The sequence below is a fragment of the uncultured Methylobacterium sp. genome (assembly GCF_964242245.1).
Classification (GTDB): domain Bacteria; phylum Pseudomonadota; class Alphaproteobacteria; order Rhizobiales; family Beijerinckiaceae; genus Methylobacterium.
The window spans coordinates 1-54,001 of sequence record NZ_CAXTBY010000003.1 but is presented as its reverse complement, the minus strand read 5'-3'; the positions used below and the strand labels follow the sequence as shown (position 1 = coordinate 54,001).

The 54,001-nt window shown below is 70.7% G+C and carries 56 protein-coding genes (1 of these 56 cut by a window edge); 28 read left to right on the top strand and 28 right to left on the bottom strand.

From position 1 onward, the window contains the following. The 4 genes in view from ACFE8Y_RS01455 to ACFE8Y_RS01440 are tightly spaced (at most 2 nt apart) and all read right to left on the bottom strand, a layout consistent with a single transcriptional unit that may run on beyond the window. On the bottom strand, positions 1-386 hold the 5' portion of the coding sequence (locus ACFE8Y_RS01455; RefSeq protein ID WP_375462602.1) for a TIGR04282 family arsenosugar biosynthesis glycosyltransferase. It extends 361 nt beyond the left edge of the window; only the first 386 of its 747 coding nucleotides appear in the window; the start codon lies at positions 384-386; its stop codon lies off the left edge, out of view. Between the two features lie 2 nt (positions 387-388). Beyond that, complete coding sequence (locus ACFE8Y_RS01450) at positions 389-1,093, bottom strand: molybdopterin-dependent oxidoreductase (protein ID WP_375462601.1); 705 nt, start codon at positions 1,091-1,093, stop codon at positions 389-391. After that, complete coding sequence (locus tag ACFE8Y_RS01445) at positions 1,090-1,800, bottom strand: cytochrome b/b6 domain-containing protein (RefSeq protein ID WP_375462600.1); 711 nt, start codon at positions 1,798-1,800, stop codon at positions 1,090-1,092. The genes ACFE8Y_RS01450 and ACFE8Y_RS01445 overlap by 4 nt, the downstream gene beginning before the upstream one ends. Next, positions 1,797-2,519: a substrate-binding domain-containing protein gene (locus ACFE8Y_RS01440; protein WP_375462599.1), complete on the bottom strand. Its 723-nt coding sequence runs from the start codon at positions 2,517-2,519 to the stop codon at positions 1,797-1,799. Before ACFE8Y_RS01440 ends, ACFE8Y_RS01445 begins: the two co-directional genes overlap by 4 nt. A 271-nt stretch (positions 2,520-2,790) precedes the next feature. Between ACFE8Y_RS01440 and ACFE8Y_RS01435 the strand changes: the two genes are divergently transcribed. Next, positions 2,791-5,463, top strand: a complete 2,673-nt coding sequence (locus ACFE8Y_RS01435; RefSeq protein ID WP_375462598.1) for a glucosidase — start codon at positions 2,791-2,793, stop codon at positions 5,461-5,463. Here the strand turns inward: ACFE8Y_RS01435 and ACFE8Y_RS01430 are convergent. Continuing rightward, positions 5,454-6,071, bottom strand: coding sequence for a hypothetical protein (locus tag ACFE8Y_RS01430; RefSeq protein WP_375462597.1), 618 nt, complete (start codon positions 6,069-6,071; stop codon positions 5,454-5,456). The two genes, ACFE8Y_RS01435 and ACFE8Y_RS01430, sit on opposite strands and share 10 nt — an antisense overlap. 338 nt (positions 6,072-6,409) lie before the next feature. Here ACFE8Y_RS01430 and ACFE8Y_RS01425 point away from each other — a divergent pair, with 338 nt between their 5' ends. The 3 genes from ACFE8Y_RS01425 (at position 6,410) to ACFE8Y_RS01415 (ending at position 9,002) form a co-directional block, all read left to right on the top strand. Then, the gene (locus ACFE8Y_RS01425; protein WP_375462652.1) at positions 6,410-7,081 is read left to right on the top strand and encodes a TadE/TadG family type IV pilus assembly protein; all 672 of its coding nucleotides are present in this window, start codon (positions 6,410-6,412) and stop codon (positions 7,079-7,081) included. 62 nt (positions 7,082-7,143) lie between these two features. Next, complete coding sequence (locus ACFE8Y_RS01420) at positions 7,144-7,701, top strand: TadE/TadG family type IV pilus assembly protein (protein WP_375462596.1); 558 nt, start codon at positions 7,144-7,146, stop codon at positions 7,699-7,701. Further along, the gene (locus ACFE8Y_RS01415) at positions 7,686-9,002 is read left to right on the top strand and encodes a TadE/TadG family type IV pilus assembly protein (protein ID WP_375462595.1); all 1,317 of its coding nucleotides are present in this window, start codon (positions 7,686-7,688) and stop codon (positions 9,000-9,002) included. Before ACFE8Y_RS01420 ends, ACFE8Y_RS01415 begins: the two co-directional genes overlap by 16 nt. 58 nt (positions 9,003-9,060) lie before the next feature. On the opposite strand, the gene ACFE8Y_RS01410 is transcribed toward ACFE8Y_RS01415, so the two are convergent. Both ACFE8Y_RS01410 and ACFE8Y_RS01405 read right to left on the bottom strand, forming a co-directional pair. After that, positions 9,061-10,596 (bottom strand): DUF6880 family protein, encoded by a 1,536-nt coding sequence (locus ACFE8Y_RS01410; RefSeq protein ID WP_375462594.1) that lies wholly within the window; start codon positions 10,594-10,596, stop codon positions 9,061-9,063. A 32-nt stretch (positions 10,597-10,628) separates the two neighbouring features. Next, entirely contained in the window at positions 10,629-10,868 is a 240-nt protein-coding gene (locus ACFE8Y_RS01405; RefSeq protein ID WP_375462593.1) for a DUF2188 domain-containing protein, read from the bottom strand. 124 nt (positions 10,869-10,992) lie between these two features. Between ACFE8Y_RS01405 and ACFE8Y_RS01400 the strand changes: the two genes are divergently transcribed. Next, positions 10,993-11,232 carry a hypothetical protein gene (locus ACFE8Y_RS01400; protein WP_375462592.1) on the top strand — a complete coding sequence of 80 codons (240 nt, stop codon included), beginning with the start codon at positions 10,993-10,995 and terminating at the stop codon, positions 11,230-11,232. A 33-nt stretch (positions 11,233-11,265) separates the two neighbouring features. Here the strand turns inward: ACFE8Y_RS01400 and fabI are convergent, their stop codons facing one another. From fabI to fabA, 3 genes are all read right to left on the bottom strand, one after another. After that, positions 11,266-12,096, bottom strand: coding sequence for an enoyl-ACP reductase FabI (fabI, locus tag ACFE8Y_RS01395; RefSeq protein WP_375462591.1), 831 nt, complete (start codon positions 12,094-12,096; stop codon positions 11,266-11,268). A 410-nt stretch (positions 12,097-12,506) separates the two neighbouring features. Beyond that, a complete protein-coding gene (gene fabB / locus ACFE8Y_RS01390; RefSeq protein WP_375462590.1) occupies positions 12,507-13,733 on the bottom strand; it encodes a beta-ketoacyl-ACP synthase I in 1,227 nt (408 codons plus the stop codon). A 135-nt stretch (positions 13,734-13,868) separates the two neighbouring features. Further along, entirely contained in the window at positions 13,869-14,408 is a 540-nt protein-coding gene (gene fabA / locus ACFE8Y_RS01385; protein WP_375462589.1) for a 3-hydroxyacyl-[acyl-carrier-protein] dehydratase FabA, read from the bottom strand. Positions 14,409-14,614: 206 nt separating this feature from the next. Between fabA and irr the strand changes: the two genes are divergently transcribed. Then, positions 14,615-15,127: a Fur family transcriptional regulator Irr gene (irr, locus tag ACFE8Y_RS01380; protein WP_375462588.1), complete on the top strand. Its 513-nt coding sequence runs from the start codon at positions 14,615-14,617 to the stop codon at positions 15,125-15,127. Positions 15,128-15,197: 70 nt separating this feature from the next. Here the strand turns inward: irr and ACFE8Y_RS01375 are convergent, their stop codons facing one another. After that, on the bottom strand, positions 15,198-15,749 hold the full coding sequence (locus tag ACFE8Y_RS01375; protein ID WP_375462587.1) for an SH3 domain-containing protein: 552 nt from the start codon (positions 15,747-15,749) through the stop codon (positions 15,198-15,200). 237 nt (positions 15,750-15,986) lie between these two features. On the opposite strand from ACFE8Y_RS01375, the gene ACFE8Y_RS01370 reads away from it, so the two are divergent. Then, entirely contained in the window at positions 15,987-16,991 is a 1,005-nt protein-coding gene (locus tag ACFE8Y_RS01370) for a 2-hydroxyacid dehydrogenase (RefSeq protein ID WP_375462586.1), read from the top strand. 3 nt (positions 16,992-16,994) lie between these two features. Here the strand turns inward: ACFE8Y_RS01370 and ACFE8Y_RS01365 are convergent, their stop codons facing one another. Together ACFE8Y_RS01365 and ACFE8Y_RS01360 are read right to left on the bottom strand one after the other, a co-directional pair. Then, positions 16,995-17,630 (bottom strand): Crp/Fnr family transcriptional regulator, encoded by a 636-nt coding sequence (locus tag ACFE8Y_RS01365; protein WP_375462585.1) that lies wholly within the window; start codon positions 17,628-17,630, stop codon positions 16,995-16,997. 92 nt (positions 17,631-17,722) lie between these two features. Continuing rightward, the gene (locus ACFE8Y_RS01360) at positions 17,723-19,051 is read right to left on the bottom strand and encodes a flavin monoamine oxidase family protein (protein ID WP_375462584.1); all 1,329 of its coding nucleotides are present in this window, start codon (positions 19,049-19,051) and stop codon (positions 17,723-17,725) included. A gap of 156 nt (positions 19,052-19,207) precedes the next feature. Between ACFE8Y_RS01360 and ACFE8Y_RS01355 the strand changes: the two genes are divergently transcribed. After that, positions 19,208-19,918 carry a sulfate transporter family protein gene (locus ACFE8Y_RS01355; protein WP_375462583.1) on the top strand — a complete coding sequence of 237 codons (711 nt, stop codon included), beginning with the start codon at positions 19,208-19,210 and terminating at the stop codon, positions 19,916-19,918. Positions 19,919-19,933: 15 nt separating this feature from the next. Here the strand turns inward: ACFE8Y_RS01355 and ACFE8Y_RS01350 are convergent, their stop codons facing one another. The 5 genes from ACFE8Y_RS01350 to ACFE8Y_RS01330 form a co-directional block, all read right to left on the bottom strand. Further along, positions 19,934-21,097, bottom strand: a complete 1,164-nt coding sequence (locus ACFE8Y_RS01350) for a complex I NDUFA9 subunit family protein (protein ID WP_375462582.1) — start codon at positions 21,095-21,097, stop codon at positions 19,934-19,936. A 366-nt stretch (positions 21,098-21,463) separates the two neighbouring features. After that, complete coding sequence (locus ACFE8Y_RS01345) at positions 21,464-21,676, bottom strand: CsbD family protein (protein ID WP_375462581.1); 213 nt, start codon at positions 21,674-21,676, stop codon at positions 21,464-21,466. 321 nt (positions 21,677-21,997) lie between these two features. Beyond that, on the bottom strand, positions 21,998-22,666 hold the full coding sequence (gene bioD / locus ACFE8Y_RS01340; RefSeq protein WP_375462580.1) for a dethiobiotin synthase: 669 nt from the start codon (positions 22,664-22,666) through the stop codon (positions 21,998-22,000). Between the two features lie 62 nt (positions 22,667-22,728). After that, positions 22,729-25,620 carry a preprotein translocase subunit SecA gene (gene secA / locus ACFE8Y_RS01335; protein ID WP_375462579.1) on the bottom strand — a complete coding sequence of 964 codons (2,892 nt, stop codon included), beginning with the start codon at positions 25,618-25,620 and terminating at the stop codon, positions 22,729-22,731. A gap of 203 nt (positions 25,621-25,823) precedes the next feature. Next, the gene (locus tag ACFE8Y_RS01330) at positions 25,824-26,192 is read right to left on the bottom strand and encodes a hypothetical protein (protein WP_375462578.1); all 369 of its coding nucleotides are present in this window, start codon (positions 26,190-26,192) and stop codon (positions 25,824-25,826) included. A gap of 257 nt (positions 26,193-26,449) precedes the next feature. Between ACFE8Y_RS01330 and ACFE8Y_RS01325 the strand changes: the two genes are divergently transcribed. Then, positions 26,450-27,361 (top strand): peptidylprolyl isomerase, encoded by a 912-nt coding sequence (locus tag ACFE8Y_RS01325; protein WP_375462651.1) that lies wholly within the window; start codon positions 26,450-26,452, stop codon positions 27,359-27,361. A gap of 36 nt (positions 27,362-27,397) precedes the next feature. Here ACFE8Y_RS01325 and ACFE8Y_RS01320 read toward each other — a convergent pair whose 3' ends face one another. Together ACFE8Y_RS01320 and hemH are read right to left on the bottom strand one after the other, a co-directional pair. Further along, entirely contained in the window at positions 27,398-27,559 is a 162-nt protein-coding gene (locus tag ACFE8Y_RS01320) for a hypothetical protein (RefSeq protein WP_375462577.1), read from the bottom strand. A 97-nt stretch (positions 27,560-27,656) separates the two neighbouring features. Then, the gene (hemH, locus tag ACFE8Y_RS01315; protein ID WP_375462576.1) at positions 27,657-28,742 is read right to left on the bottom strand and encodes a ferrochelatase; all 1,086 of its coding nucleotides are present in this window, start codon (positions 28,740-28,742) and stop codon (positions 27,657-27,659) included. Between the two features lie 162 nt (positions 28,743-28,904). Between hemH and ACFE8Y_RS01310 the strand changes: the two genes are divergently transcribed. Next, the gene (locus ACFE8Y_RS01310) at positions 28,905-29,858 is read left to right on the top strand and encodes a class I SAM-dependent methyltransferase (protein ID WP_375462575.1); all 954 of its coding nucleotides are present in this window, start codon (positions 28,905-28,907) and stop codon (positions 29,856-29,858) included. Next, positions 29,836-30,576 (top strand): uracil-DNA glycosylase, encoded by a 741-nt coding sequence (locus tag ACFE8Y_RS01305; RefSeq protein WP_375462574.1) that lies wholly within the window; start codon positions 29,836-29,838, stop codon positions 30,574-30,576. Before ACFE8Y_RS01310 ends, ACFE8Y_RS01305 begins: the two co-directional genes overlap by 23 nt. 5 nt (positions 30,577-30,581) lie before the next feature. Here ACFE8Y_RS01305 and ACFE8Y_RS01300 read toward each other — a convergent pair whose 3' ends face one another. After that, positions 30,582-30,998 carry a hypothetical protein gene (locus tag ACFE8Y_RS01300; protein ID WP_375462573.1) on the bottom strand — a complete coding sequence of 139 codons (417 nt, stop codon included), beginning with the start codon at positions 30,996-30,998 and terminating at the stop codon, positions 30,582-30,584. Between the two features lie 357 nt (positions 30,999-31,355). Between ACFE8Y_RS01300 and ACFE8Y_RS01295 the strand changes: the two genes are divergently transcribed. Further along, positions 31,356-31,880 carry an AMP-binding protein gene (locus ACFE8Y_RS01295; RefSeq protein WP_375462572.1) on the top strand — a complete coding sequence of 175 codons (525 nt, stop codon included), beginning with the start codon at positions 31,356-31,358 and terminating at the stop codon, positions 31,878-31,880. 23 nt (positions 31,881-31,903) lie between these two features. Here the strand turns inward: ACFE8Y_RS01295 and ACFE8Y_RS01290 are convergent, their stop codons facing one another. Continuing rightward, on the bottom strand, positions 31,904-32,494 hold the full coding sequence (locus tag ACFE8Y_RS01290) for a chemotaxis protein CheB (RefSeq protein WP_375462571.1): 591 nt from the start codon (positions 32,492-32,494) through the stop codon (positions 31,904-31,906). Between the two features lie 100 nt (positions 32,495-32,594). On the opposite strand from ACFE8Y_RS01290, the gene ACFE8Y_RS01285 reads away from it, so the two are divergent. Further along, entirely contained in the window at positions 32,595-33,398 is an 804-nt protein-coding gene (locus ACFE8Y_RS01285) for an enoyl-CoA hydratase (protein WP_375462570.1), read from the top strand. Positions 33,399-33,447: 49 nt separating this feature from the next. Here the strand turns inward: ACFE8Y_RS01285 and ACFE8Y_RS01280 are convergent, their stop codons facing one another. Together ACFE8Y_RS01280 and ACFE8Y_RS01275 are read right to left on the bottom strand one after the other, a co-directional pair. Then, the gene (locus ACFE8Y_RS01280; protein WP_375462569.1) at positions 33,448-33,663 is read right to left on the bottom strand and encodes a hypothetical protein; all 216 of its coding nucleotides are present in this window, start codon (positions 33,661-33,663) and stop codon (positions 33,448-33,450) included. Positions 33,664-33,766: 103 nt separating this feature from the next. Continuing rightward, complete coding sequence (locus ACFE8Y_RS01275; RefSeq protein ID WP_375462568.1) at positions 33,767-33,997, bottom strand: ComEA family DNA-binding protein; 231 nt, start codon at positions 33,995-33,997, stop codon at positions 33,767-33,769. Between the two features lie 492 nt (positions 33,998-34,489). Between ACFE8Y_RS01275 and ACFE8Y_RS01270 the strand changes: the two genes are divergently transcribed. Both ACFE8Y_RS01270 and ACFE8Y_RS01265 read left to right on the top strand, forming a co-directional pair. Then, positions 34,490-36,352, top strand: coding sequence for an ABC transporter ATP-binding protein (locus ACFE8Y_RS01270; protein WP_375462567.1), 1,863 nt, complete (start codon positions 34,490-34,492; stop codon positions 36,350-36,352). Between the two features lie 56 nt (positions 36,353-36,408). Next, a complete protein-coding gene (locus tag ACFE8Y_RS01265; RefSeq protein ID WP_375462566.1) occupies positions 36,409-37,293 on the top strand; it encodes a cell envelope integrity EipB family protein in 885 nt (294 codons plus the stop codon). Between the two features lie 8 nt (positions 37,294-37,301). Here the strand turns inward: ACFE8Y_RS01265 and ACFE8Y_RS01260 are convergent, their stop codons facing one another. Beyond that, entirely contained in the window at positions 37,302-37,595 is a 294-nt protein-coding gene (locus ACFE8Y_RS01260) for a DUF3572 domain-containing protein (protein WP_375462565.1), read from the bottom strand. 82 nt (positions 37,596-37,677) lie between these two features. Here ACFE8Y_RS01260 and ACFE8Y_RS01255 point away from each other — a divergent pair, with 82 nt between their 5' ends. The 5 genes from ACFE8Y_RS01255 to ACFE8Y_RS01235 all read left to right on the top strand — a co-directional run bounded on the left by ACFE8Y_RS01255 (position 37,678) and on the right by ACFE8Y_RS01235 (position 43,086). Continuing rightward, a complete protein-coding gene (locus ACFE8Y_RS01255) occupies positions 37,678-38,049 on the top strand; it encodes a response regulator (protein WP_375462564.1) in 372 nt (123 codons plus the stop codon). Between the two features lie 72 nt (positions 38,050-38,121). Then, positions 38,122-39,495 (top strand): PleD family two-component system response regulator, encoded by a 1,374-nt coding sequence (locus ACFE8Y_RS01250; protein WP_375462563.1) that lies wholly within the window; start codon positions 38,122-38,124, stop codon positions 39,493-39,495. 302 nt (positions 39,496-39,797) lie between these two features. Further along, the gene (locus ACFE8Y_RS01245) at positions 39,798-40,751 is read left to right on the top strand and encodes an acetyl-CoA carboxylase carboxyltransferase subunit alpha (RefSeq protein ID WP_375462650.1); all 954 of its coding nucleotides are present in this window, start codon (positions 39,798-39,800) and stop codon (positions 40,749-40,751) included. Between the two features lie 5 nt (positions 40,752-40,756). Beyond that, positions 40,757-41,488, top strand: coding sequence for a DUF1796 family putative cysteine peptidase (locus ACFE8Y_RS01240; protein WP_375462649.1), 732 nt, complete (start codon positions 40,757-40,759; stop codon positions 41,486-41,488). A 137-nt stretch (positions 41,489-41,625) separates the two neighbouring features. Beyond that, positions 41,626-43,086 (top strand): L,D-transpeptidase family protein, encoded by a 1,461-nt coding sequence (locus ACFE8Y_RS01235; RefSeq protein WP_375462562.1) that lies wholly within the window; start codon positions 41,626-41,628, stop codon positions 43,084-43,086. A gap of 44 nt (positions 43,087-43,130) precedes the next feature. On the opposite strand, the gene ACFE8Y_RS01230 is transcribed toward ACFE8Y_RS01235, so the two are convergent. Then, positions 43,131-43,304, bottom strand: a complete 174-nt coding sequence (locus ACFE8Y_RS01230) for a YqaE/Pmp3 family membrane protein (RefSeq protein ID WP_375462561.1) — start codon at positions 43,302-43,304, stop codon at positions 43,131-43,133. 277 nt (positions 43,305-43,581) lie between these two features. Between ACFE8Y_RS01230 and ACFE8Y_RS01225 the strand changes: the two genes are divergently transcribed. Both ACFE8Y_RS01225 and ACFE8Y_RS01220 read left to right on the top strand, forming a co-directional pair. Beyond that, positions 43,582-44,748, top strand: a complete 1,167-nt coding sequence (locus ACFE8Y_RS01225; RefSeq protein WP_375462648.1) for a multidrug effflux MFS transporter — start codon at positions 43,582-43,584, stop codon at positions 44,746-44,748. A 100-nt stretch (positions 44,749-44,848) separates the two neighbouring features. Then, entirely contained in the window at positions 44,849-45,355 is a 507-nt protein-coding gene (locus ACFE8Y_RS01220; RefSeq protein WP_375462560.1) for a DoxX family protein, read from the top strand. Here the strand turns inward: ACFE8Y_RS01220 and ACFE8Y_RS01215 are convergent. Next, complete coding sequence (locus ACFE8Y_RS01215) at positions 45,352-46,773, bottom strand: MFS transporter (RefSeq protein WP_375462559.1); 1,422 nt, start codon at positions 46,771-46,773, stop codon at positions 45,352-45,354. The genes ACFE8Y_RS01220 and ACFE8Y_RS01215 overlap by 4 nt on opposite strands. A gap of 357 nt (positions 46,774-47,130) precedes the next feature. Between ACFE8Y_RS01215 and guaB the strand changes: the two genes are divergently transcribed. Both guaB and panE read left to right on the top strand, forming a co-directional pair. After that, positions 47,131-48,624: an IMP dehydrogenase gene (gene guaB, locus ACFE8Y_RS01210; protein ID WP_375462558.1), complete on the top strand. Its 1,494-nt coding sequence runs from the start codon at positions 47,131-47,133 to the stop codon at positions 48,622-48,624. A 62-nt stretch (positions 48,625-48,686) separates the two neighbouring features. Then, entirely contained in the window at positions 48,687-49,634 is a 948-nt protein-coding gene (gene panE / locus ACFE8Y_RS01205; RefSeq protein WP_375462557.1) for a 2-dehydropantoate 2-reductase, read from the top strand. Positions 49,635-49,656: 22 nt separating this feature from the next. Here the strand turns inward: panE and ACFE8Y_RS01200 are convergent, their stop codons facing one another. Beyond that, the gene (locus ACFE8Y_RS01200) at positions 49,657-49,827 is read right to left on the bottom strand and encodes a hypothetical protein (RefSeq protein WP_375462556.1); all 171 of its coding nucleotides are present in this window, start codon (positions 49,825-49,827) and stop codon (positions 49,657-49,659) included. 270 nt (positions 49,828-50,097) lie between these two features. Between ACFE8Y_RS01200 and ACFE8Y_RS01195 the strand changes: the two genes are divergently transcribed. The 4 genes from ACFE8Y_RS01195 to guaA all read left to right on the top strand — a co-directional run. Continuing rightward, positions 50,098-51,405, top strand: coding sequence for an RsmB/NOP family class I SAM-dependent RNA methyltransferase (locus tag ACFE8Y_RS01195; protein ID WP_375462647.1), 1,308 nt, complete (start codon positions 50,098-50,100; stop codon positions 51,403-51,405). A gap of 53 nt (positions 51,406-51,458) precedes the next feature. Next, complete coding sequence (locus ACFE8Y_RS01190; RefSeq protein ID WP_375462555.1) at positions 51,459-51,725, top strand: hypothetical protein; 267 nt, start codon at positions 51,459-51,461, stop codon at positions 51,723-51,725. A gap of 45 nt (positions 51,726-51,770) precedes the next feature. Beyond that, positions 51,771-52,769, top strand: a complete 999-nt coding sequence (locus ACFE8Y_RS01185; RefSeq protein ID WP_375462554.1) for an alpha/beta hydrolase — start codon at positions 51,771-51,773, stop codon at positions 52,767-52,769. Between the two features lie 72 nt (positions 52,770-52,841). Then, positions 52,842-54,001 (top strand): glutamine-hydrolyzing GMP synthase (guaA, locus tag ACFE8Y_RS01180; protein WP_375462553.1); only part of this gene is annotated, 1,160 nt, incomplete at its 3' end.

Below are 54,001 nucleotides of genomic sequence, written 5' to 3'. Positions count from 1 at the left end.
GTCGGGGTGTCGGAACTCAGGACGATCGCGGCTTCGTGGCCGCGCCCGAGCATGCCCTCGACCGCCTGGAGCAGGCAGCGGCCGAAGCCCCGGACGGCGTCGGGCACAGGCCCGTTGCCATCGGCGAGGATCAGCGCGGTCTCGTCGGCGAGCAGCGCCGCGAGCACGTCCTCCGTCCCCCGCGGCGCGTAGGCGGCGTAGGCGGTAATCGGCGCGCGGCGCGCGGCCTCGGCGATGTTGCGCGCGGTGTCGCGCAGGAAGGCCGCGCTCAGGGCGGCCGCCTGCTCCGGCGTCAGCGGCGGGCAGAGCCGCGTCTTCGAGCGGCCGGGCTGCGGCGCCTTGGCCATGATGCCGATGGCGCAGGTGGCTGGCGGTCGACCGTCCACGCTCACAACCCGCTGAACCAGTTGTAGCCGCGGTCGGGCCAGTAGCCGCGAGGCTCCTTGTCGGTGACGTAGATCGTGGTCACGAATTTCGGGTTCTTGAAGCCGAGCTTGGTCGGGACCCGCAGCTTGAACGGGAAGCCGTGCTTGTGCGGGAGAAGTTCATCGTGAAGCCTGAACGCCATCAGGGTCTGCGGGTGCAGGGCGGTGGCCATGTCGAGCCCCTCGTAGTAGCCGTCGGCGCACGCGAAGCCGACGTAACCGGCCGTGGTGTCGGCGCCGACCCGCTGCAGGAACGCGGAGAGCGGCGTGCCGGTCCACTTGCCGATCATGCTCCAGCCCTCGACGCAGACGTGGCGGGTGATCTGCGTTTCCTGCGGCAGGGCGTGCAGCGCCGCGACCGTCCAGGGCCGCTTGTCGGCGATCTTGCCCGACAGAAGTAGGCGATAGTCGGCCGGGTCGAGGCGCGGCGCCTGTTCGGCTCCGTACCACGCGTTGTAGCGAAAATCCTTCACCGCCATCGCCTCGGGGAAGGTCGGGGCGAGCCGCCCGCTGCGGAACAGGGCGGCCTGAACCCGGTCGTTCCAGCGCGAGACCCGGGCGAGCGCGCCCTGCACCGCGTCGCCGTCGCTGACGTCGCAGCCGGTCAGGGTAGTCAGGGCGCCCAGCGACAGGCCGCCCCGGAGCAGGTTGCGGCGGGCAAGCGTCATCGGGGCGCTCCGGCCGGTGGGATCGGCTCAGCGGCGGGCGCGGCGTGCCCGTAGCGGCCGGTGATCATCGCGATCAGCGTGCTCGGCACCAGGGCGACGAGGGCGAGGTGGACGACGAGGAACAGCGTGATCGCCGCCATCGCCAGGAAGTGGACGACGCGCGCGCCCTGGAAGCCGCCCAAAGCGGCCTCCAGCGGGTAGGTCTGCACCGGCTTCCAGAGCGCGATGCCGGAGACGATGACCACGACCAGCATTACCAGCACGCCCCAGTAGAACGCCTTCTGCACCGCGTTGTACGCGCCGAGCCGGTGCTCCAGACGGAAGCGTGCCGCAGCGATGAAGTCGCGCAGGAACGAGACCGGACCCACGGGCAGGAAGTCCCTGCGGAAGTGGCCGGAGACCACGCCGTAGCCGACAAACAGCAGGACGCTCGCGACCAGCAGCCACATCCCGGAGAAGTGCCACGCGATCGCGGTCGCGACGCCCGGATCGCCGTGGATGGCGAGCGATTGGTCGACATCGCCGCTCAGCGTCGCCCAGTCCGGAAAGGTGAAGGGGAAGATCGGCTCGGCGTTGTAGATCCGCCAGCCGCTGCCGATCATGACCAGGATGGCCGCCGCCATGCCCCAGTGCGCGATGCGCACGGGAAGCGCGTGGGTCTGGACGCCGGTCGGGTGCTCCGTTACGCCGCCGCGCGTCGTGCTCATGCGTCGGTCTCCAGCCCCTGCGCCGCGAGCGCGGCCCGTCCCTCGGGGGAGATCAGGAAGTCGATGAAGCCGGCCGGGTTCGGCCGCCGCGCCAGCACCGTCGGCGCGACCGCGTAGGTCGGGGGCGGCGCGACCGCGGCCGGCACGGTCCTGATGACCTCCAGGTCCGGGCGGCGCCTCACGTCGCTCACGTGCAGCAGCCCGGCCTCGGCCTCGCCGCGGGCGATCAGGAAGGCGACCTCCTCGGTGTCGATCACCCCGAGGATCGCGCGCTCACCGAGGTTCATCGCCGTGATGATCGCCGGGCCGTCCATGTCGGAGCCCGGCGTCGGGTCCGACACCGCGATCCGGCCCCGCAGCGCAGGCGCCCCTGCGCCGCGGGCTGCGGCCAGGACCAGGGGGTTGCGCCACGTCCCCCGCGGCGCGCCCGCGAGCAGCTTCGCCGTCGCGGCGGCGTTCATGATGTGCGTCTGCGTGAACAGCAGGTCGTTCTGCACGGCCCGCGCGATCTGCGGGATCAGCAGGCCCGGCCCGGTCGGAAACACCCGGACCCGGAGGCGCGCGGTCTCGAAGTACCGCTCCGCTGCGGCGCTCAGCACCGGCGCCAGGGCGGTGTCGCAGGCCAGGACGAGGTCGGTGGTGGCCGCCTCGGCGGCCGGCGCCGCGACGAGCAGCGGCATCGCGAGCGCATGCAGGACGGTTCGGCGATTCAGGATCATGCGTCGAACGGTCCCTGAAGGATGCCGGGCAAGGTTTGCCCCGGATCAGGCAATCATCGCGTGACGTCTTCGCGCGCCGCATGACGCGGTTACACCCGCGGACTCACAGGGACCGAACCGTCGGAAGGGGCTGGAGCACAGGGTGGCGCGGGGGCGACGACCGATCCCGGCTCGTCCCTTGCAGGTGCGCGCCGCCGGCCAAGCTGACACGTCGTCTCGGGTCGGAGACGGCGTGGCCGGATCGCGTGCCTGAACGGAGGCCTTCCCGGACGTGCCCTACACCCATCGCCCGCCGCGCATCTTCGACACCGTGGAGGGGCGCCGTCTCGCCGAGGCGCGGACCGACCCCGCGTGGCGGCTCTGGGGGCCCTACCTCAGCGACCGGCAATGGGGCACGGTGCGGGAGGATTACAGCCCCGACGGCGAGGCCTGGGACTACCTGCCGCATGACCACGCCCGCTCCCGGGCCTACCGCTGGGGCGAGGACGGCATCGGCGGGTTTTCGGACAAGGACCTGAACTGGTGCCTGTCGCTGGCGCTCTGGAACGGCCGCGACCCGATCCTCAAGGAGCGCCTGTTCGGCCTGACCAACGCCGAGGGCAACCACGGCGAGGATGTGAAGGAGCTGTACTACTACCTCGACGGCCTCCCCACCCACGCCTACATGCGGATGCTGTACAAGTACCCGCACGCGGCCTTCCCCTACGCCGCGCTGACGGCGGAGAACGCCCGCCGCGGCCTCGACGAGCGCGAGTTCGAGCTGATCGACACCGGCCTGTTCGACGCGGGCCGGTACTGCGACGTGGGCATCGAGTACGCCAAGGCCGGCCCCGACGACGTGCTGATGCGGATCACCGCGATCAACCGCGGCCCCGAGGCCGCGACGCTGGCGCTGCTGCCGCAGCTCTTCGCGCGCAACACGTGGTCCTGGGCGGACGGGCCGCGCCCGGAACTGCGCCTTTCCGCCGACGGGACGGTGTCGGCGCGCCACCCGTCGATGCCGCCGATGCGGCTGCACGCCGAGGGCGCGCCCGAGTGGCTGTTCTGCGAGAACGAGACCAACCTAGCCCGCCTGTTCGGCGTGCTGAAGGCCGGCTACCCGAAGGACGGCATCGGCCGCCGCGTCGTCGATGGGGAGGCGGACGCGGTCAATCCCGAGCATCGGGGCACCAAGTGCGCGGCCCTCGTCCGGCTGACGCTCGAACCCGGGGCCGGCGAGCTCCTGCGCCTGCGCTTCCGCCGGGACGGTGCCCCGGGCGAGCCCTTCGCCGATTTCGACGCGGTGTTCGCGGCCCGCATCGCGGAGACGGAGGCGTTCTACGCCGCCCTCCAGGCCGATATCGCCGACGCGGACGAGCGCCGGGTGCAGCGGCAGGCCCTGGCCGGCATGCTGTGGTCCAAGCAGCTCTACCACTACGACGTGCGCGAGTGGCTCGACGGCGATCCGGCGCAACCCGCTCCGCCGGACTCGCGGAAGACGAAGCGCAACGCCGACTGGCGGCACGTGCGGGCGCACGACATCATCTCGATGCCCGATGCCTGGGAATATCCCTGGTTCGCCTCCTGGGACCTTGCGCTCCAGAGCATCGTCTTCGCGATGATCGACCCGGACTTCGCCAAGGGGCAGCTCCTGCTGCTGCTGGACGAATCCTACGGCCACCCCAACGCCGAGGTGCCGGCCTACGAGTGGAATTTTTCCGACGCCAACCCGCCGCTTCACGCCTTCGCCGCGTGGCGGGTGTTCGCCCTCGACCGGGCGCTGACGGGACGCTCCGACCACGACTTCCTGCTGCGCGTGTTCAATAAGCTGAGCATGAACTTCACGTGGTGGGTCAACCGCAAGGACGCGGCCGGCCGCAACCTGTTCCAGGGCGGCTTCCTCGGGCTCGACAACATCGGCCTGTTCGACCGCTCGAAGCCGATCGCGGGCGGCGCGCTGACGCAATCGGACGCCACCGCCTGGATGGCGATGAACGCGCTCGAACTCATGCGCATCGCCGTCGAGCTGGCCCTGCGCGACCGCGCCTACGAGGACATGGCGCAGAAGTTCTTCGAGCATTTCCTGCTGATCGCGGACGCCGCCGCACGCGCGGGCGGCCTCTGGGACGAGACCGACCGGTTCTTCTACGACGTGATCGAGACGCCCGGTGGCCAGCGCATCCCGATCCGGGCGCGCACGCTCGTCGGGTTGATCCCGATCTGCGCGGTGGCGGTGCTGCGGGAGGTCGACACCGCGCGGCTCCCCGGCCTCGCGGCACGGCTGCGCTTCTTCCTCGAGAGCCGGCCCGACCTCGCGAGCCTGGTGTCGCGCTGGCAGGAACCCGGCCAGGGCGGCACCATCCTGCTCTCCCTCCTGCGCGGGCACAGGCTCAAGGCGCTGCTGCGCCGGATGCTCGACGCGGACGAGTTCCTGTCGCCCCACGGCGTCCGCGGCGTGTCGAAGGCCTACGGGCGCGAGCCGTTCCGCTTCTCCTGGGGCGGCGACGACCTGACGCTGCCCTACGAGCCGGCCGAGTCGCGCACGCGGCTGTTCGGCGGCAACTCGAACTGGCGCGGGCCGGTCTGGCTGCCGATCAACTACCTGCTGATCGACGGCCTGCGCCGGTTCCACCGCTACTACGGCCCGGACTTCCAGGTGGAGGCGCCGACCGGCTCCGGCACCTACCTCACCCTGCAGGAGATCGCCGACGACCTCGCCCGCCGCCTGATCGCGCTCTCGACCCGCGGGGCGGACGGGCGGCGTCCCGTCTACGGCGACAGCCCGCTGGAGCAGGACGACCCGCACTTCCGCGACCACGTCCTGTCCTACGAGTACTACCACGGGGAGACCGGCCGGGGGCTCGGCGCCTCGCACCAGACCGGCTGGTCCGGCCTCGTCGCGCTGCTGATCCAGCAATGCGCCCTCGGGCCGATCCAGGAATTGTCGTACTCGGCTCAAGAATGATCGATGGCGATGCGCTGGAGCATTTTCCAGCGAGGTGGATGCCGGCTCGCATGAAGAAAATGCGACCGCACAAGGAATTGGAGCATCTTCCGTGATCCGAAGATCATGGAAGATGCTCCAGATCGCTCAGCCTGGAGCTTGCTGAAGATGTCAAAGCGGCCGGTGAATCCGGCCACGGAGGCGCCCGTCACGTTCGTCCAGCGATAGGCTGACTTGCCGCTCTGATCGACCCAGGAGGCGGTGCGGTAGGTCCCGGGATCGACCGCGACGGCAGCCGCGAACGGGACGATGGACATCTTCGTGCCCGCCGCGGAGGCCGGGTTCTTGAACACGTAGTTGACGAAGGTCTTGGCGGCGCTCTTCAGCGCCGCAATCTTCGTCACACCGTCGCCGCCCGCGTCGGCCATCGATCCGGTGTTGTCGAGCACGAGCGCGATCTCGAAGGTCTTCGGGATGGGCGTGGCGCAACGCGCCGAGGCGGCGGGGTTCATCCGTGTGACGCCGGTTACACCCCCGAAGAAGGCCGATGAACGGATGCGCGTGCTCAACAGGATTTGGCGAGGATTGCTCATGATCGCCAGCCGTTCGAGGGTCAGGAGACTGGTCACCCCCAGGTTATCAGGGGTGCCGGCCTGTAGGGGTCGGCGTATGCCAGAATGCTGAGAGCCAAGCTGATGTTTTGGCACCCAGGCGTGAGGTCTGTAACGGATAGTTCTCCGCCTTGTTGCGCGCGTGCGCGACCGAGGGGCGGCGACAGGTCGCACCGCTGGGCAGATGTCAGTCGGGCAGCTCCGCCACGTCAAGGCCGTCGGGCAACGTCGGTAGGAGATCTCGACAACCTACGCAACGGATTAGCAAGGCTCATCCTGTACGCATGCGTCGACCGTCACCTGCCACGCCTCGGCGGAGGGCTCGCGGACAGCTATGGGACGCGCGGACGATGTGGATGTGTCCTCAGGCTGCAAGAGTAGCGGCCCCCGGAACGACAGCTGCGATAGTGTGCCAGTCCCCTGTTTACCGCGCGCTCTGGCGCGCCATTCGGACCTTTTCGCGAACCCAGAGCGGTGCAACGGCCGTCGAATTCGCCCTTGTGGCGATGCCCTTCCTGGCACTTGCCGGAGCCTCCCTTGAGGCTGGTCTGACCTACTTCGGGCAGGAGATCCTTCAGCAGGCGGTGACTGAGGCAGGGCGCCAGATCTACACGGGCCAGTTTCAGACAGCCAACGTCGGTACGACCGACACAACGACGTTGCTCAAAAACTTCCGCACCGCCATGTGCTTCCCCGGCGGGCGGGCGCGCATGACCACCTTTCCCTGCGGCAGCGTGCGGGTCAGCATCACCAAGGCTGCCAGCTTCGATGCGGCTACGCCCTCACAATCGACGGTGACGGACCCGAGAACCGGTGTCTCGGACTGGAACGCAAGCTTCCAGTCCTACACCTGCGCGCGCGCCAACGACGTGGTCGTCGTCCAGGCGGTCATCGACGTACCAGTCTATTTCCCACTGCTGGGCTCGGCCTACGCCACCCTGCCCAACCGCCGCCGCGTTCTCCAAGCGGCCACCGTCTTCCAGGTCGAGCCGTTCAACTCGACGGCGGCCTGCCCGTCCGGCTCATGAGTGCGCTTCGACAGCCCTGGCATGTTGGCCGCCCAGCTTGCTTCCGAGCTGACGCACGCGGCGTGGCCGCCCTCGAATTCGCGATGGTGCTGCCCCTCCTCGTGTCGATCTACTTCGGGCTGACAGAGCTCGCGCGCGCCATCGATACCGGCCGCAAGGTCACGCTCTACGCACGCACGATCGCCGACCTCTCGGGACGGGCAACCAACGGCAGCCCAACGACGGGCGACATGGCCACGATCCTCAACGCGGCAGGCGCCATCATGCGGCCCTACCCGACAGCAAGTCTGCAGGTTGCCATTCATGCCATGGGCGTCGAGAGCGTCGCGGGGACGTTCTATGGCGGCGTTTGCTCCAGCTACCCGCAGAACGCCCGCCCCGTACTCACGATCAATGGCACCAACGGCCTGCCCGTAACGCCCACGACCTTCCAGTACGACGGCGCCCGGTACGTGCTGGCCGAGGTCTCGCTCTCTTACACGCCGATCATTGGTTCGAACCTCTACCGGTGGATCTTCGGTACGAGAGGCTTGGTGTTCAGCCGGCGGATCTCGTGGGCACAGCGCCTCGACAAGGGCGAGGTCATCATGCCGGGAGGCTCGAAATGCCCGAATTTCTGATGTGGTTGCTGGCGCGGCTCACCGCGGAAGCTCAGCGCGGCGAGGCCGGTCTCCGCCGCTTTGCGCGCGCACAAGCCGGAAACGTAGCCATCACCTTCGCGGTGCTCAGTATCCCGATCCTGTTCGCCACGGGGGCGGCCATCGATTATGGCCGGCGCAACGCCGCCAAAGCTCAGCTCGACGCGGCCGTGGATGCCGCGGTCCTCGGTGTCATCGCCCAGAAGACGAACACGATCACGCCCGATATGCTGAACAGCGCTCGCACGCAGTTCATGGCGGATGCAGCCAAGGTACAGGGCGTGACGATCACGTCTTTCGACCCTGTCCCGGTTCCCGGTGTCACGCAGGTCGGGGTGACTGCCAGCTACACGGCGACCGTCCGAACCACGCTCAGCAGCATGATGAACGTGGCCACGATGCGCATCGCAGGCCAGTCCGGCAGCGTGCGCAACGTGGCGCAGTACATCGACTTCTACCTGCTTCTCGATAATTCGCCTTCCATGGGGCTGGCCGCCACTGCCAACGACATTGCCAACATGCAGCGGGTAGCAGGCGGCTGCGCTTTTGCCTGCCATCTTCTCAATAGCAACGGCACCGAGAACGTTAACGACAACTATAACATTGCCAAGCGGAACAACATCAAGCTGCGTATCCAGGTTCTGCGCGACGCGGTGTCCAACCTTGTTGACTCCGCCAAGTCGAGCATGAGCTTGCCACAGCAGTTCCGTATGGAAATGTGGACCTTCAGCGACTTCCAAACCCAGCTCATCCAACTGACACCCAATCTCGATCAGGTGAAGACGGCTTCAGGTCAGATCGATCTGGCCTACTCCTATCAGGATCAGCGCGATAGCCAGACAGCCTATGAGCGCGCAATCAGCAAGATGACCAGCACCGTCCCGGCAAGCGGCAATGGTGTGACGGCTGCCACGCCCATCCGGTTCCTGTTCTTCGTAACCGATGGCGTGCAGGATACCCCTATCGACGGCACCGTGAGCAACCAGAGCGCAGGATTCAAGATCAATAACAATCGCTTCATCAGTGCAATCAATCCAGCTACCTGCAAGACGATGAAGGATAGAAACATCAAAATCGGAATCATCTACACACAATATCTGCCACTCTACGACAACGATTTTTACAATTCAAACGTAAAGCCGTTTGAAAATAATATAGGTCCTCTGCTCAAGAGTTGCGCTACGGACGGGCTTTACTTCCCTGTTGCGACAAATGGTGACATCAACCAAGCTATGCAGCAACTCTTCAGTGCAGCTCTCGCGTCCGTGCGTATAACGAACTGAGCTGTGCCACTTCACGTACATCCGACAACGATTCGTTCGCCGGTCGTGCCAAGCGTGGTCATGCCTTCAGCAAGCTCCAAAATCCGTGCTTTCGCCCGTGCGCTCGTCGCAGCGCCGCGCGGTAGCTGTTCGGGTCGGGGTCGAGCGCGGCGGGACCGAGGCGCCCCGCGAGGCCGTCGAGTTCCAGCAGGTAGCGGGCGGCGTGCGGGTAGGCGGTGCTGCGTCCCTGGCCGAGGATGTCGTCGATGAGGCGGCGATAGAGCAGCGTCGCCGCGAGCGGATGGTCCTCCCCCAGGGCCTCGGCCGCCCTGCCGAGCAGCCGGTAATGCTCGCCCCGCCACGCATCGCGATGGTCGCAGACGAGGCGCGCCGCCCGGTCCAGGCTCGGCCAGTCGACGAGGAAGGCCAGCGCCCGGTGCGGGTCCGCGTCGCGGCCCACGTGGTCGAGGGCGCGCTCCAGCGCCTCCTCGTCCTCGAAGTCGGGGAGCTTGGCGAGGTGGTCGCGCAGCATCCCGGCATCGCGCATCGCCTCGAAGCCCGTCCAGCGCAGCGCCTGCGCGTCGGCGCCGCGTCCCAGCGCGTCGAGGATGCGGATCTCGAGATGCAATCGCTCGCGCTCCGGTGCCGCCGCGTCGAAGTCGCCGGCCGTCAGCATCTCCCGGGTCACCACGCGCAGGCGGGACGGCTGCGGACGGCGGACCCAGTCCAGCGCTTCGCCCACGCGGTCCGCGTCGAGCAGGCGCCGGGCGATCTCCAGGGGGTCCGGGCGCTCGGGCATGATCGCGCGCTCCAGCGCGACGTAACCGTCGACGTCGCCGCGCCGATCCGCGATGTCCTGGCGGACCCGCAGCAGGTGGACGCGGTGCAGGTCGCGACGGAACGCGACCGCCTCGCCGCCCTTGCCCGCCCGCGGCGCCTCGGTTGGCGCCAGCGCCTCGGCCGCCTCGGCTAGGCCGGCATCGAGAGGCGCGAGCGCCTCTGCGGGCAGGCGCGGGACGAGGTCGCGGATCAGGCGGCCGAACGGACCGTAGGGATCGGCGGCGACGCGCGGCAGCAGGGCGAGGGCGAACCGCCCGGCCTGCACGGCATCGAGGCCGGCGGCGATCTCGACCGCGGCGTCGGAGGCGCGCTCGTACACGCCCTGCATCGCGCCCGTGCCGTCGTCGACCCGGTTGAGCACCGCGTCGGCACCGTCGAGGAAGCGCAGCAGCCGGTCGAGGGCGGCCGGCGGGTCGAGGGGACCCAGTTCCGAGAGGATCACCGTGACGGTGGCGTCGAGGTCCGTCGTGAAGGCCCGGCGCTTCTGCCAGTCGATGTAGCCGCGCGCGCCCTCCAGAGCTGCGAGGCGCCGGTCGACGATGGCGGCGACCGCGTCCGGGCCCTGGAGCGCGGCCAGTGCCGCGCTCACCAGCTTCCTGAAGGCCGGGTTGCGCGCCGTCTCCCCGAGGATCAGGCCGATCAGCCGATCCGGCCCGAGGGCGGCCAGCGTCTCGGGGGAGGGCGTCGTGCGGCGCGCGCCCTTGAGGGGCTTGGCCGCGCCGGACGATGTCGTCCGGCGCGGGCTCGGGGCGGATGCGGCCGGCTTGCGTGCCATCGCGGACCGTGCCGCCGTTCGGACGCGCGGGATCAGTCCTCGACCTTCGCGGTGGGGCGATCGTTGCCCGGTGCGGTCTCGTCGTGCCAAGCGCCGGCCCCGTCCTGGTAGCGGATGCCCTCGGTCGATCCGGGAACCTGCTGCTCGGCGGCGGCCGCCTGCGCGGCCTGAAGCGCGTCGGCATGGCTCGGGAACGTCTCGGAGAAGACATCGCCAACTTTGTAGGCGTAGCCGCCGTCGTGCTCGACGATGTGGTAGGTGACTTCGGACATCGAAAACTCCCGAACGCTGATGAGACCTGATCCAGCGCGAACACCCCGTGCGCGGCGCAGGTTCCGCGACGGCGTCCCGTCGTTCCCGCGCGGCCGGACGCCGATGCCTCATCGGAGAGTCTTCATGCCGTTCCGCTTCGCCCTCGCAGCCCTGATCGCGGCGGCTCCGCTGCCCGCCCTCGCGCAGGGTGCGGGATTTGCCGGCGGCAGCGCGGGGCTTCCCGCCTCCGGCGTGCCCTCGAACCCGTTCGCGTCGAACTACCCCTCGGTGCCGCCGACGATCGTCGAGCCGCGCACGCGACGGCTTGTGCGGCGCGTGCCGCGCACGCAGGCTCCGCTGCCGCCGGGCCGCATCCCGCGATGAGCGATAGGTTGCCCCGGCAACCCCGTGGGGGAGTCAGGCGTCGCCGACCACCCCGGCCTCGTCCTGGGCCTGGAGGACATCGGGGCGCGGCATCGAGATGATGTTGTAGCCCGAATCGACGAAGTGCACCTCGCCGGTGACGCCGCCGGAGAGATCGGAGAGCAGGTAGAGGGCCGAGCCGCCGACGTCGTCCAGCGTCACCGTGCGCCGCAGGGGGGCGTGCGCCTTCTGGTGGTTGAACATCAGGCGCGCATCGGCAATGCCGGCGCCGGCCAGCGTCCGCATCGGGCCGGCCGAGAGGGCGTTGACGCGGATGCCGTCGGGGCCGAGGTCCGTGGCGAGGTAGCGGACCGAGGCCTCCAGCGCCGCCTTAGCCACGCCCATGACGTTGTAGTTCGGCATCACCCGGGTCGAGCCGCCGTAGGTCAGCGTCAGCAGCGAGCCGCCCTCCCGCATGCGCCGCGCCGCCCGCTGCGCGATCTCGGTGAAGGAGAAGCATGAGATCGCCATGGTGCGCGAGAAGTTCTCGCGGGTGGTCACGTCGACGTAGCGGCCCTTCAACTGCGCCTTGTCCGAGAAGCCGATGGCGTGGACCACGAAGTCCAGGGTTCCGCCGAAGCGCGCATCCAGGGCCGCGAAGGTCGCGTCGACGGAGGCGAGGTCCTCGACGTCGCAGGGGAGGACGATGTCCGAATCGAGCTGCCGGGCCAGCGGCGTGACCCGGCGCCCGAGTGCCTCGCCCTGGTAGGTGAAGGCGAGGCTCGCCCCGTGCCGGTGCAGCGTCCTGGCGATGCCCCAGCCGATCGAGTGGTCGTTGGCCACGCCCATGATCAGGCCGCGCTTGCCCGCCATCAAACCCGTCATACGATCCTCGACTCCGGCGCTCCCCGATCCCGCAACGGATGCCGACCGGGAGGCTTAGGCGCGGGTCGGCGCAGTGTCCAATCGGGTGGCCGGACCGGATGCTGAGAGGAGAAATCCCGCGACGTGGCTTCGGCTCGGATCGATCGCGCCGATGGCCTCAGAAGTAGCCGCCGGTCTGAGACTTGGCGTCGTCGATGAGAGCCTGCTTGGCGTAGATGCCAGCCGAGCCGACGATCACCAGAGCGATCGCCAGTCCGATAAGGAAGAGGGTCATCCACTTATCTCCGTCGGCGGATCTTCACGAGAACCAAGGCCGGCAGGATGGGTTCCTAAAGGTTAACCAAAGCTTTTCGCGATCCGGTGTCGCACCTCCGCGCGGATACCGTCGGATGCCGTGTCCGCGCGAGCGCTCAGGCATCGACGTTCTTGAGGACGAGCGTCGCGTTGGTGCCGCCGAACCCAAACGAGTTCGACAGCACGTGGCCGAGCCGAACCCCATCCCGCCGGTCGCGCAGGATCGGCATGTCGCCGAAGGCCGGATCGAGGTCGTCGATGTGGGCGCTGCCGCAGAGGAAGCCGTTGTTCATCATCAGAAGCGCGTAGATCGCCTCCTGCACGCCGGTGGCCCCCAGCGAATGCCCGGTCAGGGACTTCGTCGCGGCGATCGGCGGGCAGGCGTCGCCCTGGCCGAAGACCTCGCGGATCGCCTCGATCTCCTTCTCGTCGCCGACCGGCGTCGAGGTCGCGTGCGGATTGATGTAGTCGATCCGCGCGCCCTTCAGACCCTCGATCGCCTGCCGCATGCAGCGCACCGCGCCCTCGCCCGAGGGCGCGACCATGTCGTGCCCGTCGGACGTCGCCCCGTAGCCGGCGATCTCGCCGTAGATGCGCGCGCCGCGGGCCTTGGCGTGCTCGCGTTCCTCGAGAACGAGGACGCCAGCGCCGCCGGCGATGACGAAGCCGTCGCGGTTGGCGTCGTAGGCGCGCGAGGCCCGCGCCGGGGTGTCGTTGTACTTCGCCGACATGGCGCCCATGGCGTCGAACAGCACGGACAAGGTCCAGTCGAGATCCTCGCAGCCGCCGGCGAAGATGATGTCCTGGCGGCCGCCCTGGATGACCTCGGCGGCGTTGCCGATGCAGTGATTCGAAGTCGCGCAGGCCGACGAGATCGAGTAGTTCACGCCCTTGATCTTGAACCACGTGGCGAGCGTCGCGGACGCGGTGGAGGACATCGCCTTCGGCACCGCGAACGGGCCGACGCGCTTCGCGCCCTTCTCGCGGGCGATCGCCGCGGAATCCACGATCACGCGCGTCGAGGGGCCGCCGGAGCCCATGATGATGCCGGTGCGCGGGTTCGAGATGTCGCCCACCTCCAGCCCGGCGTCGCGGATCGCCTGATCCATCGCGACGTGGTTCCAGGCCGTGCCGCCGCCGTGGAAGCGCATGGCGCGGCGGTCGACGAGGCCTTCCGGGTCGAGATCGGGCCGCCCCGAGACTTGGCTGCGGAAACCGTGCTCGGCATAGGACTCGTCGCGGGCGATGCCCGAGCGGCCCTCGCGCAGCGACGCGAGCACCTCCTGCGTGTTGTTTCCGATCGACGAGACGATCCCCATCCCGGTGACGACGACACGGCGCATGAACGAACTTGTCTCCACCGCGATGCGCCCCGGAATCCCGCGTCGCGCATGCGTCAGCTAGGATGAGGCGGGCCCAGTCTCAACCGGCGACGACGCGTCCCGTTGCCTGCGATGCCATCGAATCGTGTCCGCCCGTCATGCCTGGAACAGGGCGACGCGCAGATCCTTCGCCTCGTAGATGCGCTTGCCGTCCGCCTCCAGCCAGCCGTCGGCGATGCCCAGGACCAGCTTGCCGGTCCGCACCCGTCGCAGGTCGATGCCGTAGACGACTTTCTCCACGGTCGGCAGCACCTGATCGGTGAACTTCACCTCGCCGACGCCGAGCGCACGGCCCCGTCCAGGCGCGCCGAGCCAGCCGAGATGAAACCCGACGAGCTGCCAGAGAGCATCGAGGCCGAGGCAGCCGGGCATCACCGGATCGCCCTTGAAGTGGCATGGGAAGAACCAGAGGTCGGGCCGGATATCGAACTCGGCCAGCACGTGACCCTTGCCGTACGCGCCGCCCTCGGCGCCGATCGAGGTGATGCGGTCGAACATCAGCATCGGCGGCAGCGGCAATTGGGCGTTGCCCGCACCGAACAGCTCGCCGCTGCCGCAGGCCAGCAGCTCTTCGTAGGAGTAATGCGAGGCGCGGGCGGGGACCCGCGGCGCGGTCGGTTCGGAATCGAGCGGCATGAAGGCGGATCAGTCCTCGGTTCCTGGGTCCGTCATGGCGCGAGTCACGCACTTCGCGGCCTCGTTAGCATAGCGGCACGGCGCGTTCCAAGCTTGAGCGCGAGGCTTGAACGAGAGCCTCGGGGAGCCCTCGGGTTGCGGCCGGTTGCCCGATCCCATATACATGAGGACAGTCGTTACCCTCCCGCGAGCGTTCAGCCCCGCCGATGCCCGAACTCGTGTCCTTACAGGCCGCGCTCAACGCCCGGATCCCGGCCCTCTCGGGAGACGCGACCGGCGTCGCACGTCGCGGCTGCCCGCTCTCGGACCTCCGTGATCGCTTGCGCCGGGCTGGTCTCCGGCCTACCCGACAGCGCCTCTCCCTCGGCTGGCTGCTCTTCGGCCGCGGCGACCGTCACCTGACCGCCGAGATGCTCTACGACGAGGCGATGCGCGCGAAGGTGCCGGTTTCGCTGGCCACCGTCTACAACACGCTGCATCAGTTCACGGAAGCCGGCCTGCTGCGTCAGCTCGCGCTCGACGGGTCCAAGGCCTACTTCGACACCAACCCATCCGAGCATCACCACTTCTTCCTTGAGGATGAGGGACAGGTGCTGGACATGCCCGATTGCGGCATCACCGTGGAATCTCTCCCCGAGGCGCCCGACGGCATGGAGATTGCCGGCGTCGAGGTGATCGTACGCCTGCGGCGACGCCCGGGCGTTCGTCGTCCGGGCTGAGCCTCGGCTGGACTGGACTTCGCTCAGGTACGGGCCGCGAGAGCAGGCTCGGTGATGTTCGGGCCCGCGCTCACTCCACCCGCTCGTTCGGATAGACGCCCCAGAGCCGGTCCTGGTGGATGTAGCCGTCGACGTCCTGCTTCGAGGGCAGGGCGACGACGAGGCGGCACCACGACCCGGAACAGCCCTTGACGCTGCCGATCACGCCGGCCTCCAGGCGCGCCTCGTCCGCGGCACCATCGTCCGCCCGCGCCCGCAGCGGGACCGCGCCCTTGTTCGGGCCCTGGCTCGCCGTCACCACCGCCGTGCGGCGGCCGGAGAGGAGCGAGTGCAGCACCCATCCTTCCGTCCCCTCCGAGTCTCGAATGCGGCGCCACGTCTCGAACTCGGCAACGATCTCCACCGGAAGCCCGGCACGCTGGAACACCCACAGGGTGCGATGGTCCTTCGACGGACCCTCGCGCAGGTTGACGCGGTCGGTCTTCAGGCTGGCATAGCGCGGCAGGGGCAGCTTGGTGACCGGGCCCGTCCCGGTCTCCGGCGGACCGCCGGCCGTCTGTGCGGCCTGCGCCGGGAGTGCGAGGAGAGCGGCGCCTGCAAGGAAGAGCCGAGCCATCCGCATCGTCCGTCTCCCATGTCCCATCGCGCATGTCCCGTTGAGGGAAATCCGTGCGCCGGGCGATCGTGTCCGCCGTCCGGCGCGCCCGATTGTGTTCCGGCCTCGCTCTGCTAGAGAGGCCGGATGCCGGCCGCTCCTGTCTGGCGGACCTCGGTTAACGGAGCTTGAAGCCGGGGCCGGCCCCGCGACGCGGTGCGGCCACGGGCGGCATCGGACCGGCGGAACTGTCTGTAGGGAGGGATGATGTCGCTGAAGCGCAAGCCGCTCGTCGTCGTGACGCGACGCCTGCCGGACGCCGTCGAGACGCGCATGCGCGAGCTGTTCGACGCGCGCCTGAACCACGACGACGCTCCGCTCTCGGGCGAGGCGCTCACGGCCGCGATCCGCGAGGCGGACGTGCTGGTCCCGACCGTCACCGACAAGATCGATTCCGGGCTCCTCGCCCAGGCAGGACCGAACCTGCGGCTGATCGCCAACTTCGGCAACGGCGTCGACCACATCGATGTCGGCGGGGCGCTGGAGCGCGGCATCACCGTGACCAACACCCCCGGCGTGCTGACCGAGGACACCGCCGACATGACCATGGCGCTGATCCTCGCCGTCGCCCGCCGGGTGACGGAGGGCGCCCGCATCATCCCCGACGACGACTGGACCACGGGCTGGTCGCCGACGTGGATGCTCGGGCGCCGCATCACCGGCAAGCGCCTGGGCATCGTCGGCATGGGCCGGATCGGGCAGGCGCTCGCCCGCCGCGCGAAGGCGTTCGGGCTGCAGATCCACTACCACAATCGCCGCCGGGTCCCGGCCGCGATCGAGGCGGGGCTCGAGGCGACCTACTGGGAATCGCTCGACCAGATGCTGGCCCGCGTCGACATCGTCTCGACGAACTGCCCGCACACGCCGGCGACCTACCACCTGCTCTCGGCCCGGCGCCTCAAGCTGCTGAAGCCCGAGGCGATCGTGGTCAACACCGCCCGCGGCGAGGTGATCGACGAGAACGCGCTCGCCCGCCTGATCGAGGCCGGCGAGATCTCGGCCGCCGGCCTCGACGTGTTCGAGCAGGAGCCGGCGGTGAGCCCGCGCCTGATCAAGCTGGCGCGCACCGGCAAGGTCGTGCTGCTGCCGCACATGGGCTCGGCGACGTTCGAGAGCCGGATCGACATGGGCGAGAAGGTCATCATCAACATCAAGACCTTCATGGACGGTCACCGCCCGCCCGACCGCATCCTGCCGAGCATGCTCTGAGGATCACAGCACCTCGCCGCCGGCCGGGAGGGGACGGGCGGCAGCAGCCGACGCGGCGGCGCTCTGGAAGAGCCGCTCGCTCGTGAGCTTCAGGAAGCTGAACCCGAATTCGGGGTTCTGGTAGTAGAGTTGCTTGACTGCGGAGTAGGGCACCTCCAGGGCCCGGCCGTCCTCCGTGCACACGAGCGAGGCCGTGCGCCTGTTGCCCGGCGAGAGCAGCCCGAGTTCGCCGACGATGCCGCCGGCCCGCACGTCGATCCCGTATTCCGGGATGCGGAAGCAGCCGCTCACCACGTAGTACATCGCAGCCGCCGCCTCGCCCTTGGCGAACAGGCTGGCGCCTTCGGTGAAGCGACGCTCGGTGCCGTAGGGCTTGAGCCAGTCCAGGGAGAGATCGCCGTCGGCCGCGATCTCCACGTCGCGCACGAGGCGAACCATCTGCCAGAGACGGAAGGCGTTGAACGGGATCTGGATCGCCTCGGTGAGCACCACCGGCAGGCTGCCGATCATGACCCCGTAGGTGATGACCGCGGCGCTGGCGACCAGCGAGATGATCCGCAGGGGGATCATCGTGCTCATCGCCGAGGCGGAGATGGTCAGCGCCGTCCCGAGATAGCCGATGCCCTCGACCCAATCCATGACACCACTCCTGGCCGCGAACGCCGTGGCGTCTGATGCATCGCGTTTTCGCGCCGTCCGCAAGGCGAGGAGAGCGTCCCGCGCCATCTTCGTCAGGCGGCTGTGCCCATCCGGATACGCCCGGCGACCGCCTCGGCCGCCCGCGCGCCCTCCGCATAGGCGCCCCCCGTGGTGCCCCATTGCAGGCGCGACAGGGCCTCACCCGCAAACCAGATCTTCCCGCCGACCGGTGCGTGGAGGACCTGCCGCGCCGGCGCATGGCCCGGCGGCACGACCGCCCACGACCCCTGCGACCACGGATCGTGGCGCCACTCGCTGACCGCGGGGATGGACAGGTCGCGCAGGCGCGTGGGCCCGAAATGCGCGGCGAGCGTCGCCCGCACGCGGCGGCGCACGCCGTCCGCGCCGGTCCCGGCCGCGTCGATCAGCGCGGCGCTGCCGGAATCCAGCTCGAAGTAGTGAAACGGCGTGCCGTCGATCCGGGTCAGCAGCCCCGGCGGGCTCAGCCGGCCGCCGACCAGCGACGCGAGCCGGTCCCGGCCCCGGAAGGGGCTCGACGGCCAGTGCAGCACCGCGTGCTCGTAGATCCCGGTCGAGAATCCGTCGATCGCTCGGCGAACCGGCTCGGGGAGGGCGGGGGTGAAGCCGAGCCCGGTGCGCAGGACCATCACCGGCGCGGTGACGATGACGGCCCGCGCCGATAGGCGCCGCCCGTCCGCCGTCTCGACCCGGACGCCGACGCCCGTCCAATCGATGCGCGCGACGGGACTCGACAGGGCGATCGGCAGGCCTTGCGCCAGCCGCGCGAGGTAGCCGCCGTAGCCGCCCGCAATGAAGACGTTGTCGCCGTACTCCATGCTCGGGAAATCGTGGAGCGAGACCTCCTCCAGCGGCCGGCCCGAAACGAGCCCGTGCACCCGTGCGACGCGGGCGCCCCAGGGGCCGAGGCTGCGGGGCAGGGCACGCGCGGCGGCGCGGTCCGGACCCTCAGTGGCGGCGCCCCGCGTCATCGCCCGGTCGGCGAGGTCGAAGGCCCGCGCCGACGCCGCGGCCTCCGCCGCGCGGCCGGGCCGGCGGCCGACCCAGACATGGCCCTCCTGGGCGGCCCGGCGCAGGGGCTCGCCCCGGGCCCGGCCGAGATGCACCAGCGGGTTGATCGGCCCGGCGTGGAGCCAGTGCGCGCCGAGGTCGATGGGGTGCCCCCGCAGCATCGTCGTGACGGTGCGGCCGCCGACGCGACCGCGCGCCTCCAGGACCGCGACCGACACGCCGCGCCCCAGGAGGGTGCGCGCGGCCGCGATTCCCGCCGCACCCGCGCCCACCACGATCACCTCCGGCGCGGCGGGCAGGGGCGCGAGGCGGGGCACGAGACTCGGGGCGAAGCGGGCATGCGCGGCCGGTTTACGCGAGGCTGGACTCATGCGCGGGCCGGGCTCCTCGCGTGACGGGCGGTCATCGAGCAGGGTGCCGCACGGGCGTTCCGGCGCGACGCGGCGGCTTCGGGGAGCCTTGCGGCGGACCAGGGCCGACGCCACAACCGCGGGGCGCCGCACGACGGCGGGATACGGGAACTCGGCATGCTCATCCAGGCGGCGCTCGCGGCCCTGCGTCAGACCTTCTCGCCGCCGTTGCGGGCGATCCTGTGGAAGTCGCTCGGCCTCACGCTCGGCCTCCTGCTCCTCGCCTGGATCGGAATGACGCGGCTGATCCAGTGGTTCCAGGCGAGCCATCACATCTCCGAGCAGTACCCGCTGCTCGACGGCCTCGCCTACTTCCTGGCCGGCTTCGGACTGTTCGTGGCGCTGGCCTACGTCATGCCGGCGGTGTCGATCCTGGTGGCGGGCTTCTTCCTCGACGAGGCCGCCGCGATCGTCGAGGGCACCGACTTCCCGAACGAGCCGCCCGGCCGGCCCATGCCCTGGGGAACGGCGATGCTCTACGCGCTGCGGTTTGCCGGTCTCACCCTGCTCGTGAACCTCGCGGCGCTGGTCGTGTTCTTCCTGCCGGTCGTCGGCATCGCGGCGTTCTTCTCGGCCAACGCCTACCTGCTCGCGCGGGAATACTTCGAGATGGCGGCCGCCCGGTTCCGGCCGCTGGCGGAGGCCAACGCCATGCGCCGTGCGCACCCGGCGACGACCCTGGGGGCGGGATGCCTGCTCGCCGGGATGATGGTGGTGCCCGTGGTCAACCTCCTGACCCCGCTCTTCGGAATCGCGCTGATGGTCCACGTCCACAAGGGCCTGTCACGCCGTCTTCCGTCGCCCGTCGCGCGGGAGCGCATCCGGTAGAGCGTCCGGGCGCGCCTACTTGCGGGTCCCCCACCGTTGGCCCGGTCCGGCGCCGGCATCGGCCCCGATCGCCGGCCCGGAAGCGCGCATCGGGCGATGCTGCGAGCCCTCGCCCATCGGCACGGGAGCGATCGTGTCGGGCACCTCCGCCTGGCTCTCGTCGCCGCGCCCTTCGGCGAACTGGCCGGCCTTGCGGAAGGGCCAGAGGTAGCCCGGCACCACGGCCTCGGCCGCGGTCGGCTGGATGCCGAGACCCGCGAAGGTCCGCCCCTCCGCGATCGCCAAGTCCGACACGACGTTGTCGTTCTGGAGCAGGACAACCTGATCGCGGGTGAGCTTCAGGTTCTCCGGCAGGAGCCCGAGCGTGAGGGTGTCGGCGAGTTCCATGGCGCGGGCCTGGATCTTCGCCAGCGGCAGCGGCAGGGAGAGGACGACGCGCCGGCGCATGATCGTCCTCAGCATATAGCGGACGAGGTGCTCCAGGGTCGCGATCTCGGGTCCGCCGAGTTCGTAGACCTTGCCGCCGGGCACGCGGCCCTCGGCGGCCCGCGCGATCGCCTCGGCCACGTCGCCGACGAACACCGGCTGGAAGCGCGACTGCGCCCCGGCGAGCGGCAGCACCGGCAACAGGCGGGCGAGGCTGGCGAAGCGGTTGAAGAAGCTGTCGCCCGGACCGAACACAAGCGATGGCCGGAAGATCACGGCGCCGGGGCACGCGGCGAGGACGCCGGCCTCGCCCTCGGCCTTCGTGCGGGCGTATCGCGACTCGGATGCCGCGTCGGCGCCGATCGCCGAAACGTGGATCATCGCCGCGCCCGCGGACGCCGCGGCCTGCGCGATCTCGCCCGGGCCATCCGCCTGCAATCGCGAGAAGCTCTGGGTGCCGGCCTCCTGCAGGATGCCCACGAGGTTGATCACCACGTCCGCCCCGGCGACGGCACGGACGACGGAGTCGGGATAGCGCAGGTTGGCCTGGACCGCCACGATCTGCCCGACCTTGCCGAGGGGCTGGAGGAACAGGGCGAGGTCCGGTCGGCGCACCGCGACACGGATGCGGTAGCCGCGCTTGGCCAGCGCCCGCACCACGTGCCGACCGAGGAAGCCGGAGCCCCCGAAGATCGTCACGAGTTGCGAGGCGGGCCGTGTCAGGGCCTGGGTCGGGGTGCTGGAGCCGGTCATGGCCTCGTCTCGGGTGTCTTCGTCTCAGGTCCCTCGGGCCTTGATCTCTCGACCATCGGTCGAGTCAGAGCGTGAACCCGGTCCGAGCCTACCTAGACCATTTTCGAGCGTAGCGATGCCGGTCGGCGCAGCGAAGGGGGCTTCTCCGAAACCGAACCGGTCCACCGTGGCCGAGCGAATCGATCGAGGATCAACTCCGGAGCGCTGCGGAATTGGCCGGCCGTGAGGCTCGGGGATGTCACCCAAGGTCCGATCCCGGCTCACGTTCCACCGCACCGCGCGAGCGCGGCGCGAGACCGGCCCCATGGCCTCTCAATGCTACGGCCGAAGCGCTGTGGGGCGCCGCCGACCGGAGCACGGAGAGCATCAGATCTTCTTGACGGCGTCGGCCGCACCCTGCGCGGCGTTCTTCACGCCATCCTTGGCATCGCCGACGGTCTTCTGGGCATCGCCCTTGAGTTCCTGAGCCTTACCCTCGGCCTGCAGCTTCTCGTTGCCGGCAGCCTCGCCGACCCCCTGCTTGACGTTGCCCACGGCCTCGTTGGCCAGACCCTTGATCTTGTCGGTGGTGCTGCTCATGGAATCCTCCCTGCGAGAACGACATCGCGGCCCGGCTTCACGGCTGTGCCGCCAAGCATGATCATCCTCGGCATGGTCGAACGGTGCGGGCCGGGTTTATGTTCCCGCTGCCGGGGGGCCTCGACAACCGGGCGACGTCATCGCCTGCGCCACCTCGGTCGGCGGCGGCACGATCCCGCAGAGCGCGACCGTGATGGTCGAGATCGACTGAGCATCCTGTCCAATCGTTTCGACGGGGATGACCTGAGAGGTCAGGTCTCATCGCCGGCGCGCGCCGTGACACATCCGATCGACGATCCGGGGTTCTGACCCGTCCCGGCGTCACACCAGGGCGGCGAGCGCCTCGGGGCAGGGCTGCCCGCGTCCGAGGGCCATCACCGGAGCCGAGACCCGGCGCCGGATCGCGTCGGCCACGACGGCGGCCGGGGCCGGCGCGCCGAGGCTCTCGCTGACGACGAGCGCGAGGACGGGAACGCCGTGGGCGCGGCAGGTCTCGTAAGCGGTTAGCGCATGGCTGATCCCGCCGAGGTAGCTGCCCGCGACGAGGAGCGCGGGGCATGCGAGGGCGCGGAGCCAGTCGAGCCCGGTGGCGTCGGCGGTGACCGGGCTCATCAGCCCGCCGACGCCCTCGATCAGCAGGATATTGCTGGTCTCCTCGATCCGCGCGCGGCACCAGCGCGCGAGGTCCGACAGGGCGAGGCTCCGTCCCTCGAGCGCGGCGGCCTGATCAGGCGCGAGCGCCGCGGCGAAGCGCCAGGGCGAGCAGGCCGCGACGGCCTCCGCCGTCGGCGCGATCCCCTGCGCCGCGAGCAAACGCGCGGTGTCGCTGTCGGCGAAGGCCGGATCGTCGAGCGCCGGTACGCCGCTCGTCACCGGCTTGAGCGCCCGGACGGAGCGGTCGGCGGCGCGCAGCCGGCGCACGAGGGCGGCCGTGACGTAGGTCTTGCCGATCCCGGTGCCGGCGCCGGCGATGAAGACGGTTCGGGTCATCGAGGCAGGCACCCGTTCGGACGCAACGGAGACGAGGCTCCGCGCCAATCGGGCCTGATCGATCAGGCCTGGAAGCTTCCGTGACAGTGCTTGTACTTCTTGCCCGAGCCGCAGGGGCAGGGCTCGTTGCGGCCGACGCGGCCCCACGTCGTCGCGTCGTCGGGATTGCGCTCGAGCACCGCGCCGTCGGCGACTAGCCCCTGCGCGGCGTAGCCGTAGGCGCCTCCGCCCCCACCGTCGCTCCCGGTACCGCGGTGGGCCATCTCGTTCTCGCCGGTGACCGGATCGAGGTGCTGGGCGAACATCGGGGGCAGGCCCGGCGACGCGCCGAAGGGGTGCTCGGGCGCGCTCGGCTCCTGGAACATGATCTCGACCCGCGAGAGCTGAGCGGTGACCTGCTCGCGAAGCTGCGTGACCAGCCCGTTGAACAGGTCGAAGGCCTCGGACTTGTACTCGTTCAGCGGGTCGCGCTGGGCGAAGCCCCGCCAGCCGATCACCTGTCTCAGATGGTCCAGCGTCACGAGGTGCTCGCGCCAGAGGTGGTCGAGGGTCTGGAGCAGCACCTGCTTCTCGATGTAAGTCATCACCTCGGGCCCGTTCTTCTCCGAGCGGGCGGCGTAGGCGCTGTCTGCGGCCTTCTTCAGGCGCTCGCGCATCTCCTCGTCGGCGATGCCCTCCTCCTTGGCCCAGTCCTCGACCGGCTCCTGGAGGTTCAGCACGTCGGCGACGCGCGCACCGAGGCCGGCGGCGTCCCACTGCTCGGCGTAGGCGTTCTCGGGGATGTGCGTCGCCACGAGGTCGTCGATCACCCCCTGGCGCATCTCCTCGACGGTCTCGGCCACGCTGTCCTGGCCCATGAAGTCGCGGCGCTGCTCGAACACCACCTTGCGCTGGTCGTTCATGACGTTGTCGTACTTGAGCACGTTCTTGCGCATGTCGAAGTTGCGCGCCTCGACCTTCTGCTGCGCCTTCTCGATCGCCTTGTTGATCCAGGGGTGGATGATCGCCTCGCCCTGCTCCAGGCCGAGCTTCTGCAGCATGCCGTCCATGCGGTCGGAGCCGAAGATCCGCATCAGGTCGTCCTGGAGCGACAGGAAGAACTTCGAGCGCCCCGGATCGCCCTGGCGGCCGGAGCGGCCGCGGAGCTGGTTGTCGATGCGCCGCGACTCGTGGCGCTCGGTGCCGATGATGTAGAGGCCGCCGGGCAGGTCCTTCTTGCGCCCGGCCTCCGGGTCCGCCGGCTCGCCCGACGCCAGCACCTTGGTGCGGTTCTCGGCGATCTCGGCCTTGATGGCAGTGACCTTCGCGTCGCGCTCCGGGCCTTCGGGAACTCCGAAAAGCTCCTTCTCCACGCGCATCTCGACGTTGCCGCCGAGCTTGATGTCGGTGCCGCGCCCGGCCATGTTCGTGGCGATGGTGATCGCGCCGGGCACGCCGGCCTCGGCGACGATGTAGGCCTCCTGCTCGTGGAAGCGGGCGTTCAGCACCGCGAAGCGCTTCGTCACCCGGCCCTCGCGGGCGGCGGCGTAGACGTCGGTGAGCGCGTTCGGGTCGGAATAGTCGAGCAGGGTGTAGCCGGCCTTCTTCAGCAGTTCGGCGATCAGTTCCGACTTCTCAATCGAGCCGGTGCCGACCAGGATCGGCTGGTGGCGGGCATGCGCCGTCTCGATCTCCGCAATGATGCCGTCGTACTTCTCGCCCACCGTGCGGTAGACCTGATCGTCCTCGTCGACGCGCTCCACCGGCTTGTTGGTCGGGATGTCGACCACTTCGAGCTTGTAGATCTCGGCGAACTCGTCGGCCTCGGTCGAGGCCGTGCCGGTCATGCCGGCGAGCTTGTCGTAGAGGCGGAAGAAGTTCTGGAAGGTGATCGAGGCGAGCGTCTGGTTCTCGGGCTGGATCGTGACCCGCTCCTTGGCTTCCAGCGCCTGGTGCAGCCCTTCCGAGTAGCGCCGGCCCTGCATCATGCGGCCGGTGAACTCGTCGATGATGATCACCTCGTCGTTCTTGACGATGTAGTCCTTATCCCGCGTGAACAGGGTGTTGGCGCGCAACGCCTGGTTCACGTGGTGGACGATCGTGACGTTGTGGCCGTCGTAGAGGTCGCCGTCCTTGAGGATGCCGGCCTCGCGCAGGGCCTCCTCCAAGAACTCGTTGCCGCTCTCCGTGAGCGAGACGGTGCGCTGCTTCTCGTCGAGATCGTAGTGCTCGGGCACGAGCTGCGGCATCAGCGCGTCGACGGTGACGTAGAGCTCCGAGCGGTCGTCCACGGGACCGGAGATGATCAAAGGCGTGCGCGCCTCGTCGATCAGGATCGAGTCGACCTCGTCGACGATCGCGAAGTTGTGCCCCCGCTGCGCGAGCTGGGACATCTCGTACTTCATGTTGTCGCGGAGGTAATCGAACCCGTACTCGTTGTTGGTCCCGTAGGTGATGTCGCAGGCGTAGGCCGCCTTGCGCTGCTCGTCGTCGAGCCCGTGGACGATGGTGCCGACGGTGAGCCCGAGGAAGCGGTAGACCTGCCCCATCCACTCGGCGTCGCGGGAGGCCAAGTAGTCGTTGACGGTGACGACGTGGACGCCCTTGCCCGAGAGCGCGTTGAGGTAGACCGGCAGGGTCGCGACGAGCGTCTTGCCCTCGCCGGTCTTCATCTCCGCGATGCCGCCCTCGTGCAGCACCATGCCGCCGATGAGCTGCACGTCGAAGTGGCGCTGGCCGAAGACGCGCTTGGCCGCCTCGCGCACCGTGGCGAAGGCGGGCACGAGGATGTCGTCCAGGGTCTTGCCGGCTTCGAGCTCCGCCTTCAGCATCGTCGTCCGGGCGCGCAGGGCCTCGTCCGACAGCACCTGGATCTCGGGCTCCAGCGCGTTGATCTCGGCGACGCGCGGACGGTAGCCCTTCACGCGGCGGTCGTTCGACGAGCCGAAGATCTTCTTGGCGAGGGCACCGAGCATCGTGAACCTGCGAACGGGAAAGCCCGTCCGCGGTCTCCCGCGGACGGCCGGCCTTGGCTGAGTTGGCCGGGCTTATAGAGGTAAAGATCGCAGGCCGCATCTAAAAGAGGCCGCCGTGCACGGGCGCACGATGCCACCCGGCTCCCCGTGAGCGCGGGGGCGCCGCGGAACGGCCCGGCTTCGTGCTCGCAGTCCGGGACGGTTCAGTTCAGTTCGCAGAAGCCCACGCCCGCACCGACGACCCGGTTCGAGGCGCACCACGGGCCGGCGACGTGAACCGGGTGCTGGACCGGGGCTCTCTCCGGTGCCGGCGCCTCGCCGGTCTCGGGCTGCGGAGCGCGCGGTTCGGGCTTCCGGCTCGGGGCGAGGACGACCGGAGCGAGGAGGATCGGGCTGCCCGCCGCCGTCCGCTCGGGCTGACGGACGAGGGGAGACGGCGGCCGCGCGACGGAGCTGCCGACGCGGAGCCGCAGACCGCGGAAGCGCGCCTCCGCGGCCGACGACGTGAGGGCGACGCTCAGCAGCGCCGTCGCGGCGAGCCCGAGGCGCGTGATGAGCGTGACCCTGTTCATGCGCGCCTCCCGTCCACGCGCGAGGATAGCCCTTGAACCGTTCACGAAGCGTCAACGGACCGGTTCTGCCGTCGCGGACTGGGACGGGATTCACGTTCGTGCGGGATCGGACGCAGCGGCGGCCCGGCAGCTTGCCTTTGCGCGGGTCCCGATCCACCTGTCTCGCGGATTCTCCCGGGACACGCGCCGTCCCCCAAGAGCCTCGCGCGAGACGCCCCGGCCGTCGGGACGGATCGGGACGAAACGCCCAAGGATACCTGCCCATGATCCTCATCCTTCGACGCGCCGGCGCCCTCACCCTGGTGCTCGCGCTCACCGGGGCCGCCTCCGCCCAGACACCGACGCCCGCGGCGCCGGGCGGATCGATCGCGGGCGCGGTGGTGCCGTCCCCCGACTCGGTGGTGGCCAAGGTCAACGGCCGCCCCGTCACCGCGGGCGACATCGCGGTCGCCGCCGACGATCCGGCCCTGTCGCTGCCCGGCGTCGACGACGCGCAGAAGAAGGGCCTGCTCATCGACTACATGATCGACCTCAAGGTCGGCGCCCAGGCGGCGGACGCGGCCAAGGTGGGCGACACGCCGGACTTCAAGCGCAAGCTCGCCTACTTCCGCGACAAGCTGTTGCTCGACGAGTACCTGGAGCGCGAGGCGAAGAAGGCGGCAACGCCCGAAGCGGCTCAGGCCGTGTTCGAGCAGACCGCCAAGCTGATGAAGCCCGAGGAGGAGATCCACGCCCGCCACATCCTCGTCGACAACGAGGCCGAGGCGAAGACGATCGCCGCCCGCATCAAGGGCGGCGAGGATTTCACCAAGCTCGCCGCCGAGACTTCGAAGGATCCCGGCTCCAAGGCCGAGGGCGGCGACCTCGGCTGGTTCTCGCAGGACCGGATGGTCAAGGAATTCGCCGACGCCGCCTTCAGGATGCAGCCCGGTCAGGTGTCCGACCCGATCAAGACCCAGTTCGGCTGGCACGTCATCCGGGTCGAGGAGAAGCGCACGAAGCCGCAACCGACCTTCGCCGAGCTGAAGGAGCAGATCGACCAGCACCTGATCCGCAAGGCGCAGCAGGACCTGATCCTGAAGCTGCGGGCAGACGCGAAGGTCGAGCGCTTCGACGAGAACGGCAAACCGATGGCCGCGCGCCCTGCCGACGAGTCGAGGAAGCCCTGAGGACGCCGCGTCGCCGGTCCGCGGAGCGACCGACGGTCAGGCCGGGTCGGCGAACAGGTAGGCCGAACCGGCGGTGGGGGTCGGCGCGCCGGGCAGGAGACCCAAGGCGGCAAGCTCGTTGTCGCGCCGCGTCGAGCCCAGGATGTCGAGCACCGCGATCACGAGCCAGGGACAGGCGATACCGATGAAGAACGCCATCTCATCCCTCGATCAGAGCGGCCGATGCGGCAACTGGGAAAGACGATGATAATCGAGCGCCCAAGCTTGGCAAGGTGCTCGCAGCTCCCGGCGGAGGTCAGACCCAGCCCTGGAGCTCCCGCCGCACCACGGTCTCGATCACGCGCATGCCGAGGTCGCTGTCGTTGAGGCAGGGGATGTAGGCGAAGTGCTCGCCGCCGTTGTCCTCGAAGTAGTGCCGGTTCTCGCCGTCGAGTTCCTCCAGCGTCTCCAGGCAGTCGGCGGTGAAGCCGGGCGCCACGATCGCCATCCGCTTCACGCCGGACTTGGCCAGCGCCGTCACGGTCTCGTCGGTATAGGGCTTCAGCCACTCCTCGTTGCCGAAGCGGGACTGGAAGGTCGTGCGCATCCGTTCGGTCGAAAACCCGAGCTCCTCGCGGATCAGGCGCCCGGTCTTCACGCACTGGCAATGGTACGGGTCGCCCTTGAGCAGGTAGCTCCGCGGGACGCCGTGGAACGAGGTGAGGATCACCTCCGGCTCGAAATCGAGTTTCTGCAGGCCCTCGCGGATCGCGTCGGCCATCGCGCGGATGTAGACCGGGTCGTCGTGGTAGGGCGGCGAGACGCGCACCGTCGGCTGCCAGCGCATCTGCATCAGGGCCTTGAAGGCCTGGTCGCAGGCGGTGGCCGAGGTCGCGGCGGCATATTGCGGGTAGAGCGGCACCAGGAGGATGCGGTCGCAGCCCTGGTCGAGCAGCGCCTGGATGCGCACCGACACCTCCGGCTTGCCGTAGCGCATCGCCCAGTCGACCACGACCGCGTCGCCCATCATGGCCTGGAGCCGCTCGGACTGGCCGCGGGTGATGGTCTTGAGCGGGCCCTCGTCGCGCTCGGTGTTCCAGACGCTCGCGTAATCCTTGCCCTTCGGTCCGGGGCGCTTGGTCAGGATGATGAGGTTCAGGAGCGGCCACCAGATCAGGCGCGGCACCTCGATCACCCGGCGGTCGGACAGGAACTCCTTGAGGTAGCGGCGCATCGGCCAGTAGCTCGTGCCCTCGGGCGTCCCGAGGTTCATCAGCAGAACGCCGACCCGGCCCCAGCGAACGGTCGGGTGGTCGCCCGGCAGGGCACCGGCGGCGACCGGCTGGAGCGGCGCCACGGCCTTCAGGGCCGCGAGGGAGCCGGGTTCGACGCGTTCGTTCATGGAGCTTCTCGGCCATCGCGGCCGCTTCCTGTCTGGTCGCCGGGCAGGCGGCGGATCGAGCCCGCGCACGCTGCCGTGCGGGGACGCCGCGGTTGTACGGGCATGGATATCTATCTAGAGCACGAAGCCTGCCAGCGAAGGTCCGTCCGACGAGAGCGCGACATGCAGTCTCCCCGCTACTTCCTCAACCACTTCATGCCGTTCACGGGCTACCCCTACACGGGGGCTCCGACCGCCTGCAATCTGTGCGGCTCGCGGGACAGCGTGACGGTGGCCGAGACCGACCGGCGGCTCAAGACGCTGAAGTCCATCGCCTGCGTGCAGTGCGGCCTGATCCGCACCGATCCGATGCCGACTCCGGGCGAGCTCGCCGCGTACTACGCCCACGCCTATCGCGCCGATTACCAACTCGCCTTCGCCGGCGGCCCGCCCCGGGTCCACCTCAAGCGCTCCGCCCGCGAGGCCGCCTTCCGCGCCGAACTCCTGGCGCCCAAGCTCACTCCCGGGGCCCACGTGCTCGATTTCGGCTCGGGCTCGGGGGAGTTCCTGGCCGTCGCCCGCGCCCGCGGCTGCGAGGTGATCGGCGTCGAGCCGGGGCGCGACTACGCGGCCTACGCCCGCGCGCATCACGGCGTCGAGGTGCTGGACGACGCCGACGACGACCGCTTCGAGGCGGGGTACTTCGACGTCATCACCACCCACCACGTGATGGAGCACCTGCGCGACCCGGCCGACGTGATGGAGCGGCTGGCCCGCTGGCTGAAGCCCGACGGCGTGCTCTACGCGGCGGTGCCGAACATGGCCGCCACCGGCAAGCCGCCGCACGAGCGCTTCCACTTCGCCCACGTCCACGGCTTCGTGCGCGAGACCTTCGACCTCACGGCGCGCCGGGCCGGCATGGTGCCCGACACCGCCTACCGGCGCGAGGACACCACAGTGGTCTACCGCAGGACCGACGCGCCGGCCGGGCCGATCGCCGCGCCCGGCCTCGCCCGGCGCCTCGCCGAGGAGCTGAGGCCGATGCCGGCCGGCACCTACCTCGCCTCCGGCGCCTGGATCTGGCCGATGGTTCGCCGCAACGCCAAGGCCGTGCGTGAAACGTTCTCCGCCCGCTGACCTGTTCGAGCCGGCCCCCGACGCCCCGGTCGCGGCGGCGCTCGCCGCTTTCCGGGCCTCGGGCTCCCCCTGGCTCGCGCTGCCGTTCTTCGCGAACGGCGCCGCCGACGCGGCGGCGCGGCGGGTGGACGCGCGGATCGCCGCCGGGGCCGAGGTTCTCCCGGCCCCGGACAGGATCTTCCACGCGCTGACCGCGACGCCGCTCCCCGCGGTGAAGGTCGTGATCCTCGGCCAGGACCCCTACCCGACGCCGGGCGACGCCAACGGGCTCGCCTTCTCCTACGTCGGACCCCGGCGCCTGCCGGCCTCCCTCAAGGTGATCCTCGCCGAGATCGATCCGGCCGAGATCGAGCCTGCCAAGCCCGCCCGCGGCGATCTCACCGCCTGGGCGCATCAGGGCGTGCTGCTCCTCAACAGCGCCCTCACCGTCGAGGCCGGCAAGGCCGGGGCGCACCTGCGCTTCGGCTGGTCGGCGCTGACCGACGAGGCGGTGGCGGCGGTCTCCAGCCGGGACGCACCCGCGGTGTTCCTGCTGTGGGGGGCGCAGGCCCGGGCGCGGGCGGCCCTGATCGACCGCACGCGGCACGGCGTGATCGAGACCGGCCACCCCTCGCCGCTGAACCGCGCCCGCGATTTTCCGGGATCGCGGCCCTTCGCACGGGCGAACGCGTGGCTCGTCGCGCAGGGGCTCGCGCCGATCGCGTGGCGCCTGTCCTGACGCGGCTACTCGGCGGGCTTCGGTGCCGGCGCTGGCTCTGCGGCGGGCGCGCTCGGTGCCTCGCCTGCTGCCGGCAGCAGCACGTTCTTCGCCACGCTGCCCTCGGGCCCGTACTCGCCGGCCACGGCGAGGCAGGCCGTGTCGCGGTTCAGCGCCATCTGGTTCGACATCAGCGCGAACATCGTCTGCACCCGGCCGCCGAACGGGCCGCGCGGGCCCACGTCCTCCGAGCGCGCATTCTGCTTGGCGAGCAGCGCCTCGAAGGTGTCGGTGCCGATCCGGTAGCCGCAGACGTTGGAAGCGGCGAAGATGTAGGCGGCAAATTCCAGTGCCCGCGGCGCCGGCGCGTTGCGGATCTGGGCCTGCACGGGGGACGCGGAGAGGCTTCCGGCCAGCACGGCGGCGATGACGAGACGGCGCATGTCGATTCCTCGGATCGGTGCGGCTTCTGGCGAACCGCTGAAGCCTGCGAGATACGCCATTCCGGTTGCGCCGCCCAGGGGTGGGATGTCCGGCGGATCGCCCGAGGGCGCCCGCGTCCCTTGTTCGAGGGTTCGCGAGCGGCCGCGGTCAAGCATTATCCATGCGCCGATGTTCGAGCACGCTTCGCAGTCCTCGCACCGGGGCGCAAAGGTCTGATCGATCGCGCCGCCCCCGGATGGCCCGAGGGGCGCTGTTTCGACTTGATGCGCGGCATCCGGAGTGGTCGAAGTCCGCTATTAACCCGCACGCATCAGAGGGATCGGACAGTCACCGACACGAGCCGGGTCCGACGCCGCATGAACCGTGCCCCAACCAAACTCGCCTTCACCGATCCTGCCCGCGCCGACCGCACGCCGCCGACATCCGCAGCGGCCGTGCCGCCCGCGGCGAGCCTGACCGCGAGCCGCGCCGACGCCGGCGCGTCGATCTCCGGCGGGCGCAGTCACCGCTACGCCCGCTGGGCGCTGCAGGAAGGCCTCGCCGAGGGCGACACCGTCGCCCTGCTGATGCGCAATCAGCCCGACGTGCTGGCGATCTGGCAGGGCCTCGCCGCGATCGGCGTCGCGGCGGCGCTGCTCGACCCGGGCCTGCGCGGGGCGGACCTCGCGCGCGTCCTCGCCGCCGCACGCCCGCGCCAGCTCATCGTCGATGCCGGGCTCGCCGAGGCCTTCGGCGGCGTGCAGGGGCTGATCCCGGTTCGGCTGGCCGTGTGGTGGCACGGAGATGGGGCCGATTTTGCCCGGATCGACCGCGAGGTCGAGGAGTACGAGGAGCGTCCGCTCGACGGGCATGAGGTCGCGGGCCGACGGGATCGCGGCTGAGCCTCGATCCGGCGCGGCGGCGCTCAGGCGGCTGCGACCTGCGCGACGATCGCCGCCGCGATCGTGCGCGCGCTGCCGATGACGTCGATCGGTCCGTCGTAGGCGATGGCGTTCTCCGGCATGCCCCGTACCGGACCGCCGTCCGGCGTCATCACCATCGTCGCTCCGCCTGCGGCGTGGATGGCGGCGAGCCCGCGCGCGCCGTCGTCGAGGGACCCGGACAGGACCACGCCGATGATGCGTCCGCCACCGTGGACGGCGACGGAGTTGAACAGGAGGTCCACGGTCCGGTTGCGATGCGCGCGATGGGGATCGTCCACCAGCTCGCCGAAGCTCCGGGCCGCGAGGGTCAGGTGGTCGGCCGGCTCGCCGACGTAGATCGTGCCGGCCTGGAACCGCTCGCCCCGCGCGGCCACGACGACGGGCATCGACGCCGCATCCGCCAGGACGGCGCGCAGGTGGCTCACCCGGTCCCACGGCCGGTGAAGGACGACCATGACGACGGCCTCCAGGGCGATCGGCAGATCGGCGAGGAGGCCCTTGATGTCCTTCAGCCCCTCAGACCCCGAAGCACCGATCGCGACGTACCAGGGATGGAGCCGGGGATCGCTCATCGCGCCACCGTAGCAGAGCCTCTGGTCACAGAATCACTTTTCGTGGCGGCGTGATATCCTGGGGGGTGGATCAACCAGCCACCGCGTAGGACCCTGCCCGATGTCCGCATTCGCCAGACCGGTCCCGCAGAGCCCGGACCCGCTGCTGCTCCGAAGGGACGCGGGCGGCGTCAGCACGCTGACCCTGAACCGGGGTGCGGCCCGCAACGCCCTATCCCTCGGCCTGATGGCCGCCCTCCAGGACGCCCTCGACGGGATCGCACGGGACCGCGACGTGCGCGTCGTGGTCCTCAACGGGGCCGGGCCCGCCTTCTGCGCCGGTCACGACCTGAAGGAGATGCGCAGCCGTTCCGGCCCCGCTGCCGCCGCCGTGTTCCGGGCCTGCTCGGACCTCATGCTCACGATCACCCGGCTGCCGCAGCCGGTGATCGCGCAGGTCCACGGCATCGCCACCGCCGCCGGCTGCCAGCTCGTCGCGACCTGCGACCTCGCGCTCTGCGCCGAGGATGCCCGCTTCGCGACGCCCGGCGTCGACATCGGCCTGTTCTGCTCGACGCCGATGGTCGCCCTGTCGCGGGTCGTTCCGCGCAAGGCCGCGATGGAGATGCTGCTGCTGGGCGCGCCGATCGGTGCGGCCGAGGCCCTGCGGATCGGGCTCGTCAACCGCGTCGTCCCGGCGGCCGACCTCGACGCGGCGGCCCACGCCATGGCCGCGCGCATCGCGGAGAAGCCCGCGCGGGTTCTGGCGATCGGCAAGGCGGCGTTCGGGCCTCAGGCCGAGCTCGGCCTGGAGGACGCCTACGCCTACGCGGCCGAGGTGATGACGCGGAACATGGCGCTGACCGAGGCGGAGGAGGGCATCGACGCCTTCCTGCAGAAGCGCGCGCCGCGCTGGCCGGCGTGAGCGGCGATGGGCGCGGCCCGGACTGCAATCGGCGTCGGAATGGGCCGGCTCACTGCCTGGCGCGGTTGATCACCGCGAGCAGGGCTCGGGCGACGGGCTCGGTGACGTTGCGGCGGTACTTGCGGTGGACGAGCTGGCCGTTGTGATAGACGTCGTGCTCGACGTAGAGGCGCTCGCCGTCCCAGCGGACGATGTTGTCGGTCTCGGTGGTTTCCTCGACGCCGAGGTCGTCCCGAAGGACTGCGCTGCCGGTCTGAGTGAACATCCGCACATCCTCGCACCGTAACGGGGGTGCCGACGCCGGGCGACGGCGGGCACGTCGATGCGTCCACGATAGGCAACCGGCGCGGGGCGCGCCAGTCGCACCCTCACCGCACCGTCACCTGATCCTTGATCTTGTCGTAGGTCGCGCGGCTGAGGACGCGCTTCGACAGCAGTTGGTCGATCGACGCGTAGGGCCGACGCTGGACGATCGCCCGCCCGATGCTGCCGCCGCCGCGCAGGCCGTTGAGGTCGGAGAGCGAGCCGGTGTTGAGGTCGACGAGCGTCACGGCGCGCGGACCGGCCGCGTCGCTCGCCGCCTCCGCGGCATCGCCCACGGGCACGGGGGTGGGCGCAGGGGGGTGCGGTGCGGCGAGGATGACGGGAGCGGGGGATGGCGCGGGCGGCGGCTCGGGGGTGGTGGCCGGGGTCGTCGGAGGGGAGGGCACGGGACGCTGAAGCGGTGCAGGGGCGACATCGACCCGGCGGGGCGCGGGCGTCGTCGTGGCGGCGACCGATGGAGCTCCGTTGGCAGGGCGCGGCGCCGCCGGCTCCGGCGCGGGGCGCGGCAGGAGGAACTGAACCAATGCGGCGAGGCACCCGGCCACCACGAGCAACGCCGAGATCCGCAGTATCGCCGAGCCGCTCAGCATCGCCCCCGCCCCAACGCACGATCGTTTAAACTTCTGTCAAGGTAGGGTTTTCGCGGGCAAGGGGCAAAGTCCGTCGTGCCGGGATCTCGCAGCCGTCAACAGGCGGCGTCGCGTGCGACCCCGGCGGCGCCCGGTCCGGCATCGACGCGGGCGCGGCCAAGCCTCATATCGGCGGCGATGCCGCTGATCGCCCTTGCCCACGTTCGGAGGACGCTCTCCGAGCGCTTCGGGTCGCTGCGGTACCTGCCGGCCCTGTTCCGGCAGGTTCGCGCCGCGAGCCCGCGCCTGTTCCTCGCCAGCCTCGGCCTGCGCCTCGTCGGCGCCTGCCTGCCGGTGACGATGCTCTACCTCGCCAAGCTGATCCTCGACGCGATCGTGGCCGAGCACGTCCGCCCGCGCGCCGCGCCGATCGACCTCGACGCGTGGCTCGCGGACCCGCACCTGTCGCGGCTGGCAGGCCTCGTCGCCGCCGAACTCGCGCTCGCGGTGGCGTCCGACCTGATCGGGCGCCTGGGCACCCTCGTCGACGGGCTGATCGCCGACCTCTACGCCAACGCGGCGTCCCTGCGCCTGATGCGCCACGCCGCGGCCCTCGACCTCGCCCAGTTCGAGGACAGCGCCCAGCAGGACCGGCTGGAGCGCGCACGCCGGCAGGTCACCGGCCGCACCAGCCTGATCGCGCAGGTGTTCGGGCAGGGGCAGGCGGTGCTGACGCTGCTGTCGTTTTCGGCCGGCGTCGCGGTCTTCACGCCCTGGCTGATCCTGCTGATCGCTGCCGCCCTGGTGCCGGCCTTCCTCAACGAGTGGCACTTCACCCGCGCCGGCTACCGGCTGGCCTGGATGCGCACGCCCGAGCGGCGCCGGATCGACTACCTGCGCTACCTCGGCGCGAGCGTAGAATCGGCCAAGGAGGTCAAACTCTTCGGCCTGAACGGCTACATCGCCGACCTCTACGCCGGGCTCGCCGACAGGCTCGTGTCCGACAACCGCGCGCTCGCGGTGCGGCGCGCCGCCTGGGGCGGGGCCTTCGCCGCCCTCGGCACGCTCGCCTACTACGCGGCCTACGCCGTGATCGTCTGGCGGACGGTGGCGGGCGGGTTCTCCATCGGCGATCTGGCCTTCCTCGCCGGCGCGTTCCAGCGCCTGCGCGGCCTGATCGAGGGGCTGCTGCTCGGGCTCACCCAGATCTCGGGACAGGCCCAGTACCTGGAGGATCTGTTCTCGTTCTTCGAGATCACGCCGTCGATCCGCTCCCCGGAGGCCCCCGCGCCGCTGCCCCGCCCGATCCGCGAGGGCTTGGTCTTCGAGGATGTCGGCTTCCGCTACCCGGGTGCGGGCGCCTGGGCACTGCGGGCCTTGAGCTTCACGCTGGGACCCGGCGAGACCATCGCGCTGGTGGGCGAGAACGGCGCCGGCAAGACCACGATCGTCAAGCTGATGACCCGGCTCTACGACCCCACCGAAGGGCGCATCCTCCTCGACGGCCTGCCGCTGCCCGCCTACGACCTCGACGACCTGCGCGCCCGCATCGGCGCGATCTTCCAGGATTTCGTGCGCTTCGACCTCACCGCCGGCGAGAACGTCGCCGTCGGGCGGATCGCGGCTCGCGACGACCGCGCGCGGATCGGCCGCGCCGCCGTGCGCGGCCTCGCCGACGCGGTGATCGCGCGGCTGCCGGAGCGCTACGACCAGCCGCTCGGCAAGCGCTTCGAGGGCGGCGTCGACCTCTCCGGCGGCGAGTGGCAGAAGATCGCGCTCTCCCGCGCCTACATGCGCGACGCGGAGATCCTGATCCTCGACGAGCCGACCGCGGCCCTCGACGCGCGCTCGGAATACGACGTCTTCCGGCGCTTCCGCGACCTCAGCGCCGGCCGCGCCGCGGTGCTGATCTCGCACCGGTTCTCGACCGTGCGGATGGCCGACCGTATCCTCGTGCTGGAGGACGGGCGCGTGCTGGAAGCGGGCACCCACGCGGAGCTGCTGGCGCGCGGCGGACGCTACGCCGAACTCTTCGAACTCCAGGCTGCCGGCTATCGCTGAACCGGTACGGCTCAGCCATACGACGCCCTACCTGTGCGTTCGGTCCTCAACCCGGGATGTTCCTCATGCTGAAGCCCGCCTCGCTCGGCCTCCTGCTCCTCGCGGCCGGTGCGGCCTGGGCCGCTCCGGCCGCCCCCGACCTGCCGGCGGCGGCTCCCGAGAAGCCGGCGCCGGTGACGCTCGCCAACCATCGGGCCGTCTACGACCTGTCGCTGGCCTCCGGCGGAGGCGCGAAGGCCGTCGAGAGCGCGCGCGGGCGCATCGTCATCGACTTCCGCGGCGATGCCTGCCGCGGCTACACCATGGAGACCCGGCAGGTGACGGTGATCGAGTCCGGCGAGAGCGGCAGCCGCACCTCGGACCTGCGTAACACCACCTTCGAGGGCGGCGACTCGCGCGACTTCCGGTTCAGGACGGTCACCGTCCTCAACGGCACCCCGAGCCCCGCCGTCGACGGCAGTGCGGAGGCGGGAGGCGACGCCCTCAAGGTCCGCCTCAAGGAACCGAAGAAGGACCAGTTCACGGCGACCGGGCCGGTGCTGTTCCCGAGCGCGCACATGCGCCGCCTGGTCCAGGCGGCGCGAGCCGGTGAGACCACGGTGGCGGCCAAGGTGTTCGACGGGTCGGACGACGGGCGCAAGGTCTACGATACCCTCGCCGTGATCGGCCGCCGCTCCGCCGACGCGGCGAGCGCCGCCCGCGACGATCGCGACGGGCCGCTGCGCGCCGGCCCTATGGCGACGATCCCCCGCTGGGCGGTGACCCTGAGCTACTTCACGCAAGGGGAGGGCGAGCGGACGCCGATCTACACGCTGGCCTTCGACCTCTACGAGAACGGCGTCAGCGGCGCGCTCAAGCTCGATTACGGGGAGTTCGCCATCCTCGGCGACATGACCCGCCTCGACCTCGACAAGGCGCCCGACAAGCCGTGCGCGCCGTAAGGCGGCTTTCAGACATCCTCCGGCGCCGGCGGCGAGAGCCTGCGCCAAGCGGCCGCGATCCTCTCCGGGGCCACGTCGAGCCCGCGCGCGCAGGCGACCAGCACGGCCTCGTCCCCCATCACGTGGTCGAGGACGCCCGCCAGGAACGCCGGCTCCCGCATGGTCTCCCGCAGGGTCGCGGGCGTCAGCCCGGTGGCGTTCAGGAACGGGTACAGCCGGTCACCTTCGGCGACGAGCCATCCGAGGACGTCGAGGGCGAGGGCCTCGCCCGCGTCATCGCGTTGAACGGGTTTGCGTTTCATCAACATGTGGCGCTTACAAATGTGAGGAGCGGGGTAACGTCCCCGAAAGAATGAGCGGCGGCAGCACCGGGAATGATGCGTCATGAAGAAGACGGTGCTGATCGTCGAGGACAACGAACTGAACATGAAGCTCTTCAACGACCTGTTGGAAGCCCATGGCTACGCCACCCTCAAGACCGCCAACGGCATCGAGGCGATCGAACTCGCCCGTGCCCACCATCCCGACCTGATCCTGATGGACATCCAGCTCCCGGAGGTCTCGGGTCTCGAAGTCACGAAGTGGCTCAAGGAGGACGACGACCTCAAGCACATTCCGGTGATCGCGATCACCGCCTTCGCCATGAAGGGTGACGAGGAGCGAATCCGCGAGGGCGGCTGCGAGGCCTACCTGTCGAAGCCGATCTCGGTCGCGAAGTTTTTGGCAACCGTCCGCACGTACCTTGCCGACACGTAGCCGTCCGGTGCGGTCCGACCCACGGCGGGCGCCCGCCGGAGTGGCTGTCCGTGAAGTCCAGAGCGAGGAACAATGTCGGCCCGCGTCCTGATCGTCGACGACCTGTTTCCGAACGTGAAGCTTCTGGAGACGAAGCTCGCGCTGGAATACTTCGACACGGTCGCGGCCATGAACGGGCCGGACGCCATCGCGATCTGCGAGAGGGGCCTGTGCGACCTCGTCCTGCTCGACGTGATGATGCCGGGCATGGACGGCTTCGAGGTCTGCCGGCACCTCAAGAACAACCCGCTCACCGCCCATCTCCCGGTGGTGATCGTCACCGCCCTCGATCAGCCCTCCGACCGGCTGAGAGGTCTGGACGCGGGCGCGGACGACTTCCTGACCAAGCCCATCGACGACACTGCGCTGTTCACCCGCGTGCGCAGCCTCGTGCGCCTGAAGGCCGTGACCGACGAGCTGCGCAGCCGCGCCCTGGCCTCGCGCGCCTACGGCATCGGCGATCCGCTGGCGCTCGCCACCGCCGAGACCGGCCTGAACGCGCGGCTCCTGCTCGTCGAGGATCGCCGCGGCTCGGCCGAGCGCATGGCCGCGGCCCTGGGGCAGTCCCACGCCGTCACCGTCGAGACCGACCCGCAGAAGGCGATCCACGTCGCGGCCGAGGGCGGCTTCGACCTCGTGCTGGTCAGCCTCGACCTCGAAGGCTCCGACGGCCTGCGCCTGTGCAGCCAGTTCCGCTCCCTCGACCGGACCCGCAACGTGCCGCTGATCATGCTGGCCGAGGCGCACGACCGCGGCCGGATCGTGCGCGGCCTCGATTTCGGCGTTCACGACTACCTGCTGCGCCCCGTCGACCGGAACGAGCTGGTGGCGCGGGTGCGCACCCAGATCCGCCGCAAGCGCTTCTCCGAGGTGCTGCGCGGCGCCGTGCAGGCGTCGATGGAGATGGCCGTCACCGACGGCCTCACCGGCCTGCACAACCGGCGCTACCTCGACAACCACCTCGCGAGCCTGTTCACCGACCCGGGCCTGAGGGAGCGGCCCGTGGCCGGACTGATCCTCGACATCGACCACTTCAAGGTCATCAACGACACCCACGGCCACGAGGCCGGCGACGCGGTGCTGCGCGCCTTCGCCGACCGCGTCCGCCTGCACACCCGGACCATCGACATCGTCGCGCGCTACGGCGGCGAGGAGGTGGTGATCATCCTGCCCGATACCGGTCTTGGCGAGGCGCACGTGATCGCCGAGCGCATCCGCCAGCGGATCGAGGGGATGCCGTTCTCGGTCCACCACGGCACGCGGACGGTCGCCGTCACGGTGTCGATCGGCGTCGCCGTCCGGAGGCCCGAGGATATCGGCCCCGGCGAGATGCTCAAGCGCGCCGACCTCGCCCTCTATCGCGCCAAGGCGTCCGGCCGGAACCGCGTCGAGGCGCAGGCGGCGTAGCGCGAAGCGCGCAGTCCCGCCGTCGGAGGCCGGGGCCGGATCGAGGGTCCGTGACGCCCGGTTGCCGCCCGGATGCGGCCTCCGACCAAGGGCCGAGGATCACCGCTCCGGCCAAGCGGTTCAGACGAGGACGGGGTGCGAGCATGGGCCGGCGATCGCGCAACGCGGCTCTCCCACGGCTGACGGCCGTTGACACCCGTGCCGGCTTCGCCAACACCTCGCGCCGATCGCGGGCCGCTACCCGGCAGGCCTCGTCCGCACCCGGCCCACTGACGAGGAGTTCTGAAGCAACGATGGTGGCGATGCGCTCCTACCTCGACTTCGAGAAGCCCGTGGCCGAACTGGAGGCGAAGGTCGAGGAGTTGCGCGCGGTCGGCGCCCGGGACGGCGCGGTCTCGATCAGCGAGGAGGTCGGACGGCTCGAGGCGAAGGCGGGCCAAGCGCTCGCCGAGATCTACGCCAACCTCACGCCGTGGCAGAAGACGCAGGTCGCCCGCCACCCGCAGCGCCCGCACTTCCTCGATTACTGCGGCGGCCTGATCGACGGCTTCACACCGCTTGCCGGCGACCGCACCTTCGGCGAGGACCAAGCGATCGTCGGCGGGATCGGACGGTTCCGCGGGCGCGCAGTGTGCGTGATCGGCCAGGAGAAGGGCGCGACCACCGACGCGCGGCTGCGCCACAACTTCGGCATGGCCCGCCCCGAGGGTTACCGCAAGGCGGTGCGGCTGATGGAACTCGCCGACCGCTTCCGCCTGCCGGTGCTGGCCTTCGTCGACACCGCCGGGGCGTTTCCCGGCATCGAGGCGGAGGAGCGGGGCCAAGCCGAGGCCATCGCCCGCTCGACCGAGGCCTGCCTCGGTCTCGGCGTGCCCAATGTCGCCCTGGTGATCGGCGAGGGCGGGTCGGGGGGTGCCATCGCGCTCGCCACGGCCAACCGCGTCCTGATGCTCGAGCACGCGATCTACGGGGTGATCTCGCCGGAAGGGGCCGCCTCGATCCTGTGGCGCGACCAGGGCCGCGCGCACGATGCCGCCACCGCCATGAAGATCACCGCGCAGGACCTGCTGCGGCTCGGGATCATCGACGCGATCGTGCCGGAGGCGACCGGCGGCGCCCATCGCGACCGGGCGGGCGCCATCGCGGCGGCCGGCGATGCCCTGGCCGGGGCGCTCGCCGAGTTCGACGGCGCGGGCGCGGACGAGCTCCGCGACGGCCGTGCCCGAAAATTCCTCGAGATCGGCCGGCGCCTGTGAAGGGTCTGCCCGCCGGGCTCGGCGCCGGGTTCCTGCACGGCGTCGGCCGAAGGCTCGGACGCTCCGGCGCCGTGCGCGAACCCGGCGCGACCAACCACGTCTCGCTGGGCGCCCACTGCCAGATGGCCCACGTCCTCAAGACCCTCGGCCTTCGGACGTGGTCCGGCCCGTTCGACTGGATCTTCACCATGCCGGGCATGGTCCGCGACTGCCTCGCCGACGACTTCTCCGCCCTGGTCGATCGCGGCCAACTCGAGACCATTCCGGACGGTGAGCGCCGCGGGGCGGGCATCTGGCGCGGACGCCACAGGCTCTACCGCGCGCGGCACGGCCTGGACTGCGTCTTCAACCATCACGACCCGGCGGCCGACGATGCCGACTACCGGTTCCTCACGGAGGGTGTCCGCCGCTTGCGGACGGCGCTGGCGATGCCGGGGGCGGACAACCGGTTCTGGCTGATGACCCACCTCCACACGGCACCGGAGGTCGCCGCCGAGATATGCGACCTTTTAGCGCAGCATGGAAGTCGGAACCATTTAACCTTTTTGCAGATCGTGCCGGACCGCCCGGCGAACCGAATGGCCGAGGCCGATCCGGTGCGCCCCGACCTGCGCTGGCTCACGGTGGAAACTTCATCCGCATCAATCGGTTTGCGCCTCGCGAACCCGACCGACGACGCCTTCCTGATCAACCTGATCGCGGCGGAGTCGCGGCGGGACCCGTTCCTCTCACCGTAATTCGCGTTCGGCCGGCGGCCCGCATGCGAATCCTTGCGGTAACGGAGGCGTAAGTTTACCAAAGCTAGAGAGTCGGGGAGTGACGCACGACGACCGTCGAAGCGGTTGCGGGCGGTGTGACGAGGACGAGGTTCCCCATGGCTGTGCGCCCGTTCGCGGCTGCAAGGCTGATCGCTCCCATCATCGGTCTCGGCCTGAGCCTCGGCGCCTGCCAGGACGGCGGCCTGATCGGCGGCGCCTCGACCCGCCACCTCACGCCGATCCCGGTCCAGACCATGTCCCTGATGCAGACCAAGGGGATGAGCCAGGGCGACCCCATCGTGATCCGCGCCTACAAGAAGGAAGCGGAGATGGAGGTGTGGAAGCGCGGCGCGAGCGGCCAGTACGCGCTGCTGAAGACCTTCCCGATCTGCCGCTGGTCCGGCCAGCTCGGGCCCAAGCGGAAGCAGGGCGACCGGCAAGCGCCGGAAGGCTTCTATACGATCACGCCGGGCCAGATGAACCCGAGCTCGGCCTACTTCCTGTCCTTCGACACCGGCTACCCGAACGCCTACGATCGCGCGAACGGGGGCACCGGCAACTACCTCATGGTCCACGGCACCTGCTCGTCGGCCGGGTGCTTCGCGATGACCGACGCCTCGATGGGGGAGATCTACGCGATCGCCCGCGAGGCGTTCGCCGGCGGACAGCGGGCGTTCCAGTTCCAGTCCTACCCGTTCCGGATGACGGCCCAGAACATGGCCAAGTACCGGAACGACCCGAACGCCCCGTTCTGGCGCAACATCAAGGAGGGCTCGGACTACTTCGAGGCCCTGCACGACGAGCCCAAGGTCGGCCTGTGCGGCACCAAGTACGTCTTCGGCGGCTCGGACGCCGCCGCCGGCGCCTGTACGCCGAAGGTCGAGCCTCTGGTCGCCGAGAAGCGGGCGCACGACAACCGGGAGATCGCCGATCTCGTGGCCAAGGGCACTCCCGCCACCCGGCTCGTCTACGAGGACGGCGGCGGCAACCCGGTGTTCCAGGCGCAGCAGACGAGCACGGCCTTCGCGAGCCTCAGCGGGACCGAGACGGAGCTGCCCTACGCCGCCAAGGAGTACGGCCGGCACCATCTCGGGGACGTCAGCCGCCCCGAGAGCTTGGCCGCCGGCCCGCGCGAGGTGGAGGTCGACGCCAAGGGCAGGCCGGTGATGCTCGCCGCCGCCGAGGCGCCGACCCCGGTCAAGGCTGCGGCTCCGGCCGCTGCCAAGCCGAGCAAGGCCGCGGTGAAGCCGGCCGCGCGAACCCTGATGGCCAAGCAGCCCGACGCCGGGGACGAGCCGTCCAGGGCGGTCGTCAAGGAGGGGCCGGCGGCAAAGCCCGAGCGGATCTCCGTGGCCGACGCGGACGGCGACCCGAGCGCCTACCAGAGGCTGCTCTCCAAGGTGTTCAACAAGGAGACGCTGCCGGCGACGCCCGCGGCCGACGCCGCGGTGGCCGAACCCGTGAACGCAGCGGCCGCGCACCCGGTGAAGATCGCCCACGCGGCGCCTCGGCCGGCCAGCAAGGAGACGGCACCGGAGCGGACTACGAAGGCGGACAAGGTGGACAAAGCCCCGTAAGGCGGGACGTATCGCGTCACGACCTCTTTCCGTTCGCCCGCGCCTCAGACCAGCGGGCGGTCGCGGTTCATCAGCCAGAGGGCGTGCACCGTCCCCGGGAGCCATCCCAGCAGCGACAGGACGATGTTGAGCAGGAACTGCAGGCCGATGCCGCTGGTGACGAGCACGGCGATCGGGGGCAGGAAGATCGCGAGGAGGATGCGGATCAGGGACGACACGGGGGCTCCGGCGGCGTGGATCGGTCAGGTAGCTACCGAGGCTAAGCCGGTTCCCGTCCGGCGTCGAGCCATGGAGCACCCCTGCGTGGGGCGCACGTCCCGGCCACATCGCCGCCGCCAAACCCCGCGATGAGGCGACGCGCGGCCGCTGCCGCCCGAGGTCTCCGACGTGACAGCACCGATCCGGCCCAACCCCCCAGACGGTCAGGTGATCCGGCCCGAGCACCCCTGGGCCGGGCCGGGATTTGCCGAGTTCGTCGCCATCGTCGGGCTGATGATGGCCGTGACCGCGATCTCGATCGACAACCTGCTGCCGGCCTTCCCGGCGATCCAGGCCCGCTTCGACGTCGGCGATCCGAACCGGCTGCAATGGCTGATCTACGTCTACATGATCGGCTTCGGGCTGGCGCAGATCGTCTACGGCCCGGTCTCGGACGCCCTCGGGCGCCGGCCGGTCCTGCTCGCGAGCCTCGCGGTCTACGTCGCCGGCAGCCTGCTGGCGATGGTCGCGCCGTCCTTCGCGTGGCTGCTCGCGGCCCGGCTGATCCAGGGGCTCGGCGCGGCCGGCGGGCGCGTGCTCTCCACCGCGATCGTCCGCGACCGGTTCGCCGGCCGCGAGATGGCGAGCGTCATGTCGCTGATCATGATGGTGTTCCTGATCGTGCCGATGGTCGCGCCCGCGATCGGCGGAGCGATGCTGGCGCTGGGCTCCTGGACCTACGTCTTCGTCTCGATGCTGGTGCTGGCCGGCTGGCTCGCCCTCTGGTTCGTCGCGCGCATGCCGGAGACCCTGCATCCGGCCTATCGCCGTCCGCTGTCGTTGGCCGCGACGGCGCAGGCACTGCGCACGACGCTTCGCTGCCGGGTCGCGATCGGCTACGCCACCGCGCTCGGCCTGCTCACCGGCTGCATCATGGGCTACGTCGGATCGGCCCAGCAGGTGTTCGACACCGGGCTCTACCGGCTCGGCCCCCTGTTCCCGCTGGCCTTCGGTCTGGTCGCCGGAGCGATGGGCGCGGCGACCCTGGTCAACGCCCGCATCGTGCGCCGCCTCGGCATGCGCGCCCTGTCCCACGCGGGGCTGTCCGCCTTCGTCGCCGTCGCGCTCGTCCAGATCGCGATCGGGCTGGCCTACGGCGGGCATCCGCCGCTCGCCTTGTTCCTGTCGGCGCTGGCCTGCAACCAGTTCCTGCTCAGCTTCGCCATGCCGAACTTCAACGCGCTGGCGCTCGAGCCGCTGGGCGAGATCGCGGGCACGGCCTCCTCCTTCCTCGGCTTCTACACTACGATCCTCGGGGCGCTCTGCGGCTTCCTGATCGGGCAATCCTTCGACGGCACGACGCTGCCGATCGCCGTCGGCTACGCCGGCCTCGGCGCCCTGGCGCTCGTCGTGGTGGCCTGGACCGAGCGCGGACGGCTGTTTCGCGGCGGCGTCTCCGGCTGAGTTCGCGCCGCGGCTCGGGCGCCGCGTGCGGCGCTCTTAACGCGGTCTTCAGGCGTGGGGCGGAAGCTTGTCGCCTCGCCCCACGGATGCGGAGCCACGCGTGATCGCCCGAGCCCAGGACGGATTGCTTCTCGCCGCGCGCCTGCTCCTGGCCGCAGCCCTCCTGCCGACGGGCATCGCCCGCGCGCTGAACGTCTCGGGCTTCGCCCTGACGCTCGCGGGCTTCGGCATGCCGGCCCCGAACGCGGCCGCGACGGCCGCCGTGATCGTCCAGGTGTTCGGCCCGCTCGCCCTGATCCTCGGCGTCCTGCCCCGTATCACCGGCCTCGCGCTCGCGGGCTTTTCCGCCGCCATGGCGGTGGTGCTGCACGCGTTCTGGCTGTTCTCGGGGCCGGCGGCGGTCGCCGAGCGCACGCTGATGCTGGCCGATTTCGGCCTCGCCGGCGGCTTCCTGATCTACGCCCTCACCGGGCCCGGCGCGTGGAGCTGGCAGGGCTGGCGCGCCGGCGCGCCCGCGCGTCCGGCGGTGAAGGTGGCTTCCAAGGCGGGGGCTACGAAGGCGAGCGCGAACTCCAACCGGCCCAAGCGCGCCGCGCGCGCGGCCTAGATCCGTCCCGGCGGCGCGCTGGGCCGCAAGGTCGCGATCATCTTGCCCGACACCTCCGCGCCCGCATCGGGGTCGAGCTGCCGGAACGGGATGACCGAGGCCGCCGAGATCAGGGCGACCGCGAGGAAGGCCGGCCCGAAATCCGCCGCCGCGATCGCGCTGCGTCCGTGCCACGCCGCGGTGCCTTCCAGCGCCAGCGCGCCGAGGGTGACGCCGAGGCTGAGCGAGATCTGCTGCGCGACGCTGGCGAGGCTGGTGCCCGCGCTCATCTCGCGGTTTTCGAGATCCGCGTAGGCGATGGCGTTGACGCAGGTGAACTGTACCGAGCGCAGGCACCCGCCGAGAAACAGCACGCCGATCATCAGCCCGTGCGGGGTGCCGGCCGTGTAGAGCCCGTTGACCGCGAGGAAGCCCGCCGCTAGCACGGCGTTGACCACCATCACCGGGCGGAAGCCGTAGCGGCGCAGGATGCGCGGGCCAATCGTCTTCACGAACATGGCGCCGGCCGCGGCGGCGAAGGTGATCAGCCCCGACTGGAGCGGATCGAGCCCGAAGCCGACCTGGAGCATCAGCGGCAGCAGGAACGGAATCGCCCCGGTGCCGATGCGGAACAGGCTGCCGCCGATCACCGCGATGCGGAAGGTCGGGTGCCGCATCAGGTCGAGGCGCAGCACCGGATGCCGCACCCGGCGCGCGTGGCGGAGGTAGAGGGCCAGCAGCACCGTGCCCGCGCCGAGGCAGGTCCAGGACAGCCACGCCGGCAGCAGGTGGCGGCCGGCGGACGTGAGCCCGAGCATCAGCCCGGCGAGGCCGGGGCCGAGTAGCGCGAAGCCGAAGAGATCCAGCGGCGGCCGGTCGGCCTCGCGGATGTCGGCGAAGAACAGGCTTGCCAGCACGATGCCGGCGATCCCGATCGGGATGTTGATGAGGAAGATCCAGCGCCAGTCGAGCCACGTGGTGATCAGGCCGCCGAGCGGCGGACCCAGGATCGGGCCGATCAGCGCCGGGATCGTCAGGTAGGCGAGCGCCGTGACGAGGTCCGACTTCGGCACGCTGCGCAGGATCACGAGGCGCCCGACCGGCACCATCATCGCCCCGCCGAGCCCTTGCAGGAACCGCGCGGCGACGAACCCGAGCAGGCCCTCGGAGAGCGCGCAGGCGACCGAGCCCGCCATGAACACGGCGAGTGCGGCCCGGAACACCGTGCGCGCGCCGTACCGGTCGGCGGCCCAGCCGCTGATGGGGATGAAGATCGCGAGGCTGACGAGGTAGGCAGTAAGCGCGAGCTTGAGCGCGATCGCGTCCTCGCCGAGGCTTTTCGCAATGACCGGCAGGGCCGTGGCGATTACCGTGGCGTCGGTGTTCTCCATGAACAGGGCGGTGGCGACGACGAGGGGAACGATCCGGGACGGGGGCATCGGGCAGGAGAAGCGGTTTGGCGACGCCTCGGTTGCATCACGGCAGCGACGCGTGGCGGATGCTTCATGCCGCGGTTCCCGTCACGGCGGGATCGAACCCGATCTCGTCCGGGGTGAGAGGAGGCGGGCCTGAGCTTTGCCGGAACGAACCCGTGAGCCCGCGCAGCCGACTTCGAGCCGGCGGCGTGCCCGAAGCACCGCCGATCCGGTCAGGTCGCGCGCCGCCAACTTTCCTGTTGCAGTGCGAACGTGACGCCTTTGCGCGGCCCCGCCCCGCATGATACTGGCCCGTGCCAACCCGATCCATGCCGTGCCCGCGTCGCTGCGAGCCCGGCAGCCCTTCAGGACCGTTGGCTCATGGCCCGTATCAGCACGTCCGCGATCATCGAGGGCCTCACCTTCGACGATGTCCTCCTGCGGCCGGCCGCCTCCTCGGTGATGCCGTCGGAGGTCGACATCGCGACGCGGCTGACCCGGACCATCGCGCTCAACCTGCCGATCCTGGCGTCCGCCATGGACACGGTCACCGAGGCGCCGATGGCCATCGCCATGGCGTCGAACGGGGGCTTGGGCGTGATCCACCGCAACCTCGAACCGGCCGAGCAGGCCGAGCAGGTGCGCCTCGTCAAGAAGTACGAGTCGGGCATGGTGCTCAACCCGATCACCATCCACCCGGACGAGACGCTGGCCGCCGCCTTCGAAGTGATGAAGAAGAACCGCATCTCCGGCATCCCGGTGGTCGAGCGCGGCCCCAATGGCTCGCGGGGCAAGCTCGTCGGCATCCTGACCAACCGCGACGTGCGCTTCGCGACGCACCCGGCCCAACCCGTCTCCGAGCTGATGACCCGCGACCGGCTCATCACGGTCCGCGAGGGCGTGACGCAGGACGAGGCCAAGCACCTGCTGCACCAGTTCCGCATCGAGAAGCTCTTGGTCGTCGACGACCACTACCGCTGCATCGGGCTCATCACCGTCAAGGATATCGAGAAGCAGGTCACCTACCCGAAGGCCGTCAAGGACGAGCAGGGCCGCCTGCGGGTCGCCGCCGCCACCACCACGGGCGATTCCGGCTTCGAGCGGGCCGAGCGCCTGATCGACGCCGGCTGCGACGTGATCGTGGTCGACACCGCCCACGGGCACTCGATCAAGGTGCTCGACAGCGTGGCCCGCGTGAAGCGGCTCTCGAACGCCGTGCAGGTCATCGCCGGCAACGTGGCGACGCGGGAGGGCACACAGGCGCTGATCGATGCCGGCGCCGACGCGGTCAAGGTCGGCATCGGGCCGGGCTCCATCTGCACCACCCGCATCGTCGCGGGCGTCGGCGTGCCCCAGCTCACCGCTCTGATGGAGGCGGTCGAGGCGGCCCATGAGGCCGGCGTGCCGGTGATCGCCGACGGCGGCATCAAGTATTCCGGCGACCTCGCCAAGGCGATCGCCGCCGGCGCCTCGGTCGCCATGCTCGGCTCGCTCTTGGCCGGCACCGACGAGGCGCCCGGCGAGGTGTTCCTGTACCAGGGGCGCTCCTACAAGAGCTACCGGGGCATGGGCTCCGTCGGCGCAATGGCGCGAGGCTCGGCCGACCGCTACTTCCAGGCCGAGGTCAACGACACGCACAAGCTCGTGCCCGAGGGCATCGAGGGTCAGGTGCCGTACAAGGGCCCGGTCGCGGCCGTGCTGCACCAGCTTGCCGGCGGCCTGCGGGCGGCGATGGGCTACGTCGGTGCGCCGACCGTGCCCGAGTTCCAGGAGCGGGCGCAGTTCATCCGCATCACCAACGCGGGTCTGCGCGAGAGCCACGTCCACGACGTGACGATCACCCGCGAGAACCCGAACTACCCGTCGCGGACCTAGCCGATCACCGGGATCGCGGCCCGGTCGCGGCGTTCAGACTCGATTCCGCAGGAGATCGATCGATGCGGGTGCTGGTGGTCGGGGCAGGCGCGACGGGCGGCTACTACGGTGCGCGCTTGGCCGAGGCCGGACGCGACGTGACCTTCCTGGTCCGGCCGCGGCGGGCCGAGATGCTCGCGGAGACCGGGCTGGTGCTGGAGAGCCCGCTCGGCGACCTGCACCTCGCGTCTCCCGCAACCGTGACGGCGGACACGCTTGCGGCGGCGGGCGCCTTCGACCTCGTGCTCCTGTCGTGCAAGGCCTACGACCTCGGGGGCGCCTTGGACGACCTCGCGCCGGCAGCGAGCGCGGGCACCGCGATCCTGCCGATCCTCAACGGCATGGCCCACCTCGACGCCCTCGACGCCCGGTTCGGCGCGGGGCGCGTGCTCGGCGGCTCCTGCGCCATCGCCGCGACGCGGGGGCCGGCGGGCGAGATCCGCCACATGAGCGCGTTCTCCACACTGACCTTCGGCGAGCGCGACGGCACCCCGTCCGAACGCTGCGCGGCGATCGCGGCGCTCATGCGGGACGCGCGGTTCCAGGCCCGGCACAGCGACAAGATCGTCCTGGAGATGTGGGAGAAGTGGGTTCTCCTCGCGACGCTCGCGGGTGCGACGACCCTGATGCGCGGCACGATCGGCGACATCGTCGGCGCGCCCGGCGGCCGTGCGTTCATCACCGGCCTGCACGGGGAATGCCTCGCGATCGCGGCGGCAAGCGGCTTCGCGCCGCGCGAGGCCGTGGCCGCGCAGGCGCGCGCGACGCTGACGGCGGAAGGCTCAGCCCTCACCGCCTCGATGATGCGCGACCTCGAAGGCGGAGGCCGCATCGAGGCCGACCACATCGTCGGCGACCTCATCGCCCGCGGGCAGGCCGCCGCTCCGGACACCCCGCGCCCGCACCTCGATCGCGTGTTCACGGCCCTGAAGGCCTACGAGCGGCGGCGCGCCCGCGAGCGGGCGTCCTGAGGGCGCGGGGCTGCCTCGGAGATCAGTAGCGCGGGTTGGCGGGCGGCGGCGGATTGCCGTATTCGAGCTGCGTCTTGGCGTCGGCCGGCCGGCGCGGCGGCGGCGTCAGGTCGGGGGCGGCCGGCGCCGTCGAGCAGGCGGCGACCGCCAGCATCAGGAGACCGGCAAGCGCGAGGTGGAGGACGGGAGACATGGGATTTCAGCCTTCTCGACAGCGCGATGCGCCGAGCGATGGGTCTGGCCGATGAACGGGCCGGAAGCTCGGCCGTATCGTGTCCGGATCGCGGGGGAAGCGTGGCCTCATCGCGGCAGCGTTAAGAGCGTCCGATGAGCCACTGCTCCGCGCCGCCGTTCCAGAAGCGGCGCCCCTGAGCGTTTCGTGCGAAGCTCGCACGTCCGTCGACATGCCTGGCCCCAACGGGCTATCGGCCGTCGGCGCGCCCGAACCGACGAGGAGACCGTCCTGACCCCAGCCGCCCGTTGCGCCGCCGCCATCGAGGTGCTCGCCGACATCGCCGGCCGCCGGAGGCCGGCCGCCGACGCCCTCAAGGATTGGGGCCTCGTCCATCGCTTTGCCGGATCGGGGGACCGCGGCGGCATCGCCAGCCTCGTCTACGACGCGCTCCGCCGTCGGTCGTCGTCCGCCTGGATCATGCGGGACGAGAGCCCCCGCGCGATCCTGCTCGGGTCGCTGCGCCTGCAGCAGGGGCTCGCCCCGCCCTCGATCGCGGCCCTGTTCAGCGGCGAGCGCTTCGCGCCGGAACGGCTGAGCGAGGCCGAGGCCGAGCACCTCGATCGCGGCAGCCTCGCCGAGGCGCCGCTTCACGTCGCGGGCGACGCGCCGGACTGGGTGCTGCCCGAACTTCAAGCGGTTCTCGGCGCGGATCTGCTGCCCGAGCTCAAGGCGCTCGCCCGGCGCGCGCCGCTCGACATCCGCGTGAACGCCCTCAAGGGGACGCGCGATGCGGCGATGCCCGGCCTCGCGCACCACGCGGCCGCGCCGACCCCGCACGCGCCGATGGGCCTGCGCATCCCGATCGGCGCCGACGGGCGCGGGCCGGCGCTGCACGTGGAGCCGGAGTTCCTGGACGGGTGGTACGAGATCCAGGACGAGGGCTCGCAGCTTGCAGCACTCCTCACCGGTGCGCGGCCCGGCGAGACCCTCGTCGACCTCTGCGCGGGCGGCGGCGGCAAGACCCTCGCGCTGGCGGCGCTGACCGGCAACGACGGCCGGCTGATCGCCAGCGACGACGATCCGCGCCGCCTCGCGCCGATCCACGAACGGCTGCGCCGGTCGGGCGCCGCGGCCGAGGTGCGCACCCCGCGGGGCGGCCGGATGCGGGCCGACGTGCTGACCGACCTCGATGGGGGGGTCGACCGGGTTCTCGTCGACGCGCCCTGCACCGGCACCGGCACGTGGCGCCGCAACCCGGACGCGAAGTGGCGCCTGCGGCCCGGCAGCCTCAGTGCGCGGGTCTCCGAGCAGGCTGCGGTCCTCGACCGCGCCGGGGTGCTGGTCCGTCCGGGCGGGCGCATCACCTACGTCACCTGCTCACTGCTGCCGTCCGAGAACGACGCCGCCGTCGCCGGCTTCCTCGCGCGCACGGCGGGGACGTTCGCGGTCGTGCCCGCCCGCGGCGTGGCGCAGGCCCTGGCCCCCGGCCTCGCAGATGCCCTGCGCTTCACCGATCACGGGCTCCAGATGAGCCCGGGACGGACCGGAACGGACGGCTTCTACGTCGCGAGCCTGGAACGGCGGCAGGACGGATAGGAAACCGTGACGGGATGCAGGGTGTTGTCCGGTCATCGATCCGGAGGACGATTATGCGGCTGAAACCGGTGTTCATAGCGTCCTTCCTCGTCATGTCCGCCGCGGGCGCCGCCCTCGCCCAGGCTCCTGCCGGGGGACAGACCGGACCGGCGCAGGCCATCGACCGCGCCGGCGAGACGGTGGCGACCAGGGGCGCGCCCGGGACCGTCGTCCCCGCGCCCCCCGGCACCGGGGTGGCACCGGGCGTGCAAGCGCCCGCCGAGACCCGGGTCGGCGACCCGGCCTCGACCTCGGCCGTGCCCAAGCCCGCGTCCCACTGACGAGCCCCCAGCCGAGGCGATCCGGCGCCCGCATCAAGGAGACCGATGGCCCTGGATCGCAGGACGCTGATCGCCGCCGCCGCGGCGGCGATGGCGGGGGATGGCGCGGGCCTCGCCCAGACCCCGGCAGGACCGCTGGGCGAACTGGTGCCGGCGCTGCCCCGCACGGCTCCGGGCTCGCAGCTCCAGGTCATCGATCTCTGGCCGGGCGAACCGCCGGGGGCCGGTCCCGGTCCCGACCCGAGCGGGTACCGTTTCGACGAGACCGCGCGCGGCGTCATCACGAAGGTTCAGCGCCCCTGCCTCCTGGTGATCCGCCCCGACCGGCCGAACGGCGCGGCGATGATCGTCGCGGCCGGCGGCGGCTACCGCTTCATCGACGTCGGCAACGAGGGCGTGCCGGTCGGGCAGTTCCTCACCGCCGCCGGCATCACCGTCTTCATCCTGATCTATCGCCTGCCCGGCGAGGGCTGGGAGCACGGTCCCGACGCGCCGCGCCAGGACGCGCAGCGCGCCGTTCGCCTGGTCCGGGCGCGGGCCGCTGAGCTCGGCATCGATCCGGCGCGGGTCGGCGCGCTCGGCTTCTCGGCCGGCGGCCACCTGATGGGCGAGACGGCGGTCTGCCACCGGAACCTTTACGAGCCCGTCGACGCGTACGACGCGCTGCCGTTCCGCCCCGCGCTCACCGGGCTGCTCTACCCCGTCATCACGATGAAGGCGCCGTTCGACGGCACCTCGACCCGGCGCGTCCTTGTCGGCGACGACGTGACCGAGATCGAGCTGCGGACCTACTCGGTCGACGTGCAGGTCGGTGCCGACACGCCGCCGATCTTCATGGCCCAGGCGATGGACGACCGCATCGCCGTCTCCGACCACGTCCTGCTGATGTTCACGGCCTTGCGGAAGGCCCGCATCCCGGCGGAGATCCACCTGTTCGATCGCGGCGGCCACGGCTTCGGCCTCGGCACCCCCGGAACGGCGGTGGCGGCGTGGCCGGCCCTGTTCCTCGCGTGGCTGCGCGCACGCGGCTTCCTGCCCGCGTAGCGTGTTCTCTTCGCGGGACTTGCGCACGACCCGCGTTGCACCGCGCAAACGCCTCGTCTAACGCAGGCGACCATGAGCACCGACCACGACAAGATCCTGATCGTTGATTTCGGCTCCCAGGTGACGCAGCTCATCGCCCGCCGGGTGCGGGAGGAGGGGGTCTACTGCGAGATCGTGCCCTTCACCAAGGCGGCGGCCGCCTTCGCCGAGACGCGGCCGAAGGGCGTGATCCTGTCGGGCGGCCCGGAGTCCGTGACGTCCGAGACCTCGCCGCGCACGCCGCAGGTGGTGTTCGAGTCGGGCGTGCCCGTCCTCGGCATCTGCTACGGCCAGCAGACCATGGCGGCCCAGCTCGGCGGCGAGGTCGAGGGCGGGCACCACGCCGAGTTCGGCCGCGCCGAGATCGAGATCCTGTCCGACTGCCCGCTGTTCCGCGGCGTCTGGCACGTGGGTGAGACGTACCCCGTCTGGATGAGCCACGGGGACCGCGTCACCAAGCTCCCCGACGGCTTCACCACCGTGGCGATCTCGAAGAACGCGCCCTTCGCGGTGGTGGCCGACGAAGCGCGCAACTACTACGCGGTGCAGTTCCACCCGGAGGTGGCCCACACGCCGCACGGCGCGCTGCTGATCCGCAACTTCGTGCGCGACATCGCCGGCTGCTCCGGCGACTGGACGATGGGCGCCTACCGCGCGGAAGCCGTCGCCAGAATCCGCGCGCAGGTCGGGTCCGAGCGGGTGATCTGCGGGCTGTCGGGCGGCGTCGATTCGTCGGTGGCCGCCGTGCTGCTCCACGAGGCGATCGAGGATCAGCTCACCTGCGTCTTCGTCGATCACGGCCTGCTGCGGATGGGCGAGGCCGAGGAGGTCGTGCGGCTGTTTCGCGACCACTACAACATCCCGCTCGTCCACGTGCAGGCGCAGGCCCTGTTCCTCGACGCCCTGACCGGAATCAGCGACCCGGAGGAGAAGCGCAAGACCATCGGCCGCCTGTTCATCGACGTGTTCGATGCGGAATCGAAGCGGATCGGCGGCGCGGCGTTCCTGGCGCAGGGCACCCTCTACCCGGACGTGATCGAGAGCGTGTCCTTCTCGGGCGGCCCCTCGGTGACGATCAAGAGCCACCACAACGTCGGGGGCCTCCCCGAGCGCATGAACATGCGGCTCGTCGAGCCGTTGCGCGAGCTGTTCAAGGACGAGGTCCGGGTGCTCGGGCGCGAACTCGGCCTGCC

Excerpts from the sequence above, each read along its gene's own strand:
- ACFE8Y_RS01450 (WP_375462601.1), bottom strand. The coding sequence starts at position 1,093 with ATGACGCTTGCCCGCCGCAACCTGCTCCGGGGCGGCCTGTCGCTGGGC.
- ACFE8Y_RS01445 (WP_375462600.1), bottom strand. The coding sequence starts at position 1,800 with ATGAGCACGACGCGCGGCGGCGTAACGGAGCACCCGACCGGCGTCCAG.
- ACFE8Y_RS01440 (WP_375462599.1), bottom strand. The coding sequence starts at position 2,519 with ATGATCCTGAATCGCCGAACCGTCCTGCATGCGCTCGCGATGCCGCTG.
- ACFE8Y_RS01425 (WP_375462652.1), top strand. The coding sequence starts at position 6,410 with ATGTGTCCTCAGGCTGCAAGAGTAGCGGCCCCCGGAACGACAGCTGCG.
- ACFE8Y_RS01415 (WP_375462595.1), top strand. The coding sequence starts at position 7,686 with ATGCCCGAATTTCTGATGTGGTTGCTGGCGCGGCTCACCGCGGAAGCT.
- ACFE8Y_RS01410 (WP_375462594.1), bottom strand. The coding sequence starts at position 10,596 with ATGGCACGCAAGCCGGCCGCATCCGCCCCGAGCCCGCGCCGGACGACA.
- ACFE8Y_RS01405 (WP_375462593.1), bottom strand. The coding sequence starts at position 10,868 with ATGTCCGAAGTCACCTACCACATCGTCGAGCACGACGGCGGCTACGCC.
- ACFE8Y_RS01400 (WP_375462592.1), top strand. The coding sequence starts at position 10,993 with ATGCCGTTCCGCTTCGCCCTCGCAGCCCTGATCGCGGCGGCTCCGCTG.
- fabI (WP_375462591.1), bottom strand. The coding sequence starts at position 12,096 with ATGACGGGTTTGATGGCGGGCAAGCGCGGCCTGATCATGGGCGTGGCC.
- fabB (WP_375462590.1), bottom strand. The coding sequence starts at position 13,733 with ATGCGCCGTGTCGTCGTCACCGGGATGGGGATCGTCTCGTCGATCGGA.
- fabA (WP_375462589.1), bottom strand. The coding sequence starts at position 14,408 with ATGCCGCTCGATTCCGAACCGACCGCGCCGCGGGTCCCCGCCCGCGCC.
- irr (WP_375462588.1), top strand. The coding sequence starts at position 14,615 with ATGCCCGAACTCGTGTCCTTACAGGCCGCGCTCAACGCCCGGATCCCG.
- ACFE8Y_RS01375 (WP_375462587.1), bottom strand. The coding sequence starts at position 15,749 with ATGCGGATGGCTCGGCTCTTCCTTGCAGGCGCCGCTCTCCTCGCACTC.
- ACFE8Y_RS01370 (WP_375462586.1), top strand. The coding sequence starts at position 15,987 with ATGATGTCGCTGAAGCGCAAGCCGCTCGTCGTCGTGACGCGACGCCTG.
- ACFE8Y_RS01365 (WP_375462585.1), bottom strand. The coding sequence starts at position 17,630 with ATGGATTGGGTCGAGGGCATCGGCTATCTCGGGACGGCGCTGACCATC.
- ACFE8Y_RS01360 (WP_375462584.1), bottom strand. The coding sequence starts at position 19,051 with ATGAGTCCAGCCTCGCGTAAACCGGCCGCGCATGCCCGCTTCGCCCCG.
- ACFE8Y_RS01355 (WP_375462583.1), top strand. The coding sequence starts at position 19,208 with ATGCTCATCCAGGCGGCGCTCGCGGCCCTGCGTCAGACCTTCTCGCCG.
- ACFE8Y_RS01350 (WP_375462582.1), bottom strand. The coding sequence starts at position 21,097 with ATGACCGGCTCCAGCACCCCGACCCAGGCCCTGACACGGCCCGCCTCG.
- ACFE8Y_RS01345 (WP_375462581.1), bottom strand. The coding sequence starts at position 21,676 with ATGAGCAGCACCACCGACAAGATCAAGGGTCTGGCCAACGAGGCCGTG.
- bioD (WP_375462580.1), bottom strand. The coding sequence starts at position 22,666 with ATGACCCGAACCGTCTTCATCGCCGGCGCCGGCACCGGGATCGGCAAG.
- secA (WP_375462579.1), bottom strand. The coding sequence starts at position 25,620 with ATGCTCGGTGCCCTCGCCAAGAAGATCTTCGGCTCGTCGAACGACCGC.
- ACFE8Y_RS01330 (WP_375462578.1), bottom strand. The coding sequence starts at position 26,192 with ATGAACAGGGTCACGCTCATCACGCGCCTCGGGCTCGCCGCGACGGCG.
- ACFE8Y_RS01320 (WP_375462577.1), bottom strand. The coding sequence starts at position 27,559 with ATGGCGTTCTTCATCGGTATCGCCTGTCCCTGGCTCGTGATCGCGGTG.
- hemH (WP_375462576.1), bottom strand. The coding sequence starts at position 28,742 with ATGAACGAACGCGTCGAACCCGGCTCCCTCGCGGCCCTGAAGGCCGTG.
- ACFE8Y_RS01310 (WP_375462575.1), top strand. The coding sequence starts at position 28,905 with ATGCAGTCTCCCCGCTACTTCCTCAACCACTTCATGCCGTTCACGGGC.
- ACFE8Y_RS01300 (WP_375462573.1), bottom strand. The coding sequence starts at position 30,998 with ATGCGCCGTCTCGTCATCGCCGCCGTGCTGGCCGGAAGCCTCTCCGCG.
- ACFE8Y_RS01295 (WP_375462572.1), top strand. The coding sequence starts at position 31,356 with ATGAACCGTGCCCCAACCAAACTCGCCTTCACCGATCCTGCCCGCGCC.
- ACFE8Y_RS01290 (WP_375462571.1), bottom strand. The coding sequence starts at position 32,494 with ATGAGCGATCCCCGGCTCCATCCCTGGTACGTCGCGATCGGTGCTTCG.
- ACFE8Y_RS01285 (WP_375462570.1), top strand. The coding sequence starts at position 32,595 with ATGTCCGCATTCGCCAGACCGGTCCCGCAGAGCCCGGACCCGCTGCTG.
- ACFE8Y_RS01280 (WP_375462569.1), bottom strand. The coding sequence starts at position 33,663 with ATGTTCACTCAGACCGGCAGCGCAGTCCTTCGGGACGACCTCGGCGTC.
- ACFE8Y_RS01270 (WP_375462567.1), top strand. The coding sequence starts at position 34,490 with ATGCCGCTGATCGCCCTTGCCCACGTTCGGAGGACGCTCTCCGAGCGC.
- ACFE8Y_RS01265 (WP_375462566.1), top strand. The coding sequence starts at position 36,409 with ATGTTCCTCATGCTGAAGCCCGCCTCGCTCGGCCTCCTGCTCCTCGCG.
- ACFE8Y_RS01260 (WP_375462565.1), bottom strand. The coding sequence starts at position 37,595 with ATGAAACGCAAACCCGTTCAACGCGATGACGCGGGCGAGGCCCTCGCC.
- ACFE8Y_RS01255 (WP_375462564.1), top strand. The coding sequence starts at position 37,678 with ATGAAGAAGACGGTGCTGATCGTCGAGGACAACGAACTGAACATGAAG.
- ACFE8Y_RS01250 (WP_375462563.1), top strand. The coding sequence starts at position 38,122 with ATGTCGGCCCGCGTCCTGATCGTCGACGACCTGTTTCCGAACGTGAAG.
- ACFE8Y_RS01245 (WP_375462650.1), top strand. The coding sequence starts at position 39,798 with ATGCGCTCCTACCTCGACTTCGAGAAGCCCGTGGCCGAACTGGAGGCG.
- ACFE8Y_RS01235 (WP_375462562.1), top strand. The coding sequence starts at position 41,626 with ATGGCTGTGCGCCCGTTCGCGGCTGCAAGGCTGATCGCTCCCATCATC.
- ACFE8Y_RS01225 (WP_375462648.1), top strand. The coding sequence starts at position 43,582 with ATGGCCGTGACCGCGATCTCGATCGACAACCTGCTGCCGGCCTTCCCG.
- ACFE8Y_RS01215 (WP_375462559.1), bottom strand. The coding sequence starts at position 46,773 with ATGCCCCCGTCCCGGATCGTTCCCCTCGTCGTCGCCACCGCCCTGTTC.
- guaB (WP_375462558.1), top strand. The coding sequence starts at position 47,131 with ATGGCCCGTATCAGCACGTCCGCGATCATCGAGGGCCTCACCTTCGAC.
- panE (WP_375462557.1), top strand. The coding sequence starts at position 48,687 with ATGCGGGTGCTGGTGGTCGGGGCAGGCGCGACGGGCGGCTACTACGGT.
- ACFE8Y_RS01200 (WP_375462556.1), bottom strand. The coding sequence starts at position 49,827 with ATGTCTCCCGTCCTCCACCTCGCGCTTGCCGGTCTCCTGATGCTGGCG.
- ACFE8Y_RS01190 (WP_375462555.1), top strand. The coding sequence starts at position 51,459 with ATGCGGCTGAAACCGGTGTTCATAGCGTCCTTCCTCGTCATGTCCGCC.
- ACFE8Y_RS01185 (WP_375462554.1), top strand. The coding sequence starts at position 51,771 with ATGGCCCTGGATCGCAGGACGCTGATCGCCGCCGCCGCGGCGGCGATG.